The organism is Blastococcus sp. OS1-29 (assembly GCF_057628075.1).
In genome coordinates this window covers 338,883-393,863 of record NZ_JBXXJK010000006.1, presented here as the reverse complement: position 1 = coordinate 393,863, position 54,981 = coordinate 338,883, and the positions used below count along the sequence as shown (strand labels likewise).

The window sequence follows — 54,981 nt, the reverse complement described above, 5'->3', positions numbered from 1 at the left end:
GCAGTGCGGCCAGGCTCAGGGGGAGGACGACCCCGAGCGTCCACGGCACCGTGGTCTCGAAGTACCCGTCGAACGTGTACGGATTGGAGGTCTCGACGTTGAGCAGCCGCGCCAGGGTCAGCGGCAGCGCACTCAGCACGATCAGGCCGAGCGCGAGCCGCACGGGATCGCGCGCCACCGGCGTGTCCGCCGCCTCGGCTGCCTCCGGCGGCTCCGACACCTCGGCGGGCACCGGCACGACCGGCGGAGATCCGACCACGGCGACCGACGAACCCACCGTGCCGCGCGGCGCCGCGGGCGCTGCCGCTGGGGCCGGTTCGGGAGGCGGGACGACCGGCACGGACGGCAGCACCGGCGGATCCGGCGTATCCGGCGGGGTGGGTGCCATGACCACGGGCGCGGGCGGAGGCGCGCCGGTGGCGATGCTCTCCTGCAGGGCCGTCGCAGCCGAGGAGACCGAGCGGCTGTCGTCGGACGCCAGCGTCGCCAGGCAGCCGGCCACCGCCGTCCGGACGACGTCGTTGCCCGCGCGGTACAGGTAGCCGAGCTCCTGCACCGCGCTCAGCCGCTGCGCCGCGATCGGGCTCTCGATGGCGTGCTGGAGATGATCGGGCAGCTTCCAGTGCACGTTGCGGGCGATCAGGATGCGGCCGTCGACGTCCTCCTGCTTCTTCGGACGCTGCTGCGGCACCTCGGCGACGACGCGGTCGTACACGTAGCTGTAGAGCTCGTCCAGGGCGATGTCACCGTCCTCGTCCAGGTCGGCGGCGCCGCTGCTGATCGCGTCGACCAGGTACCGGGTGAAGACCGACGACGTGCCGGAACCGCGCAGGTCGTCGCCCTCGAACGCGTACTGCGTGGCGTCGGACGCGGTCAGGACGGCGCGGCCCTTGCCCTGGAACCGCTCGATGGTCTGCACGCCCTCGTCGGCCTTCGCCGTGCGCCCGGCGGGAAACGCACCGCTGTAGCAGCAGTCGAGGATCAGCACCTTGCGCCGCGAGCGGGAGGCGTCCATCGCGTCGTTGAGCTGGGCGCCCGAGATCGCGGTGAACATCAGCGCGTCCCGGCGGGTGTTGGTCATCGCCAGGTAGAGCCGGCCCTCGTCGTCCTTGACGCCATGGCCGGTGAAGTACAGCAGCGTCAGGTCCTCGCGGCCGGCGCCGCCGTAGAAGTCGGCGATCGCCTCACCGACCACGTAGTGCGGCTGGTTGACCAGCATCGTGACGTCGAAGCCGGCGATCGCCTCGTCCTTGAGCACCGCCGCGAAGGACTCCGCGTCGTGCTGCGGTGCCGCCAGGCGGCGCAGGCCGTCGTCGGTGTACTCGTAGGTCGCGACCACGAGGGCCCGGCGCGAGGCCATGGCTCACACCGGCTGGTGCCGTCGGACGAACGCGTCGACCAGCTGGGCGCGCTCGGCATCGGTCGCCCGGCCGAGCTCGATGGTGTCGCCGTCGATGGTCACCGTGACCTTGTGGTCACCCGCGCCGCGGGTGAGGAACGCCGTGATGGTGCCGATCACCGGGGCCAGGACCCCGCCACCGCCGAGGGTGACCAGCCACTCGGTCAGCGAGGTCAGGACGCCCGACTTCGCACCGTCCGGCGGCGCAGCGCCCTCGACCGGCTCGACGTCGTCCACGTCGAGGTCACGCAGCTCGTCGCGCAGCTGCCGGCCGAGGCGCTCGGCATCGTCCGGGACCGTGTCCGGATCGGGTGCGAGGACGACACGCAGCTCCACGAGCGGATGGTCCGCCCGGCACCGGAAGGCGTCCAGAGGCTTCGGGCCGGCCGGCGGGGGCGCGGCCTCAGAAACTCCTCAGAGTCGGCTGAGAACGTCCTCACAGCGTCCCCGCATCGTCGTCCGCGTCATCCGTCTGCGTCATCGTCTGGAACCGTGGAGGTCCCCGTGCACGTCCGTTCCCTGCTCGCCGGCGTCGGCATCGCCGCCGTGGCGGTCACCGTCCCGCTCGTCGTCGTCTCCACCGCCTCTGCGGCACCGAGTTCCCCCGCCGCGTCGAGCTGCCCGCGGATCGCCGTCCACCAGGAGGTGCAGGAGTACCTCGCCGCGCACCCCGACGTGGCGGCCGAGTTCACCCACCTCAAGCAGCTGCCGCAGGACCAGCGCGCCGCCGCGCGCAAGGAGTACCTGGCCGCGCACGCAGACGTCGCCGCGCAGCTGAAGACGTTCCGGCAGGACCGGCGGGGCACCTGGGCCGAGGTCGCCGGGGCGAGGGCCGCGGAGCTCGACAAGTACCCGGCGGTCAAGGCCCTGGTGGAGCAGCTGGGGAAGACCCCGGCCGGGCAGCGCGCCGCGGCGGCGAAGCAGTACCTCGCCGACCACGCCGACGCGCAGGCTCAGCTGAAGGAGATGCGTGCGGACAACCGCACCCGGCTCCAGAGCTGCCGGGCCGGCAAGTAATCATCGGCCCGTGGCCGCCCCGACCTCGCCGGATGTCCTCGTCGTCGACGACGACGAGGACATTCGCGTCTCGCTCGACCGGGGCCTGCGGCTGTCCGGGTTCGGCGTGCGGACGGCGGCCGACGGCGAGGCGGCGCTGCGGGCGGTCGCCGGTCGTGTGCCCGACTGCGTCGTGCTCGACGTGGGACTTCCGGGCCGCGACGGCGTCGCCGTGGTGGAGGCCCTGCGCCGCGACGGCGTGACCGTCCCGGTGCTCATGCTGAGTGCGCGGACCAGCGTCGAGGACCGCGTGACCGGTCTCGCGGCCGGCGCGGACGACTACCTGGTCAAGCCGTTCGCGCTGGCCGAGCTGGTCGCGCGGCTGCGCGCGCTGCTGCGGCGGGTGCCGACGGCCGGGCCCAGCACGCTCGACGTCGGCCCGCTCACCATCGACCCGGCTCGCCGCCGCGTCTCCGTGGACGGCGCACCGGTGGAGCTGACCCGCCGGGAGTTCGACCTGCTGGAGACCCTGGCCCGGAACGCGGGCATCGTGCTCAGCCGTGAGCGCCTGCTGGAGCTCGTGTGGGGCTACGACTTCGCCGTCGACACGAACGTGGTGGACGTCTTCGTGAGCCAGCTGCGTCGCAAGCTGGAGGCCGGTGGGACGCCGCGCCTGGTGCACACGGTCCGGGGCATCGGGTTCTCGCTCGAGGCGCGTCGCGGTGGCTGACGTCACCCGTCCGTGGTCGCTGCGCAGCCGGGTGGCGCTGGCCGCCGCGCTCGGCGCGGTGGTCGTCGCGGTCGTCGCCGGCGTGGTGGTCGGCGCGCTGCTCACCCACCGGGAGGTCGACGCTCTCGACCGGCGGCTGGACGCCGTCGTCGCGGTCGCGCAGATCCGGCTCACGTCCGGGGCGGACCCGGCCGAGCTGCTCGGCGCGGGCCGGCGCGGGCTGCTGCCGGCGACGGTCGGCGGCCTGGTCGTCACCGTGCGGTCCGACGCCGGCACGAGGACGGCGGGGCTCGTCCCGCGCCCGCCGCTGCTGCCGGCGACCGACGGCCCGGTCACCGTGCGCGGAACGGACTACCGGGTGCGCACCGCGGCGCTCGCCGGCGACGCGACGGTGACGGTCGGCCTGCCCGCCCGCGCCACCGACCGGACCGTGGCACGCGTACGGAGGGCCACGGTGCTGGTCACGGTGCTGGCGGCAGTGGGCGCGGCCGGTCTGGGGTGGCTGCTGGCCGGCCCGGCCACGAGTCCGCTGCGGGAGCTACGGAACCGCACCGCCCGGCTCGGTGGACGCCCCGGCACGGCCGACCGCGTCGCCCTCACCACCGGCTCGGTCGCGCGCACGGCGGAGACCGCCGAGGTCGCCGACGCCCTCGCCGGCCTGCTGCACCGGGTCGAGCTGGCCCGCGGCGAGAGCGAGCGCGCACTCGTCTCCGCCCGCGACTTCGCCGCGGCCGCCGAGCACGAGCTCCGGACGCCGCTCACCGCCATGCGGACCGACCTCGAGGTGCTCACCGCCCACCCGGACCTCCCGACGGCCGAGCGGGCCGAGATCCTCGGCCAGCTCGTCGCCCGCCAGCAGCGCGTCGAGGACACCCTGGCCGCACTGGCCCGGCTGGCCGCGGGGGACCTCGCCGATCCCGACCGCCGTCCCGTCGAGCTCACCGACCTCGTCGCCCAGGCCGTCGCGACGGCCGCCCGGTCCGCGCCGCCCGGGACGACCGTCGAGGCGGTGCTGCCGGACGCCGAGGTCACCGTCGCCGGATCGGCCGCCGGGTTGCGGCTCGCGGTGGACAACCTGCTCGCGAACGCCGTCCGCCACGCCGGAGCGCGCCGTATCGAGGCCGCCGTCCGCCCCGCCGGCGACCGGGTGCTGATCACCGTGGACGACGACGGCGCAGGTGTCCCGCCGGACGAGCGGGCGGTCGTCTTCGACCGCTTCCGTCGCGGCCGGGCCGCGCACGGCCCCGGGTCCGGGCTCGGCCTGGCGCTGGTCGCCCAGCAGGCCGCGCTGCACGGCGGCACCGCCGCGCTCACCGACAGCCCGTTGGGCGGAACCCGGGCGGTCCTCGACCTGCCCCGCTGATGCGGTCCGGTCAGGTCGCCGGGTTGGTGGGGCCAGGGGCTCCGGGCTCACCCGGCAGCGGCGGCTCCTCCGGCTTGGCGTCGATGCCGGCCTCGGCGCGCTGGGCCTCGGTGATCGGGGTGGGCGCGCCGGTCAGCGGGTCGTAACCGGCCCCGGTCTTGGGGAACGCGATGACCTCACGGATCGACTCCACCCCGGTCAGCAGGGCCGAGAGCCGGTCCCAGCCGAGCGCGGCGCCGGCGTGCGGCGGGGGGCCGTAGGCGAACGCCTCGAGGAAGAAGCCGAAGCGCTCACGCGCCTCCTCCCGGGACATGCCGAGGGTCTCGAACACACGCTCCTGGAGGGCGGCGTCGTGGATACGGACCGACCCGCTCATGACCTCGTTGCCGTTGATCACCATGTCGTAGGCGTCGGACAGCGCCGCGCCCTTGTCGTCGGCGAACGTCTCCCGCCACTCGGGGGTCGGCGAGGTGAAGGGGTGGTGCATGAACGTCCAGTCGCCGCTCTCGGTCTCCTCGAACATCGGGAAGTCGACGACGAAGAGGAACGACCACGAGCCCGGCTCGATGAGCTCCAGCCGCTTGGCGATCTCGTTGCGGGCCGCGCCGAGCAGCTCCTGCGACGTCCGCCGGGCGCCCGCCGCGAAGAACACGCAGTCGCCGGGCTTCGCGCCGACGGCCGCGACCAGGCCCTCGCGCTCCGCGTCGGAGATGTTCTTGGCGACCGGCCCGCCCAGCTCGCCGTCCTCGGCGATGGTGACGTAGGCCAGACCCCTGGCGCCGCGGGACTTCGCCCAGTCCTGCCAGGCGTCGAACGCCCGCCGCGGCTGCGAGCCACCGCCCGGCATGACGACCGCCCCGACGTAGGGCGCCTGGAACACGCGGAACGGCGTGCCGGCGAAGTAGTCGGTGAGCTCGGTCAGCTCGATGCCGAACCGCAGGTCGGGCTTGTCGGAACCGAACCGGTCCATCGCCTCGCGGTAGGTCATCCGCGGGATCTCGGGCACCTCGTACCCCGCCAGCTCGCCCCACAGCGCGCGGACGACGTCCTCGGCGATCGCGAGCACGTCGTCGCGGTCGACGAAGCTCATCTCGAAGTCCAGCTGGGTGAACTCCGGCTGCCGGTCGGCCCGGAAGTCCTCGTCCCGGAAGCAGCGCGCGATCTGGTAGTACCGCTCCAGCCCGCCGATCATCAGCAGCTGCTTGAACAGCTGCGGCGACTGGGGCAGCGCGTACCACTTGCCGGGCTGCAGCCGGACCGGGACGACGAAGTCACGCGCGCCCTCGGGCGTGGACCGGGTGAGGTTCGGCGTCTCGACCTCGACGAAGCCGTGCCGGTGCATCACGTCGCGGGCGACCCGGCTGACCTCCGAGCGCAGCCGCATGGCGCGCGCCGGGCCCTGCCTGCGGAGGTCGAGGTACCGGTGGGCGTAGCGGACGTCGTCCGAGGCGGCCTGGTCGGTCTCGATCGGGAACGGCAGCGGGGCCGACGCCGACAGCACCTCCAGCGACGTGGTGACGACCTCGATCTCGCCGGTGGGCAGCTCCGGGTTCTCGTTGCCCTCGGGACGGCGGCGCACCTCACCGGTCACGAGCACGCAGTACTCGTTGCGGAGGTGGTGCGCCTCCTCCTCCCGGACGACGACCTGGACGTAGCCGGAGGCGTCGCGCAGGTCGAGGAAGACGACGCCGCCGTGGTCGCGGCGGCGGGCCACCCAGCCGGCGAGGGTGACGGTGGAACCGGCGTCGGACGCCCGCAGCGTGCCGGCGTCGTGGGTGCGGAGCACAGGAGAGCCTTTCGGTGGGTTACCAGCGGTCGCGCACGTGCGCGCGGATGCGCTCGTCGTACACCCGCTCGAGGTCGGCGAGCTGGGAGTCGGAGAGGGGTGCCATCGAGGCGGCCGCCACGTTGCCGCGCACCTGGGTGACGTTGCGGGCTCCGGGGATCACCGTGGTGACGCCGGGCTGGTCGATCACCCAGCGCAGGGCGAACGCGGCCGTCGGAACCGCGTCGCCGGCGATCTCGGCGACCTCGCGGGCGGCCGCGACGCCGACGTCGAACGGAACGCCCGAGAAGGTCTCGCCGACGTCGAAGGCCTCGCCGTTGCGGTTGAAGTTCCGGTGGTCGTCGGGCGGGAACTCCGTCGACTCGTCGTACTTGCCGGTGAGCAGCCCGCTGGCGAGCGGCACGCGGGCCAGGATGCCGACGCCCGCGGCCTGCGCCGCGGGCAGCAGCTCCTCCAGCGGCTTGCGCCGGAAGATGTTGAGGATGACCTGGATGGTCGCCACGCCGGGGTGCTGCAGCGCGGTCAGCCCCTCGGCGACCGTCTCGACCGAGACGCCGTAGGCCGCGATGGCGCCGTCCGCCACGAACGAGTCGAGCGCGTCGTAGACCCGCTGGTCGGAGTAGACCGCCGTCGGCGGGCAGTGCAGCTGCACGAGGTCGAGGGTGTCGACGCCGAGGTTGCGGCGGGACCGGTCGATCCAGGCGCGGAGGTTCTCCGGCGTGTACTGGGCGGCCTCGAACGGGTCGGCGCGGCGGCCGGCCTTGGTCGCGACGAACGGCCGGTCCGACCGGGGGGCCAGCGCCTTGCGGATGCGCTCCTCGGAGCGCCCGTCGCCGTAGACGTCGGCGGTGTCCAGCAGGGTCACCCCGGCGTCGAGGGCCGCGTCGAGCACCTCGCCGGCGGCGTCGTCGTCGACGTCCCCCCAGTCGCCGCCGAGCTGCCACGTGCCCAGCCCGATCACGCTGACGTCGGCCCCGGTCCGCCCGAGCGGTCGCTGCTCCATCGAAGTCACTCCCCCACGCTTTCACGAAGGCGCTCGAACAGCTCACCGACGGGTACGGCGACCTGCTCACCGGTGCGCATGTCCTTGAGCTGGCCCACGCCCTCGGCCAGATCACGCTCACCGATCACCACGACGTGCGACGCCCCCGAGCGGTCCGCGGCCTTCATCGCACCCTTCAGGCCGCGGTCGCCGTACACCGTGTCGGCGGAGACGCCGGCCTCGCGCAGCCGGCCGACCAGCCGGACGGCCAGCCGCTTCGCCTCGGCCCCCAGCGGGACGACGAAGGCCTGCACGCCGGCCGACGCACCGATGTCGAGCCCCTCGGCCTGCACCGCGAGCAGCGTCCGGTCGACGCCGACCGCGTACCCGATGCCCGAGAGGTCCGGGCCGCCGAGCGCCGCGGACAGGCCGTCGTACCGCCCACCGCCGCCGATCGCCGACTGCGCTCCCAGCCCGTGGTGCACGAACTCGAACGTCGTCTTCGTGTAGTAGTCCAGGCCGCGCACCAGCTTCGGCGCCTCGGTCCAGCTCACGCCGAGATCGGTCAGGTGCTGGCGGACGGCGTCGTAGTGCGCCTTGGTGGAGTCCGACAGGTGATCGACCATCAGCGGCGCGTCGCCGAGCTGGGCCTGCACCTCGGGGCGCTTGTCGTCGAGCACCCGCAGCGGGTTGATCTCCGCGCGGCGGCGGGTGTCCTCGTCGAGGTCCAGCTTGTCCAGGTACTGCACCAGCAGCTCGCGGTACTGCGGCCGGCAGGTGCTGTCGCCCAGCGAGGTCAGCAGCAGCTCGAAGTCGGTCAGCCCCAGGTCGCGGAAGCCCTGAACCCCCAAGGCCACCACTTCGGCGTCCAGCGCCGGATCGTCGACGCCGAGCGCCTCCATGTCGACCTGGGTGAAGTGCCGGTAGCGCCCGGCCTGCGGCCGCTCGTAGCGCAGGGCCGTGCCGACGGTCCACAGCTTCACCGGCAGGGCGCCGTCGTGCAGCCGGTGCTCGATGAAGGCACGCATCAGCCCGGCGGTGAGCTCGGGGCGCAGCGTGAGCGAGCGGCCGCCGCGGTCGGAGAACGTGTACATCTCCTTCGAGACGACGTCCGTGGACTCCCCCACCCCGCGGGAGAAGACGGCCGTGTCCTCGAAGATCGGCGTCTCGACGTAGCCGTACCCCGCCCGCCGCAGCGGCGCGGTGAGGGTGTCGCGGACGGCGAGGAACCGCGCCGAGTCCGGCGGGAGGACGTCGAAGGTGCCCTTGGGGGCGCGCAGGTCCGTCACAGTCCCCGCCCCGCGGGCGCGTCCCCGGACCCCGCTGCCGCCTCGGCCAGGTACGGGTTGGTCGCCCGCTCCCGGGCGATCGTCGTGGCCGGGCCGTGGCCGGGCAGCACGACGGTGTCGTCCTCCAGCGGCAGGACGACGTCGCGCAGCGACCGCAGCATCGACTCCCACGACCCGCCGGGCAGGTCGACGCGGCCCACCGACCCGGCGAACAGCACGTCACCGGACAGCAGCCCGGGCGCCTCTCCGAGGTCGAGGGAGAACATGACCGAGCCCTGGGTGTGCCCCGGCGCGTGCCGGACGGTCAGGTCGACCCCGGCCATCGAGAGCACGGCGCCGTCGTCCAGCCGCCGGACGTCGGACGGGTCGGGCAGCCGGACACCGCTGATCAGCGGGGCGAGCGCCGGACCGTGCCAGCGGGCGGGGTCGCTGAGCATCCCGAAGTCGTCGGGGTGCAGGTAGGCGGGGATGTCGTAGCCGTCGCAGACCGGCAGGACGGAGAACGTGTGGTCGAGGTGCCCGTGGGTGAGGACGACGGCCACCGGCTTGAGGCCGTCGTCGGCCAGCATGCGGGCCAGCGGCTCGACGGCGTCCATACCGGGGTCGACGACGACGCACTCCTGCCCGGGCCCTGCGGCCACGGCGTAGCAGTTGGTGCCGAAGGCGCCGGCGGGAAAGGAGCGGATGAGCACCCGTGCAGGTTACGCGGGGGGTCCGACGCCGCCGGGTCCTGCCAAGGAACGCTCAGCTCGCCCGCCTAGACTCGGTCCTCGACCGCGGGCTGTGGCGTTCGCCGCCCCGCCTGGTGATCCCCCACCCGCCCCGCCGTAGCACCCCGCCCGATCGAGGAGTTCGACCGTGCCCACGAGCAAGCAGCGTCGTCAGGCTGCCCAGCGTCACCTGCAGAAGCAGCTGGAGCGGCGCGCCGAGCTGACCAGGAAGCGTCGGCGCAACCTGGGCATCGCGGCGACGGTGGTGGCCGTCGCCGTCGTGGTCGTCGCGGCCCTCGTCATCACCGGCGTGTTCAGCAGCGACAAGCCGAGCAGCGACGCGGCCGGCACCAGCTCGTCGGCAGCGACGAGCAGCGCGGCCGCCACGACGAACCCCGACGGCACCATCGCCTGCACCTACAGCCCGGACACGTCCGGCAACACCAACCTCAAGGACGTCGGCACACCGCCCACGCCCGACAAGACGCCGACCCAGGGCACCGCCACGCTTCTCATGAGCACGAACCAGGGCGACCTGACGCTCACCCTGGACCGCTCGAAGGCGCCTTGCGCGGCGGCCAGCTTCGTCTACCTGACCGAGAAGAAGTTCTTCGACGGCAGCCCGTGCCACCGCGAGGTCAACGAGCCCACCTTCGGCGTGCTGCAGTGCGGCGACCCGTCCGGTTCCGGCGCAGGTGGCCCCGCGTACAAGTTCGGGCAGGAGGTCCCGTCCGGGACGACCTACCCGCGCGGCACCATCGCGATGGCCAACACCGGTCAGCCGAACTCCACCGGCAGCCAGTTCTTCCTGTGCTTCACCGACACCCAGCTCAGCCCGGACTACTCACCCGTCGGCACCGTCGACGCGGCCGGGCTGGCCGTGCTGGACAAGATCGCCGCGGCCGGGAACAACGGCTCCTTCGCGGCCCAGGCCGGCGGCGGCGCCCCGAACATCCCGGTCACCATCACCACGATGACCGTGGAAGGCTAGGCCCCGCCACCAGCGAAGGCCCCCTCGCAGGGCCCCGCCGCGAGCTCGCGAGTGGTGGGGGGCGAGGGGGTCCTCTTTCAGGCGGTGACGCGCTCGACGTCGAAGACGCCTTCCACGTTGCGCACGGTCTGCAGGACGGCGCCGAGGTGCGCCGGGTCGGCCAGCTCGAACGTGAACCGGCTGATGGCCACCCGGTCGCGGCTGGTCTGCACCGACGCCGAGAGGATGTTCACCCGCTCGTCGGCCAGCGCCTTCGTGACGTCGGACAGCAGCCGGTGCCGATCGAGCGCCTCCACCTGGATGGCCACCAGGAACATCGAGCCCGGGGCACTGCCCCACTCGACCTCGACCAGCCGCTCGGGCTTGCGCTGGAGATCGCCGGCGTTGGTGCAGTCGGTGCGGTGCACGCTCACGCCGCCTCCGCGGGTGACGAAGCCGAGGATCTCGTCGCCGGGCACCGGCGTGCAGCACTTGGCCAGCTTCGCCCACACGTCGCTCATGCCGTGGACGACAACGCCCGGGTCACCGCCGGCGGCGCGGCGCGGTACCGAGCGCCGGGTCGGGATCGCCGTCTCGGCGATGTCCTCGACCGCGCCCTCGGCGCCGCCCATCGCGGTGATCAGCTTCTCGACCACCGACGCCGCGGAGACGTGGCTCTCCCCCACCGCCGCGTACAGCGCGGTGACGTCGGCGTAGCGCAGGTCCTTCGCCAGCGTGCTGAGCGCCTCGCCACCCAGCAGCCGCTGCAGCGGCAGGCCGGCCTTGCGCATCGCGCGGGTCAGCGCCTCCTTGCCGGCCTCGACGGCGTCCTCGCGGCGCTCCTTGGTGAACCACTGCCGGATCTTGGTGCGGGCCCGCGACGAGCCGACGAACTGCAGCCAGTCCTGCGACGGTCCCGCCGTCGGCGAGCGCGACGTGAAGATCTCGACGACGTCGCCGTTGGAGAGCTTGCTGTCCAGCGAGACCAGTGAGCCGTTGACGCGGGCGCCGATGGTGCGGTAGCCGACCTCGGTGTGCACCGCGAAGGCGAAGTCGACCGGGGTGGACTCCCCCGGCAGGCTGATGACGTCGCCCTTGGGCGTGAAGACGAAGACCTCCTGCGGACCGAGGTCGTAGCGCAGGGTCTCGAGGAACTCGCCGGGCTCCTGGGCCTCGCGCTGCCAGTCCAGCAGCTGGCGCAGCCAGAGCATGTCGTCGGGCGAGCCGACCTTGGGGGCGCCGAACTCCCCGGCGCTGGGCTTGCCGCCGGCCCGCGCCTTCTCCTTGTACTTCCAGTGCGCGGCGATGCCGTACTCGGCGGTGCGGTGCATGTCGTGCGTGCGGATCTGCAGCTCGACCGGCTTGCCCTGCGGCCCGATCACCGTGGTGTGCAGCGACTGGTACATGTTGAACTTCGGCATCGCCACGAAGTCCTTGAAGCGGCCGGGCACCGGCTGCCAGTGGGCGTGCATGATGCCGAGCGCCGCGTAGCAGTCGCGCACGGAGTCGACCAGGATCCGGATGCCGACGAGGTCCCAGATGTCGGTGAAGTCGCGGCCGCGCACGATCATCTTCTGGTAGATAGAGTAGTAGTGCTTGGGCCGGCCGGTGACGACGGCCTCGATCTTGGCCGTGTTCAGCTGCTCCTTGACCGTCGAGGTCACCTCGGCGAGGTAGGTGTCCCGCGACGGCGCCCGCTCGGCCACCAGCCGGACGATCTCGTCGTAGCGCTTCGGGTAGAGGGTCGCGAACGCGAGGTCCTCGAGCTCCCACTTGATCGTGTTCATGCCCAGCCGATGGGCCAGCGGGGCGAGGATCTCCAGCGTCTCGCGCGCCTTCTTCTCCTGCTTCTCCGGCGGGAGGAAGCGCAGCGTGCGCATGTTGTGCAGCCGGTCGGCGAGCTTGATGACCAGCACCCTGGGGTCTCGGGCCATCGCCACGATCATCTTGCGGATCGTCTCGGCCTGGGCGGCGTCGCCCAGCTTGACCTTGTCGATCTTGGTGACGCCGTCGACGAGGTGGGTGACCTCGGAGCCGAACTCAGCGGTGATGGTCTCCAGCGTGACGCCGGTGTCCTCGACCGTGTCGTGCAGCAGCGCGGCGACCAGGGTCGTGGTGTCCATGCCGAGGCCCGCGAGGACGGTGGCGACGGCGAGGGGGTGGGTGATGTACGGGTCGCCGCTCTTGCGCTTCTGCCCCGAGTGGGCGGCCTCCGCGACGTCGTAGGCCCGCTGCAGCAGAGCGAGGTCGGCCTTCGGGTGGCTCTGCCGGTGCAGGGCGGCGAGCGGCTCCAGCACCGGACGAACGACGGTGCTGCGCTGACCTGCGACGATGCGCCTGGCGAGCCGGTCGCGGACGCGTCGACGGGGGGCGCCGTCCGGGTCGCCGGGCTCGGACCCCACGTCGTCGGGACGGCGGACGACGGGCCGGTCCGGCAGCGGCGCACGGACGGCGGGCGCCTCCGCGGTCACGGGCGGGGCCGCCGGGACGGCGGGCTCACCGGGCCGCGCGGGAGCCGCGTCGGCGGCGACGTCCGAGGCCACGGCGACTCCTTCGCGTCCGAGGAGAGGAGGACCCTCCCCATGCTAGCCGGGCCGCCGGTCCCCGGAGCCCGACCGGGGTGGTGGCTCCCCCCGTCAGGTGGTCCAGAGCGAGTGCACGGTGTGCGGCGAGATCCGTTGCCGCCCGCCCAGCGCGACCAGCTCGATCACGACCGAGACCGCGGTGACGACCGCCCCGGCCTGCTCGACGAGCGCGATGGTCGCGCCGAGCGTGCCGCCGGTGGCGAGCACGTCGTCGACGATCAGCACGCGCTGACCGGGACGCAGCGAGTCGGTGTGCAGCTCCAGCGTCGCGGTCCCGTACTCGAGCGTGTAGTCGGCGGCCATGCGCTCGCGCGGCAGCTTGCCGGCCTTGCGCACCAGCACCACGCCGACGCCGGCGTCGTAGGCGACCGCCGCGGCCAGCAGGAAGCCGCGGGCCTCGACGCCGACCACGACGTCGAACCCCGGATCGTTCGCCGGGTGCGTGTCCTCCTCCGCCAGCGCGGCCGCCCGGGGGTCGGACAGCGACGGCGAGGCGAGGCCGTCCACCACCCGCCGGAAGGCGGGTCCGTCGGCGAACACCGGGGTCAGGTCCCGGAACAGGACCCCCGGCTCCGGGAAGTCCGGCACGTCGACCGCGATGCTCGCGATGAGTTCGTCGAGCGGCAGCTCGGCGTCTCCGGTCACCGGCGGCGCTTCCCGGACGGCCGTCCGGGACGCTGCGGGCGGACGCCGGGGCGCGGCGTCGAGGTGCCGCCCCTGCCGGGCTCGCGGCGCACCGACTCCGGCGACTCCACGACGACATCGCCGGAGACCTGGCCGGGCAGCTCCCGTTCGGCCACCGCGACCGAGGACCCGCTCCGCGCCCGCCGGGCGCTGGCGACCGGCCCGGTCGCGACGGCGGCCTTGCGTCCGGCCGCCGATCGGCGGGCGAGGACCCGGCGGCGCAGCGCCACCTGCTCGGGCTCCCGCTCCTTGAGGTCGGCGACGATCGGCGTGGCCAGGAAGATCGACGAGTACGTGCCCGCGGCAAGGCCGACGAACAGCACCAGCGCCAGGTCCTTGAGCGTGCCGGCGCCGAGCAGCCCGGCGCCGACGAACAGCAGCCCGGCGACCGGCAGCAGCGCGATGACCGAGGTGTTGATCGAGCGCATGAGCGTCTGGTTGACCGCGAGGTTGGCCGCCTCGCTCCACGTCATGCGGGCGCCACGGTCGAGGTCCTTCACGTTCTCGTCGACCTTGTCGAAGACGACCACCGTGTCGTAGAGCGAGAAGCCGAGGATGGTCAGGAAGCCGATCACCGTCGAGGGGGTCACCTCGAAGCCGATCAGCGAGTACACCCCGGCGGTGACCACGATGTCGTGGAGCAGCGACAACATCGCCCCGATCGCCATCTTGGGCTGGAAGCGCAGCGCGAGGAAGGCGACGACCGCGATGAGGAACACCACCAGGGCGATCAGCGCCTGGTCGGTGATGTCGCCGCCCCAGTCGGCACTGACCTCGTCGGCGCTCACCGCCTCCGGAGCGACCCCTGCCGCCTTGGCGATGGCGTCCCGGACGTCGGTCTGGGCGGCGGCGTCCAGCGCCCCGGTGCGCAGGAGAACCGTGTCGCCGCCGACGACCTGCGCGCTGGAGACGACGGCTCCGGCGTCCTCGGCGGCCGAGCGGATGTGGGTGAGCTCCTGGCTGTTGCCGGGCGCCTTGAAGCTGCTGCCGCCCTCGAACTCGATGCCGAAGTTGAAGCCCCGGAACACCATCGACAGCACCGCCAGCAGCACGATGACGGCGGTGATCTTGTAGATCAGCCGGCTGCGGCCCACCACGTCGAGGCCCGCCTCGCCGTTGTAGAGCCGGTGCGCGAGCGAGACCCGACGGGCCGGACGGCGGACGCCGTCCCCGGCGCCGTCGGCCGCGAGACCGGCGTCGGCGAGGGCGTCCTCGTCCGCCGCCTCGGAGGACTCGGCGAGGACCGCCGCGGCGTCCTGCTGCTCGTCTGCGTCGGAGCCGACGGGGATCGCCCCGGCGTCGTCCGGCGTGTGCGGGCGGGTCATGAGGTGCTCCTGTCCGTGCCGGCACCGGCGCCGACGAGTTCGCGTCCGCCACCGACGGCCGCCGGCCGGCGGGTGTGCTCCACGCGGCCGAGGCCGGAGATCCGGCTGCTGCCGAAGGACTTGAAGCGGGCGAGGACGGCCATCAGCGGATGGGTGAAGAGGAAGACGACGACGAGGTCGAGGACCGTCGACATGCCCAGGGTGAACGCGAAGCCCTTCACGTCCCCGATCGCGAGCACGTACAGGATCGCCGCGGCCAGGAAGCTCACCGCGTCGGCGGAGAGGATGGTCCGGCGAGCGCGCACCCACGCGCGGGGCACGGCGGAGCGGAGTGTCCGGCCCTCGCGGATCTCGTCCTTGAGCCGTTCGAAGTAGACGACGAACGAGTCGGCGGTGATACCGATCGAGACGATGAACCCGGCGATGCCGGCGAGGCTCAGGGCGAGGCCGAGCTGACGGCCCAGGAGCACCAGGCAGGCATAGACGACGACCGCGGAGAGCCCGAGGCTGGCGATCATCACCAGGCCCAGCAGGCGGTAGTACAGCAGCGCGTAGACGAAGACCAGCGCGATGCCGATGGCCCCCGCGATCAGGCCGGCCTCGAGTTGCTGGGCGCCGAGCTCGGTCGAGATCGACTGCGCGGTCGCCTGGGTGAAGCTCAGCGGCAGGGCGCCGTACTTGAGCTGGTTGGCCAGCTCCGTCGCCGTCGTCTGGGTGAACGAGCCCGAGATCTCGGTCTTCCCCCCGGGGATCGCCCCGTTGATCCTCGGCGAGGTGATGACCTTGCCGTCGAGCGTGACCGCGACCTGCTTGCCGACGTTGGCGGCGGTGAAGGTCGCCCAGGCGCTGGATCCCTTCGAGTTCAGGTCGAGGTTCACGACCCACTCGCCGGTGCCGGTGCGGGTGCCGGCGGTGGCGTTCTTGACCTGGGTGCCCTCCAGGACCGCCGGGCCCAGCAGGTACTTCGCCTTGCCGTCGTCGCTGCAGGTCGCCACGTAGTCCTTGGGACGGTCGACCGTGCCGGCCTCGTCCTCCGTGCACGTCAGCGTGGCGTAGGTCGCCGCCGCCTGCTCCTGGGTGACGGGCGGGGCATCCGGGGCCTCGGTCGTGGGGCTCGCGCTGCCGGAGGGCGCCGCGGCCGACCCCGACGGGCTCGCCGCGGAGTCCGAGGCCGCGGCCGACGGCGTGGCGCCGTCCGCCGTCGTCGGGGTGGCGCTGCTGCTGGCCGCGGGCGTGGGCGCGTCGACCTGGAGGACCGGCCGGAACCGCAGCTGCGCCGTCTGGCCGAGCTGGCGGGCCTGGTCGCCGTTGTCGCCGGGGACGGAGATGACGATGTTCGAACTACCCTCGGTGACCACCTCCGCCTCGGAGACGCCCAGGCCGTTCACCCGCTGCTCGATGATCTGCCGGGCGAGCTCGAGGTCCTCCTTCGCCGGCGCCTTCCCGTTCGGGGTCTTCGCGGTGAGCGTCACGGTCGTGCCACCACGCAGGTCGAGCCCCAGCTGAGGCGTGTGGCTGGACCCCGAGAAGAAGACCAGGCCGTAGAGCACGGCCAGGATCAGGACGAACGCGCCGAAGTAGCGGCCGGTGGGCAGCGAGCGGTTGGCCATGGTGGTCCCCCGGGTCAGAGGGTGCCGTCGGCCGGGTGTCCGGTCGCGCCGGGCGTGCCCGAATCCGTGCCGCCGTCCGTCGTGCCCAGGGGCTTGCGGACCTCGAGGACGGCCTGCCGGGCGAAGGTGACGACGACCCCGGGAGCGATCTCGAGGTCGATCGTCTTCTCACCGAGCCTGGCGACCGAACCGTGCAGCCCCGCGGTGGTCATCACCGGCGTGCCGATGGCCAGGGACTCCTGGAGGGCCTGTGCCTGCGCCTGCTGCCGCTTGCGCTGCCGGGCCGGCAGCACGAACAGCACCACGGCGAACAGGGCGATCAGGATGATCGGGAAGTACTGCTCCACGACAGATGTGCCTCTCTACCGCGCCTGCTGCTCCGCGGTGGGGTGCGGGCCCGGGAATCGGACCCGCTCGGGTACGTCGAATGCGTCGGTCTGGTGCACGGCGCACGGTCGACCGGACGGGACGCGCACGGCCTCGGCCGGACGGGTTGCGCGCCAGCGGTTGGCAGTCTATGCGCCGAAGAGGGGCTCTGACGACGCCCCCGGGGTGGCGGGTGCACCGGTCAGGCCACTGACCGCCCCACCGGCCCCACCGAGCAGGGCACCACCACGCGGTATCGGATGTCCCAGATGCCGCCACGCGGCCTCCGTGGCGACTCGCCCTCGCGGGGTGCGGGCCAACAGCCCGGCGCGCACCAGGAACGGCTCGCAGACCTCCTCGACGGTGTTCGACTCCTCCCCCACGGCCACGGCCAGCGTCGACACGCCGACCGGGCCGCCGCCGAAGCGCACCACCAGCGCCTCGAGGACGGCGCGGTCGAGGCGGTCGAGGCCGAGGTCGTCGACGTCGTAGAGCGCGAGGGCGGCCCGGGCCACCTGGCGGGTCACCCGGCCGTCGGCCTCGACCTCGGCGAAGTCACGGACCCGGCGCAGCAGGCGGTTGGCGATGCGCGGCGTGCCGCGGGAGCGGCCGGCGATCTCCGCGGAGCCGTCGTCGGTGAGCTCGACGCCGAGCAGCGCGGCGCTGCGGGCCAGCACCAGTTGCAGCTCGGCCGGCTCGTAGAACTCCATCTGGCCGACGAAGCCGAACCGGTCGCGCAGCGGCCCGGTCAGGAGGCCCGCCCGGGTGGTCGCCCCGACGAGCGTGAACGGGCTGATCTCCAGGGGGATCGCCGTTGCACCCGGTCCCTTGCCGACGACGACGTCGACCCGGAAGTCCTCCATCGCCATGTAGAGCAGTTCCTCGGCGGGCCGGGCGATGCGGTGGATCTCGTCGATGAACAGCACGTCGCCGGGGGCCAGGTTGGAGAGCATCGCGGCGAGGTCGCCCGATCGCTCGATGGCCGGGCCGCTGGTGATCTTCACGGACGTGCCGAGCTCCGAGCCGATGATCAGCGCGAGGCTGGTCTTGCCCAGGCCGGGCGGCCCGGACAGCAGCACGTGGTCCGGCGGGCGCCCGCGCCGCTTGGCGCCCTCCAGCACGAGGGCGAGCTGGCGGGCGACCTTCGGCTGGCCGATGAAGTCGTGGAGCGAGTGCGGGCGCAGCGCCGACTCGACGACGCGCTCCTCGTCCCCGGCCAGCGGCGAGACCGCGGCGTCCTGCCCGAGGGCGGCCGGCACCTCCCCCGTCAGCGGCCGGTCGAAGGAGCTCATGCGCGACCCAGCAGCTGAAGTGCCTGGCGCAGGAGGATGGCGATCTCGACCGCGCCGTTCTGGGCGATCTGCTCGTCAGCCACCGGCACCAGCTGGGCAATGGCGCCGTCGGCCTCCTTGACGCTCCACCCGAACCCGACGAGGGCGGACGTGAGCTGGTCCTTCCACGGCGCGACCGGCGTCACCGACGGCAGACCGGCGGGTGCCGGGCCGTCGAAGGTCGTGTCCGACGTGGTCACGCCCAGCCGGTCGCGCAGTTCCAGGATCAGCCGCTCGGCACCCTTCTTCCCGATGCCGGGCACCTGCATGAGCGCCTTGACGTCGGCCATGGACACCGCCCGGCGCACCTCGCGCGGGGGGTGGATGGCCAGCACTGCCTGCGCGAGCCGGGGCCCGACACCGTTGGCGGTCTGCAGCAGCTCGAACAGGCTGCGCTCGTCGTCGTCGGCGAAGCCGTACAGGGTGAGGGAGTCCTCGCGGACGATGAGGCTCGTGGACAGGCGGGCGTTCTCCCCCACCTGCAGCCGCGCGATCGTGCCCGGAGTGCACTGGACGGCGAGGCCGATGCCCCCGACCTCGACGACGGCGCCGTCCGGGGACACCGCGGCGACCCGGCCGTTCACGCTGGCGATCATCGGGCCGCCACCCCGGTCCAGCGGGGCAGCGTGCGTTGCACGACCGGTGCGCCGATGCCTCCGCTGAGGGCGGCGGCGCGCAACCGCTGCTGCGCCGGGCCGCGCCAGGCGTGGCAGACGGCGAGGGCGAGCGCGTCGGCGGCGTCGGCCGGCTTGGGCGCCGCGGCGAGGCCGAGTACGCGGGTGACCATCAGGGTGACCTGCTCCTTGTCCGCGCGGCCGTTGCCGGAGATGGCGGCCTTGACCTCGCTCGGGGTGTGCCAGGCGACCGGCCGGTCGGCCTGCGCGGCGGCGAGCGCGGCGACGCCCGCGGCCTGGGCGGTGCCCGTGGCCGTCCCCTTGTTGTTCTGGGTGAAGACCCGCTCGATGGCGACGACATCGGGGCGGTGCTCGCGCACCAGGGCCGTGACCGCGGTGTGCAGCTCCAGCAGGCGCAGCTCGAGGTCGAGCTCGGCCATCGTGCGGATCACGCCGACCCCCACCGCCGTGGGGCGCGCGCCGGGTCGGCCGTCGACCACACCCCACCCGCACCGGGTGAGTCCGGGGTCGATACCGAGCACCCGCATGGAAGAGCCTCCCGCCGACCGAACGCCTGTTCGACCCACGCTAACCGCTCGGCGCCCGGGACCGGGCGTCAACACGCGGACGCCGTTCAGCCGACGCCGATGGAGATGAGCGGCCGGGCACCGGGGTCCAGCCAGCGCATCAGGGTGACCAGGCTACCGGCGTCGATCGCCACGCACCCGGCCGTCGGGGCGCCGTTGGCGATGTGCAGGAAGAACCCCGACCCGGCACCCGGTGTGCCGCGGCGGTTGTAGTCGATGACCACCGCCTGGTCGTACACCCGGCCGGCGGCGGCGAGGTTCTCGCTGACGGCCTCGTCGAAGGGACAGGTCGACGGGGCGCACTGGGCATGGCGGTTGTAGAGGGGGCTGACCACGTCGGAGACCCACCAGTCGTCGCCGTCGACGAGCCGGTAGGGCAGCGCGGTGCCCGGGTCGCCGGCGCGGCCGAACGCCTCCGTCAGCGTGAACGTGCCGGCCGGGGTGCGGGTGGTGCTCTCGCTGGCCTGCCCCACGCCCGCGGCCCCGACCCGGGCGCGGATCGGCCCGAGGACGGCGCTCCAGCCGCCCGGCCGCAGCTCCCACGCGGTCAGGGTGGCGGTGGTGGAGCGCGACGAGGGCGCCACGACGGTGACCACCTGCGTCGAGGCGCCGGGATCGACGCCCAGGGGCAGTTGCGGCGGCGCGGGGACCGAAGGGGCCGCCTGCGTGGACGGCTTCGTCGGCGCGGGGCGCGAGGGACGCGTCTTCGCCGCCTCCCGGGCAGCCGCCTCGGCCGCGGCCCGTGCCGCATCGGCGGCCGCCTGCTCGGCGGCAGCCTGGGCCGCCCGCTGCTCCACCGTGCCGTACCCGCGCGGGAGCTCCGGCCGGAGCGCCGTCAGGTCCAGGGCCGCCGAGGGGGCGAGCTGCGGGGCGCTCACGTGCAGGGCCACGGCTGCCGCCGCGGACGGCGACGCGGTGGCGGGCGCCGGCGCCCAGACGCCCAGGGCGGCGGCGGTCACCGCCAGGAGCACCGTCGTCCGCAGGGTGCGCGTGGATCGCGCTCCCCGTGTCCCGGCCACCCGACGAAATTAACGCCGAATCGTCACCGACCGTCCATCGCCAGGAACGCTCGGTGAGCGAGGGAACAGCGTGACGAATGAGGCGCCCCGCGGGCCGCCTCAGGCGTCGATCTTCTCCATGACCTCGTCGGACACGTCGTAGTTCGCGTAGACGTTCTGCACGTCGTCGAGGTCCTCGAGCGCGTCGATCAGCCGGAAGACCTTGCCGGCGCTGTCCTCGTCGAGCTCCACCTGCACGCTGGGGACGAAGCCGGCCTCGGCCGAGTCGTACTCGATGCCGGCCTCCTGCAGTGCCGTCCGCACGGCGACCAGGTCGCCGGGCTCGCTGACCACCTCGAACGTGTCGCCGAGGTCGCGGACCTCCTCGGCGCCCGCGTCCAGGACGGCCATGAGCACGGTGTCCTCGTCGGCGCCGTCGGCCTTCGGCACGACGACGACGCCCTTGCGGGAGAACAGGTAGGACACCGAGCCCGGGTCGGCCATCGAGCCGCCGTTGCGGCTCATCGCCGTGCGGACCTCCATGGCCGAGCGGTTCTTGTTGTCGGTCAGGCACTCGATGAGGACGGCGACGCCGGCCGGGCCGTACCCCTCGTACGTGATGCCCTGGTAGTCGACGCCACCGGCCTCGGCGCCGGAACCGCGCTTGACCGCGCGGTCGATGTTGTCGTTGGGGACCGAGGACTTCTTGGCCTTCTGGACGGCGTCGAACAGCGTCGGGTTGCCGGAGAGGTCACCGCCCCCGGTGCGTGCCGCGACCTCGATGTTCTTGATCAGCTTGGCGAAGAGCTTGCCGCGCTTGGCGTCGATCCCGGCCTTCTTGTGCTTGGTCGTCGCCCACTTGGAATGGCCGCTCATCGTTCGTCCCTCTCGTCCCCGGCAGCTGGGCCGGCCTGCTCGGCCAGGTGGGCCCGCACGATCTCGACGAACAGCGCGTGCACCCGGCGGTCCCCGGTCAGTTCGGGGTGGAAGCTGGTCGCCACCAGATTCCCCTGGCGGACGGCGACGATCCTACCGTCGGCCGCTCCCCCGACGACCCGGCCGAGGACGTCGACGCCCTCTCCTGCCTCCTCCACCCACGGGGCGCGGATGAAGACCGCGTGCACGTCGCCCCCGGCGAGCCCCTCGAAGGCGATGTCGGACTCGAAGGAGTCCACCTGCCGCCCGAAGGCGTTCCGGCGCACCGTGACGTCCAGGCCGCCGACGGTCTCCTGGTCCGGCGGGGCGTCCAGGATCCGGTCGGCGAGCAGGATCATGCCCGCGCAGGAGCCGTAGGCAGGCAGCCCCTTGCCGATGGCGGCCCGCAACGGCTCGAGCAGACCGAAGCGGACGGCGAGCTTCACCATCGTGGTGGACTCGCCACCGGGGATCACCAGCCCGTCGACGGCATCCAGTTCCTCCGGGCGCCGCACGGGCATCGCCTCGGCGCCCTGCTCGCGCAGTGCGGCCAGGTGCTCGCGGACGTCGCCCTGGAGGGCGAGCACGCCGATGCGCGGGGGCGTCACCAGCCCCGCGTCGAGTAGCGCTCGCTCTCGGGGAGCGTGGAGACGTTGATGCCGACCATCGGCTCACCCAGGCCGCGGGAGACCTTGGCGATCACGTCGGGGTCGTCGTGGAACGTCGTCGCCTGCACGATGGCCGCGGCGCGCAGCGCAGGGTCACCGGACTTGAAGATGCCCGAGCCGACGAAGACGCCCTCGGCGCCGAGCTGCATCATCATCGCGGCGTCGGCCGGCGTCGCGATGCCGCCGGCGGTGAACAGCACGACCGGGAGCTTGCCGAGCCGCGCGACCTCCGCGACGAGGTCGTAGGGGGCGCGCAGCTCCTTGGCGGCCACGTACAGCTCGGTCTCGTCGAGGGTGCCCAGCGCCTTGATGCCGGCGCGGATGGAGCGCATGTGCCGGGTGGCCTCGACGACGTTGCCGGTGCCGGCCTCGCCCTTGGAGCGGATCATCGCCGCGCCCTCGGAGATGCGGCGCAGCGCCTCGCCGAGGTCGGTGGCGCCGCAGACGAACGGCACGGTGAACTCGTGCTTGGCGATGTGGTGCGCCTCGTCGGCGGGGGTGAGCACCTCGGACTCGTCGATGTAGTCGACGCCGAGGCTCTGCAGCACCTGGGCCTCGACGAAGTGCCCGATGCGGGCCTTCGCCATCACCGGGATGGAGACCGCGCCGATGATGCCCTCGATCATGTCGGGGTCGCTCATCCGCGCGATGCCGCCCTGGGCTCGGATGTCGGCGGGCACGCGCTCGAGCGCCATGACGGCGACGGCGCCGGCGTCCTCGGCGATCTTGGCCTGCTCGGGGGTGACGACGTCCATGATGACGCCGCCCTTGAGCTGTTCGGCCATGCCGCGCTTGACGCGCTCGGTGCCGGTGGACGGGGTGCTGTCGGGCGTGACCACGGAATGCTGCCTCTTCGTCGGGAAATCCTCGGGGCCCTATGGTACGGCCGCTCAGCCGCCGGTCCGACCCGCCTGGTCGGTGCCGGCCGTGCGGTGCCCGACGCGGCGGTCGAGGCGGTCGTCGATGTCGAAGTAGCGCGGCAGCGGCCGCGAGGCGTGCAGTCGCATCAGCCGGGGTAGTCGCCGGCGTCGCAGCGCCGCGGTGTCGCGCACCGCGTCGTTGTAGAAGCGCCGGGCCAGCCCCACCCGGGTGGCGGTGCCCTCGAGGTCGTTGCGCAGCGCCGGCGGCACGCCGTCCAGCTCCCCCAGGAGTTCCTGCAGCTCGCGGCCCAGCACGTTCTCGGCCAGCTCCCGGTCGCCGTCACCCGGAGCCCGGGCATCAGCGGCGAACGCAGCCAGGTACCGCGCCCGCTCCTCCCCCACAGCGGCCGGATAGTCGCGGGCCAGCTCCTCGGCGAGGCCCGCCCGGCGCTGCAGCTGGGTCTCCAGCGACGTCCAGGCGCGGGCCACGCGGGCCTCGAGCCGGCTCAGCCGGACGAGGGTCCATCCCGTCCAGGCGAGGAGCAGGAGGACCAGCCCGCCGACGAGCAGCAACCAGGTCCCGGACGTCACGGGGTGGAAGGCTAGTGCTGCACCCGTCCACGGCGGGGCGAACGCGCCTGCATTCTGGCCGGGGGTACTGCGGGAAAGGTCTCGTCGTCCTCGCCGGCGGTCACCTTCGCGCCGTCCGGCGGCAGGACGGTCTCGTAGACCGCGAGGATCCGTCGCGCCAGCACGTCCCAGTCGTAGCCCGCCGCGACGCGCTCGCCGCCGGCTGCGAGGTCGGCCCGCCGGGCGGGGTCGGCCAGCAGCGCGTCGAGGGCGTCGGCGAGCGCGCCCGGGTCACCGCGGCGCACCAGCACACCGGCCGCGCCGTCCTCCAGCACGCGGGCGAACGCGTCCAGGTCGCTGGCGACGATCGGCGCGCCGGCGGCCAGCGCCTCGATGAGGACGACCCCGAACGACTCCCCCAGCAGGTTCGGCGCGCAGTAGATGTCGATCGAGCGCAGGAAGGCGGCCTTGTCGGCCTCGGTGAGCTCGCCGAGCAGGCTCACCGAGGGCCGCAGGTCGTCACCGATGAGCTCCTGCACCTGCCCCGCGTCGCCCCGGCCGGCGACCAGCAGGCGCGTCCCGGGATGTCTGCGGACGACGGTGCGCATGGCCTCGAGCAGCACCGGCAGACCCTTGCGCGGCTCGTCGAAGCGGCCGAGGAAGCCGATCGTCGGCGCACCCGTGCCGCGGGTGACGCCGGGCAGCGACGGGCCGGACGCGAACGCCGACACGTGCACCCCGTTCGGGATGATCACGGCGTCCCCGCCGAGGTGCTCGACCTGCACGCGCCGGGCGAAGTCCGACACCGCGATGCGGCCGCTGATCCGCTCCAGCCAGGGCCGCACGACCGGGCCCCAGGCGGCCAGCCACTTCGATCGGGTCGTGGCCGCGTGGAAGGTGGCCACGATCGGCCCCTTGGCGATCATGCAGACCAGCAGCGAGACCGAGGGCGGCGCCGGCTCGTGCACGTGGACGACGTCGAAACGCCCCTCCCGCAGCCACCGGCGGACCCGCGCGGCCGACACCGGGCCGAACTGCACGCTGGCCATCGAGCCGTTGTACGGGATCGGCACGGTGCGCCCGGCGAAGGTGATCCACTCCTCGTCGACGGAGTCCTCGCGCTCGGCCGGGGTGAGCACCTCCACGTGGTGGCCCATGCCGCGCAGCGTCTGAGCCAGGTCGCGGACGTGGTACTGGACCCCACCGGGAACGTCCCACTGGTAGGGGCAGACCAGTCCGATACGCATCAGGCCGGACCCTGCACGGGATCGGGCGGCACGTCACCCCAGATGCGGCCGAGCATGTGCCAGTCCTCCGGCTGCCGGGCGATCGACTCGGCGAACGCGTCGGCGACCGACTGCATCGCCCCGCCGACCCGGTCCTTGAGCCGGCCAGGGCCGTCGACCGGGATCTCCGGGGAGAACACCAGCCGCCAGCCGCGCTCGGTGAACTGGCAGACGGTCGGCACCAGTGCCGCGCCGGTCTGCGCCGCCAGCAGCGCGCCGCCGCCGGGCATGGTCGCCGTCCGGCCGAAGAAGTCGACCGGGACCCCGCCGTGGCCGAGGTTGCGGTCGACGAGCAGGCACGTCGCGCCGCCGTCGTCCAGCCACTCGCGCAGCACCTCGGTGCTCGGGCGCGGGCCGCCGGTCAGCGGCACCACCCGGAAGCCCAGGGACTCCCGGTAGGCGAGGAACCGGGCGTACAGCGATTCCGGCTTCAGCCGCTCGGCCACCGTCATGAACGGCGACCGGAGGTGGTCGACGAACCAGACGCCGGCGGCGTCCCAGTTGCCGCTGTGCGGCAGCACCATGACCAGCCCGCGGCCCCGGTCGCGCGCCTTCTGCAGGTGCTCGATGCCGACGACCTCGGTGTCGGCGACGATTCGTTCGCTGCTGAGAGTCGGCAGCCGGAACGCCTCCTGCCAGTACCGGGCATAGGACCGCAGGCCGCGGGTGGTCAACTCGGCCAGCTCGGGTTCGGTCAGCGCGCCGCCGGTGACCACCCGCAGGTTGGCGCGCAGCTGGCGCGTGCCCTTGCCGTCCCGGCGGGCCGCCCAGCGGCCGGCCTGGTCGAACGCGCCCCGGGCCGCGGGTTCGGGCAGCAGCCGGACGGCGTGCCACCCCGCCGCGAAGCCGGCGTCGGTGACCCCGGCGGTGAGCCGGCTGCGCAGCGAGCCGGTCACGGCGCCGCGGGCCGCGCCGGCAGCGACGCACCGGCGGCGCCCCGGCGGACGGCGACGATCCGCTGGACGACCGTGACCGCGCTGCCCGCGAGGAGCACCCACAGGCCGACGTGCAGGGCGTACGGCACGCCGATCCCTGTCAGCCCCGTGCCGAACAGGACCAGCAGCAGGCGCTCGAGCCGCTCCACGATGCCGACGTTGCAGGCGATCCCGACTCCCTCGGCCCGCGCCTTGACGTAGGAGGTGAGGACGCCGAGCACCAGGCAGAGCAGCGCGAGCAGGACCAGCAGCCGGTTGTCCCCTCTGCCTGCGAACCACCAGATCAGGGCGCCGAAGATGGCCGCGTCGGCCGCCCGGTCGCCCACGGAGTCGAGGACCGCCCCGAAGACGGTGCCGCCCCCGCGCGCCCGCGCCAGCGCGCCGTCGAGCAGGTCGAGCAGGACGGAGAACGTGACGACGACGGTGCCCCAGAACAGGTGCCCGGTGCCGAAGAGCAGGACGGCGCCGCCGACGGCGCCCAGGGTGCCGACGACGGTGATCCCGTCGGGTGTCACGCCGGCGCGCGCCAACCGCGCGATCAGCGGGGCGACGACCTTCTCGACGACCGGTCGGGCGGAGAGGCCGAGCACTCAGGCCTCCCCGGCCGGCAGCTGCTCGCCGGACCAGGCGGCGGCCAGCAGGTCGCGGCTCTCCCGCAGCACCTGCGGCAGCACCCGGGTCAGGCCGACGACCGGCATGAAGTTGGTGTCACCGCCCCACCGGGGGACGACGTGCTGGTGGAGGTGGTCGGCGATGCCCGCGCCCGCGACCGCGCCCTGGTTCATCCCGATGTTGAACCCGTGCGCGCCACTCACCGAGCGGACCACGCGCATCGCCGTCTGGGTGAACGCGCCCAGCTCGGCGACCTCGTCGACCGTGAGGTCGGTGTAGTCGGGCACGTGCCGGTACGGGACCAGCATCAGGTGCCCGGCGTTGTACGGGTACAGGTTCAGGACGGCGAAGACCGTCGTCCCACGGGCCACGATCAGCCCGTCCTCGTCGCTCATCTTCGGGATCAGGCAGAACGGGCAGTCGTGGTCGCCGGTCGGCTTGTTCTCGCCGCGGATGTAGGCCATCCGGTAGGGCGTCCAGAGGTGCTCGAAGACCGTCGCGGGACCGCCGTCGTCCGACGACACGGCGATCCGGTAGGCCTCCGGGATCTCGTCGGTCATCCGGCGGCCGCCTGCTCGCCCTCCGCCGAGGGGTCGACGTTGTGCCGCGCGGCGATCCAGTCGGCGATCAGCTCGACCGCCTCGGCGACCGGGACGCCGTTGCGCTGCGACCCGTCGCGGTAGCGGAAGGAGACCGCGCCGGCCTCCGCGTCGGTGGCGCCGGCGAGCAGGACGAACGGGATCTTCTGCTTGCTGGCCGTCCGGATCTTCTTCTGCATCCGGTCGTCGGAGTCGTCGACCTCGACCCGGACACCCTTCTCCTTCAGCAGGAGCGCGACGTCGGTCAGGTAGGGCACCTGCTCGTCGGTGATCGGGATGCCCACGACCTGGACCGGCGCGATCCACGCCGGGAAGGCGCCCGCGTAGTGCTCGGTCAGGACGCCGAAGAACCGCTCGATCGAGCCGAACTTCGCCGAGTGGATCATCACCGGCTGCTGGTGCGACCCGTCGGCGGCCGTGTACTCGAGGCCGAACCCGGCCGGCTGGTTGAAGTCGTACTGGATGGTCGACATCTGCCATGTGCGGCCGATGGCGTCGCGGGTCTGCACCGAGATCTTCGGGCCGTAGAAGGCCGCACCACCGGGGTCCGGCACGAGCTCGAGGCCGGTCTCGCGCGCGGCGTCCTCGAGAACGGCGGTGGCGACCGCCCACTGCTCGTCGGACCCGATGAACTTGTCCTGCTTGTCGGGGTCGTCGCCGCGGGTCGACAGCTCCAGGTAGTAGTCGTCGAGACCGAAGTCGCGCAGCAGTCCGAGCACGAAGGCGAGCAGGTGACGGATCTCGCCCGGCGCCTGCTCCGGGGTGACGTAGCTGTGCGAGTCGTCCTGGGTGAGGCCGCGCACCCGGGTGAGCCCGTGGATCACCCCGGACTTCTCGTAGCGGTACACCGTGCCGAACTCGAAGAACCGCAGCGGCAGCTCGCGGTAGGACCGCCCGCGCGACCGGAAGATCAGGTTGTGCATCGGGCAGTTCATGGCCTTGAGGTAGTACAGCGAGTTGTCCAGCTCCATCGGCGGGAACATGGTGTCCGCGTAGTACGGCAGGTGCCCCGACATCTCGAAGACGTGCTCCTTCGTGATGTGCGGGGTGCCGACGTAGTCGAAGCCCTCCTCGATGTGGCGCCGCCGGACGTAGTCCTCCATCTCCCGCTTGATCACCCCGCCCTTGGGGTGGAACACGACCAGGCCGGAGCCGATCTCGTCGGGGAAGCTGAACAGGTCCAGCTCCGCGCCGAGGCGGCGGTGGTCGCGGCGCTCGGCCTCGGCGAGGTGCTCGAGGTAGGCCTTGTGGGCGTCCTTGCTCTCCCACGCGGTGCCGTAGACGCGCTGGAGCTGCGGGTTCTTCTCGCTCCCGCGCCAGTAGGCGGCCGCCGAGCGGGTGAGGCTGAACGCGGGGATGGTCGACGTGCGCGGCAGATGCGGTCCGCGGCACAGGTCGGTCCAGACCCGGTCGCCGGTGCGGGCGTCGAGGTTGTCGTACATGGTCAGCTGGGCGCCGCCGACCTCCACGTCCGCACCCTCGGCGGCCTCACCGGCGCCGCCCTTGAGGCCGATCAGCTCGAGCTTGTAGGGCTCGTGCGCGAGCTCCTTCTCGGCCTCGGCGTCGCTGATCTCGCGGCGGGCGAAGTTCTGCCCGGCCCGGACGATCTCCTGCATCTTCTTCTCGAGGGCGGTGAGGTCCTCGGGCGTGAAAGGCCGCTCGGGGTCGAAGTCGTAGTAGAAGCCGTTCTCGACCGGCGGCCCGATGCCGAGCTTGGTGCCGGGGAACAGCTCCTGCACCGCCTGGGCCAGGACGTGCGCCGTCGAGTGCCGGATGACGGCGCGGCCGTCGGCGCTGGCGGCCGGCACGGGCTCGACCTCGGCGTCGGCGTCGGGGGTCCAGTTCAGGTCCTTCAGGTCGCCGCTGGTGACGTCGCGGACGACCACGGCGCCGTCGGGGCCCTTGAGCGGCACCCCGGCGTCCTTGAGCGCCTGCATCGCCGTGGTGCCGGCCGCGACCCGGATCGGGGGGACGGCGGTCGGCGAGGGCGGGGCGGACACGAGAACTCCTGATGGTCGGTGGAACGGTCTCCCGAGCCTAGTGCGCGACCGCGGTCAGCCCGGGACGACGGCCAGCCCCGCCGCGACGGCACCCCGCCGGCCGAGCACCTCGGAGATGCGGGCGAAGGCAGCCGCGTCGGCCGGGTCGACCCGAACGGAGCCGGCGCCGACGTCCAGGTGCAGCGGGACCGCCTCGGCCTTCGTCACCGTGAACCTGCCGCCGGCGCCCGCGGTGAAGGTGAAGCGGGCGGCCACCTCGTCGTACGGATCACCCTCCTTCGCCATCTCGGCGACGAAGTTCCCGAGCCCGTAGGCCACCCACTTGCCGCCGATCTCCTCGAAGGGCTGCACCACGTGGGCGTGGTGGCCGATGACGAGGTCGATGTCCGGCGACGCCAGCAAGGCGTGCACCGCCGCGACCTGGGCCTCGGTCGGGTCGTGCTGGTACTCCACGCAGCAGTGCAGGCTCGCGATCACCACCTGGGCGCCGGCGGCCTTCGCCCGCGCGGCCGCGGCCAGCAGGGCGCTGACGTCCGGAACCGGTGCGATGTTCACCTCCCATGGCCGGTCGGCCGGCGGTCCTGCGCCGTTGAGGCCGTAGGTCGCAGCGACGTGGGCCACCCTGATGCCGTGGACGTCGAAGATCCGCGGCGTCCGGCTCTCGGACTCGCTGCGGTAGGTCCCCGCGTGCCCGATCCCGGCCGCGTCGAGGGCGTCGAGGGTGCGGGCCAGACCGGCAGCGCCGTCGTCCAGCGAGTGGTTGGACGCGGTCGAGCACTCGTCGAACCCTGCGCCCGCGAGGGCATCGACGATCTCGGGCTGGACGGCGAAGCTCGGGTAGCCGCGATACGGGCCACCCTTCGGCGCCACCGGGGTCTCGAGGTGGCAGATCGCCAGGTCGGCGGCCCGGATCATCGGCGCGACCGGCGCCAGGACGGCGGAGAAGTCGTAGCCGCCGTCCGCCGTGCGCGCCCCGGCGGTGAGCTCCAGGTCCTGGTGGATCAGCACGTCGCCGGTGGCCAGGAGCGTGAAGCTCTGCGCTGCGGCTGCCGGCGACTGCGCCGGGGACGACTCCGCCGACGACGAAGGAGGGGTGGCCGCCGGGGCAGTGTCCCCGCAGGCGGCGAGCAGGAGCACCGTGAGGAGCCCGGCCCGCCAGCGCAGCACGAGCCAGACGCTAGAGCAGGACGGCGTCCCCGACGCTGATCCGGCCCGGGACCCGCACGTCGGCGTAGACGCCGAGACAGTGCTTCGGCGTCCGGGTGACCCGCAGGACCGCCTCCCCCACGCGCAGTTCGCGGCCGACCCAGGCACGCTCGTCGCCGTCGAGGGTCAGGACCAGGTTGGCGCGGGGGTCGTCGGCCGAGCACCCCTCGGGCACCTCGCCCTCCGCGGCCCGCTCGATCGCGGCGCGCGAGACGAGGTGGACCGGGGCGACGCCGCCGTCGTCGTCGGGTGCCGGCACGACGCGGACGGCGCGGCCCAGGAGCGCCTCGACGGCCCGCGCGTCGGCGTCCGGCCGACCGGTGCCCGGGACGTCGGCCAGCCCGGGCACGTCCTTGGCGCGCAGCACGCGGCCGTCGTCGCCGACGACCGTCCAGGCCCGGTCGCCGTCCAGGCCGTCCGCGGTGATCTCCGCCGCCGGCACGTCACAGCCAGCGAGCGAGCGGACGGGATACACCCAGATCTGCTCCACCCGGCCCACGCAGTCCTCCGCCACAGGCCCGACGCTATGCCACCGGGGTTGCCGGCTCACGCCGGCGCAGGCGCCGGAGCTGGGCGTCCAGGTACGGCCGGGCGCGGCGCTGGCCACCCCTCCGCCCGATGGCGGCGGCCAGCAGGGCCAGGCTCCGCGCCAGCCGGGGCTCGTCCGGTTCCCACCCGCGGCGCAGGCATTCCTCCAGCCAGTCGACCGGGCCGCGGTGGCCGCGATCGGAATTGCAGCGCCGGCAGGCCGCCACCTCGTTCTCCGGCCACGAGGGGCCGCCCTTCACCCGCGGCACGACGTGCTCGGTCGTCGGCGCGACCTGGCCGGTGAACGCGCGGCCGCACCAGATGCAGGTCGCGCCGTCCCGGTCGAGGGCGGCCCGCAGTCGTCCGGCGCGGTCGAGGGTCATCGCACCCATCGTCGGCCGGGGACGGCTGGGGCGCGCGCGACACGCGGAACGCGTGTTTCCGGCGGGATCGACCCGTCGCGGCGAAGACCGTTTCCGGAACTCGCCGTCCCCTACAGTCCCCGGCGACCGTCACCCACGCCGACCGCCGGCGCGATGAAATGAGAACCCGTGTCCCAGTACCAGTCCGCCCCGCCGCCCGGTTACCCCACCGAGCAGCAGCCCGTCTACGGACAGCCCGGCTACCAGCCGCAGAAGACGAACACGATGGCCATCCTCGGCCTCGTCTTCGCTTTCGTCTTCAGCCCGCTGGGCGTGATCTTCAGCGCCATCGGCCTGAAGCAGATCAAGGAGCGGCGCGAGAGCGGCCGGGGTTTGGCGCTGGCCGGCCTGATCATCTCGATCATCTCGATCGTGCTCGCCATCATCGCGATCATCGCCTTCGTGACCGTCCTGGCACCGGCGGTCGAGAAGGCTGCGCAGTCGGAGTCCGCCGCCTCGGCGTCGGCCGACGTCGCCGCGCCGGCCGACGACACCACCGGCGTCGTGGCGGCCTGCGAGGTCATCGTCCCGGCGGTCGTGAACCTCGAGTCGGACCTCGCGACCGTGGAGACCCCCGAGGACTACGCAGAGGTCATGGGCACCCTGCGGACGACGATGGAGGCAGCTGCCGGTCAGACGACCGACCGCACCTTCATCGCCCACGTGCAGACGCTCTCCGACGACTTCCAGCAGGCGATCGACGCCGTGAGCGCCGGTGAGGACCCGTCGTCCCTCGAGTCCGCCCTCACCGCTGACGGCACCCAGATCGACGACGACTGCGCCGCGGCCGGCTACGTCCAGTAGCCCCTGCCGGCGAGACGAAGAACCCCAGGCCGGGCCTCCTACGAGGTCCGACCTGGGGTTCTGTCGCGGTGGGCGATACTGGGTTCGAACCAGTGACCTCTTCGGTGTGAACGAAGCGCTCTACCACTGAGCCAATCGCCCGGCGTTGCTGCAGCTGTGATTGTGCCAGAGCCTCACCGCCATAGCGGAACCCACCCCGGCACCCATGTCGGCACGCCCGTCAGGTGCAGCGTGACCACGAGGACGCCGTAGACGAAGGCCGCCGTGGCCGCGGCGATCAGCAGCCGCACCCAGACCGGCTGGTCGGTCACCCAGTCGGTCCACCGCTTCACGTGCTCCTTGGTGAATTCCAGGAGCCGCTCCGCCCAGAGGAACTCCGTCGCCAGGACGAACAGCCCGGCGATCACGATCAGCCAGCCGGGACCCGGCAGCGGGATGGCCACGATGCCCAGCGCGACGACGAGCCCCCCCACGACCCCGACGGCGATCCGGTAGGGATGGTTCACCGACCGGCGGGCGGCGATCCGCCGGCGCCAGCGTGTGTCGGCGATCCGCTCGCGCAGGCTGCGCGTCTCGTCGGCGTCGAACCGCGCGAGCCGCTCCTCACGGGTCTCCCGGTGCCGGGGCGTCTCCGGCGAGGCGACTGTGTCGTGTTCGCTCAGCTGGTCACCTGCCCGGTCGCGACGACCTCCGTCGGGAGTGGCGGAGCCTTCCGACCGGGTTCGAGGCTGATGCCGTAGATCTCGTGCTGGGCGAAGCCGGTCGACCCGGAGCCTACGGTCTTCATCGCGATCCGTGAGGTTGTCACGTCGAACGTGCCGAGCGACTCGGCGTTGCCGCCGTCCATGCTCCAGAGCACGTAGGTGTTCGACCGGGGGTCGTTCTCCGCGAGCCCCTGCATGATCAGGTTCACCTCTCCGCCGCGGGCGACGACCGTGGCGACGGGCTTCCCGTCCGGGGCATTCAGCGGGGCGATCGTCGCCCGGCCGGGGCTGAGCAGGCCCTTCATGACGGCGTTCTGCTCGGCGACCGTCGCCTGCAGCTTGTCGCGGTCGGAGTTGAGGACGACGTTCCAGAGGCCCAGCCCGATGATCGCCGCGAGGGCCGCCGCCACCAGACCGACGGGGACGACCCGGCGCCAGCCCGTGCGCGGAGCGGTCGCCGTCCGTGGGCCGGGGACGACCCGCAGCGGCGGACCCGGGGCGGCGGCGCTCGGGTCCGGCAGCTGCTCGGTCTCCTCCACCGCGTCGCGGATCCGCTGGAGCAGTCCCGCCGAGGGTTCGGGCGCAGGGAGATCGGTGGCCATCGCGGCCATCACCTCCTCGGCCTCGGCCACGGTCGCCGCGCAGCGCGCGCAGCCGGCCAGGTGCGTGGCGAACAGCGACTCGTCCTCGGGTTCGAGCGCCCGCAGGGCCCAGCCGACCGCGAGCTCGTCGTAGGGCGCGTGCTCGGTCGGGGTCTGGTCGGCGGTCATCGTCCGCGCTCCGGGGCGATGGGGGCGCCGAGTGCGCCCCCGGTGATGTCGACGACCGCGCCGCCGAGCTCCTGCTTCAGTCGGCGCATGCCCGAGAGCATCCGGGTCTTCACCGTCCCCAGCGGGGTGCCGGTCAGGGCCGCCACCTCCCGCTGGGTGTAGCCGCCGTAGTAGGCGAGGGTCAGGGCCTCGCGCTGGGGTGCGGAGAGACCGCCGAGCGCCGTCCGCACCTGTTCGGCGACGACCCGGCTCCACACGTCCTCGTCCACGTCGCGCAGGGCGACCGGCTCGTCCAGGATCCGTTCCTCCTCCGCCAGCGCGCGCCTGCGCCGCTGGCTCTCCTCCCGGCGAACCGCGTCGACGGCCTTGTGATGCACCATCGCGAGCAGCCACGAGGCGACGCTGCCCCGTCCGCGCTCGTAGGCGGACGGATCGCGCCAGACGCTGAGGAAGACCTCCTGCAACACGTCCTCCGCGAGGACGTCGTCGGCCAGGATGCGGCGCGCCAGCGCGAAGGCCGGCCGGCGGAAGCGCTCGTAGAGCCCGTCGATCGCCGTCTGGTCGCCGGCCCGGATGCGACGCAGCAGGTCAGCGTCCCCCTCGGCGTCCTCGGGACGCCGGGGCGAGGTGCTCACGGCTCCCATCGTCACACGGAGAGTTCGCGACGGACCCCTTTCGCGGTTCATCCGGGCCGGAATCGGGCATGACTGCTCCGACGGGGACCCGTTCGTGTGACGGGTGAAACAGATGTGAAGGAAGTGCAATGCGACGTCACTCCGAGACCGGACGGTCGTTGACCTGACATGCCGAGCCGATGGACCCCCGGGTACTCCTCCCCCATCACCCTCCAGCTCGTCGGGCCACAGTCGTGGACCGAGGTGCCGGCCCTGCTGTGCTACGACGCCGCAGACCCGTTCGCCGTCCGGATCGCCTTCGGCGACGTCGGTGACGAGAACGGCGTCGTCGACCTCGAGGACGGCGGCATCGCCTGGCTGCTGAGCCGCGAGCTCCTCCAGGCCGGCCTGGACGGGCCCGCCGGCGAGGGCGACGTCCGGCTGTGGCCGGCGCACGCCGCAACCGACGTCCTCTTCCTGCACCTGCGCGCACCCTCGGGCGAGGCGCTGTTCGAACTGTCCCGCGCGACGGTCGCCGCGTTCCTCCGGCAGACCGAGACCCTGGTCCCGTCCGGCACCGAGGGCGCCCTGCTCGACCTCGACGACGAGCTCCACGTGCTGCTGTCCAACGGTGGGGCGGACCCGACGGGCCGCTGACCAGCAGAGATGGTCCACCGCCCGCCTCTCGGGGGCGGGCGGCGGACCCCCCTGGTTGGAGGGCTCCAGGGCGTCGGTTAGAGTTCTCCACGCAACGCGGACGTGGCTCAGCTGGTAGAGCATCACCTTGCCAAGGTGAGGGTCGCGGGTTCGAATCCCGTCGTCCGCTCGGAACCTCGGGCGCTGGTCGAGAGATCGGCGCCCGCGTGCGGTGGAGTGGCCGAGAGGCGAGGCAACGGCCTGCAAAGCCGTCTACACGGGTTCAAATCCCGTCTCCACCTCGTCTCCTCCCGGAGCACGAGCGCGGAGGAGGGTCCGGTCGCGAGGCCGGAACGGGCGATTGGCGCAGCGGTAGCGCGCTTCCCTGACACGGAAGAGGTCACTGGTTCGATCCCAGTATCGCCCACCAGCAGCAGAGCCCCAGGTCACCGACCTGGGGCTCTGCTCATCTCCGGGGTCGGCTGCTCGAGCGTCCGGACGGCGGCGACGCGGGCTTCTGCCGACGAGGCGTGGAACCCGAGCCGCTCGAGCAGAGCGAGTGCCGCGATGTTGCCGGGGCCGGTGTCGGCGTGCACCTCTCGCGCCCCCAGCTCCCGCGCCCGTGCGAGAACCGCGACCATCGCCCCGTGCCCGGTGCCGCGTCCGCGGGCCGTGCGGGTGAGCCAGATGCCCGTCTCGAGGCTCCCGGGCTCGGCGGTGCGCTTCAGCCGGACGGCACCCACCACCGCGCCGTCCACGCAGATGCCCCACGTGGCCTCACCGAGCGGTCCGTCGAGCCCCATGCGGCGGTCGCGGTGGAACCGGCGCAGCCACTCGATCCGCGGGCGGCTCCAGCCGTCACCGGCGATCGGCGGGGTCACCTCGTCCGGTGCGGCGTCGGCCGTCGCCGCCTCGACCAGCCCCGCCAGCACGTCCTCGTCGACCGGGACGAGCTCGACCTCCGGCATCACGGCAGCGCCGGCACGACCCGCTCGGCCCAGAAGCGGTCGACCTGCCCGGCGAGCTGCTCCGGCGTGCCGCCGTTGTCCAGGACGACGTCGGCGACGGCTCGGCGCTGCTCGTCGGTCGCCTGCGCCGCCATCCGCGCACGGGCGTCCTCGGCGGTGAGCCCGCGCTGCACGAGCCGGGCCACCCGGATCTCGGGATCGGCCTGGACGACGAGCACGAGGTCGTAGGAGCCCGCCTGGCCGGTCTCCACGAGCAGCGGGACGTCGTGGACGACGACCGAGTCCGCCGGCGCGGCGGCCGCGATCTCGGTGGCCCGGGCCCGGACCAGCGGATGGACGATCGAGTCGAGCCGTCGCCGCGACTCCGGGTCGGCGAAGACCTCCGCGGCCAGCGCGGGGCGGTCCAGCGAGCCGTCAGCGGCCAACACCTCCGGTCCGAAGGCGTCGACGATCGCGGCCAGGCCGGGCGTCCCCGGCTCGACCACCTCGCGGGCGATGAGGTCGGCGTCGACGATGACCGCCCCGTGTTCGGCCAGGAGCCGGGAGACGGTGCTCTTCCCCGACCCGATTCCGCCGGTCAGCCCGATGCGCAGCACGACCGGACAGTAGCGAGCGGCACCTGCGGGCCGGAGGGCCCGGGGAAGGTCACGGGCCGATAACACCCGTCCATCCCGTCCGGCGCGTCGCTCCAGTCACACCAGTAACAGTCCATAACGTCTGCCGTGGCGATCTTCCCCCGCCGAGAGAGGCAGAACCCGATCATGTCCCGATCCACGCACGCCGGACCTCCGACGACCCGGGCCGCCCGGCGCGGCGCCGGCCGACACCGCCTCGGCACTGCCACCGGCGTCCGCTGCAGCGACATCCCCGCCGTGCGCGAGCGGATGCAGTTCCAGCGCCCCGCGCCCGCCCGCAGCTCGTTCACCCGCTGGCTGTTCCAGGCGCCGGTCGCGGGCCGCCACACGTGGAGCTTCCTCGCGGGCTCCGGCGGCCGTCCGCGTACCGCTTTCGCGATCATCCTCAGCCTGTAGCAACCGCCGAAGAGGCCCGCGGACGTCGTCCGTGGGCCTCTTCGTGTGCCTGCTCGGACGACTGAACGCCAGAGGCCCAGAACCGCATCGGTTCTGGGCCTCTGGCGTTCAGCGGTCTAGCTGAGGATCACTCCCCGCCGGCGAGCTTGGCCCGCAGCGCGGCAAGGGCCTCGTCGCTGGCCAGCGTGCCACCGGTGCTCGGGGCGTCGGCGCTGCCGCCGGCCGCGTCCTCGCTCGAGTAGCTGCCACCCGCGGCGGCCTCGGCGTCGGCCTCCTTGGCGGCCGCGATCTGCTTGCGGTGCGCCTCGAAGCGGGCCTGCGCGTCGGCGTAGGCCTTCTCCCACTCCTCGCGCTGGGCCTCGTAGCCCTCGCGCCATTCACCGGTGTCGGAGTCGAAGCCCTCGGGGTAGAGGTAGTTGCCCTCGGCGTCGTAGGACGCCGCCATGCCGTAGGCGGCCGGGTCGAACTGCTCCTCGTCGCCGACGACGCCCTCGTTGGCCTGCTTGAGCGACAGCGAGATGCGGCGGCGGTCCAGGTCGATGTCGATGACCTTGACCAGGATCTCGTCGCCGACCTGCACGACCTGCTCGGGGATCTCCACGTGGCGCTCGGCCAGCTCGGAGATGTGGACCAGGCCCTCGATGCCCTCGTCGACGCGCACGAACGCACCGAACGGGACGAGCTTGGTGACCTTGCCCGGCACGACCTGGCCGATCTGGTGGGTGCGGGCGAACTGACGCCACGGGTCCTCCTGAGTCGCCTTCAGCGACAGGGAGACCCGCTCGCGGTCCAGGTCGACGTCGAGGACCTCGACGGTGACCTCCTGGCCCACCTCGACGACCTCGGACGGGTGGTCGATGTGCTTCCACGACAGCTCGGAGACGTGCACCAGGCCGTCGACGCCGCCGAGGTCCACGAAGGCACCGAAGTTGACGATCGAGGAGACGACACCCGTGCGGACCTGGCCCTTGGCGAGCTTGTTGAGGAACTCGCTGCGCACCTCGGACTGGGTCTGCTCCAGCCACTGGCGGCGCGACAGGACGACGTTGTTGCGGTTCTTGTCGAGCTCGATGATCTTCGCCTCGAGCTCGCGGCCCACGTACGGCTGCAGGTCGCGGACGCGGCGCATCTCGACCAGCGAGGCGGGGAGGAACCCGCGCAGGCCGATGTCGAGGATGAGGCCGCCCTTGACGACCTCGATGACGGTGCCGGTGACGACCTCGTCGGCTTCCTTCTTGGCCTCGATCGTGCCCCAGGCGCGCTCGTACTGTGCGCGCTTCTTGGAGAGGATCAGCCGCCCTTCCTTGTCCTCCTTCTGGAGAACCAGGGCTTCCACCTCGTCGCCGACCTTGACGACCTCGTTGGGGTCGACGTCGTGCTTGATGGAGAGTTCGCGCGAGGGGATGACGCCCTCGGTCTTGTAGCCGATGTCCAGCAGCACCTCGTCCCGGTCGACCTTGACGATGACGCCCTCGACGATGTCGCCATCGTTGAAGTACTTGATCGTCTGGTCGATCGCCGCGAGGAAGTCCTCGGCGGAACCGATGTCGTTGATGGCGACCTGGGGGGTGCTGGAAGGACGGACCTGGGTGGAGGTCATGTGGTTGGTAGCTCCGGACGGTGGATGCGTAGGGACAGGGCACCCGCGGTCGTCGACCGCGGGGATGGAACAGCGAGGAGAGCCGGCGCGCGCCGACACCCCGTGGAGGGGACAGCACGACAGACCTCTGGCGCATTCCCATGGTACGGACGTCGAGAGCACCCGGTCCACCAGGGTCTGCTCCCGGGACCCCGCCCCCGGCGTGTCACGATCGGCGCGCCATGAACCCACCCTCTCCTCTCCCCCTCGGCAGCGACGGCTATCCGGCCGCCGGCGGCGTCGACCGGCGGCCGGCGGGCACCGAGGAGTCCGTCCGGGCGAACCGGCGGTGGTGGGACGCCGCCGCCCCGGCCTACCTGGCCGAGCACGGGTCCGACCTGGGTGACACCGATTTCCTCTGGTGCCCGGAGGGGCTGCGGGAGGCCGACGCCCACCTGCTCGGGGACGTCGCAGGTCGGCGGGTCCTGGAGATCGGCTGCGGCTCGGCACCCTGCGCCCGCTGGCTCCGCCGCGAGGGTGCCGACGTCGTCGGCCTGGACCTCTCGGCCGGGATGCTGGCCCGGGCGGCCGAGCTGAACCGGTCGACCGGCATCGCCGTGCCGCTGCTGCAGGCCGACGCCGGGGCGCTGCCGCTGACCGAAGCCAGCGTCGACCTCGCCTGCTCGGCCTTCGGCGGATTGCCGTTCGTCGCCGACGTCGGGGGCGCCCTCGGGGAGGTCGCGCGGGTGCTGCGGCCCGGTGGGAGGTTCGTCGCGTCGGTGAACCACCCCATGCGCTGGCCCTTTCCCGATTCCCCGGATCCCGAGGACCTGCAGGTCACGTCGTCCTACTTCGACCGGCGGCCCTACGTGGAGACCGATGGCGACGGGAACACCGTCTACGTCGAGCACCACCGCACGGTCGGCGACTGGGTGCGGGCCGTCGTCGGCGCAGGCCTCGTGCTCGAGGACCTGGTCGAGCCGGAGTGGACGCCAGGCCGGACCCAGGAATGGGGCCAGTGGTCGCCGGGACGCGGCGCTCTCATCCCGGGCACTCTCATCCTGGTCACCCGCAAGGCTTGATCATGCCGAGTGGGGCCCGGAGGGTCCCGCGCAGGCGGGATGGGCGCGCTCAGTGCAGCAGGGGGACGGCCGTTGGCCGCGGTGCGACCCGGAGGGTCGCGGTCTCATGGCGTCGTGGGGCGTTCCGGCCCATCTCTCGGTCGTCTACCCGTTCGTGCCGCCGGCCGACGTCGAGGACGCCGTGCTGTCCCGGCTGGCCGCGGCGGCCGGCACCGTGCCCGCGTTCGACTGCGCGTTCCGGCGCACGGACTGGTTCGGCGACGACGTCCTCTGGCTCGCACCCGAGCCGGACGCGCCGTTCCGCGAGCTGACGAGGGCGGTCGTCGCGGCGTTCCCGGCGCACCGGCCGTACGGCGGGCTCTACGACGAGCCGACTCCGCACCTCACGGTCGGCGAGCTCCGCCTCGGCAGCGCGGACGAACTGGCGGCCGCTGAGCGTGCCGTGCGAGCGCTGCTGCCGATCCACGGGCGAGTGGCTCGGGCGGTACTCCTGGCCGGCCGGCCGGAACCGGACTCCTGGCGACCGGTCGCAGACTTCCCGCTCGGCGTCGCCGGCTGAACAGCCGTCCCTTCCCCTGGTGGGCGAGCGCTGCCGGACTTCGCGCCGTCGGCGCCCCGCGGGGCCGACGGGGGCCGGCGCCCAGCGCGGCAGAGGAGACCATCGAGATGGCCCTGTTCATGGACGTCCACAACAAGGTCGACGGCCTGACCGCCGACGCCGTCCACGGCACGCACCAGAGGGACCTGGAGGTCCAGCAGAAGTACGGCGTGGACCACAAGCACTACTGGTTCGACGAGAACTCGGGAAGGGTCTTCTGCCTGGTCGAGGCGCCCGACGCCGACGCCGCGGCGGCCGTCCACCGCGAGGCCCACGGCCTGGTTGCCGACGAGATCGTCCCGGTGCGCGAAGGCGCGTAGCTCTGTCCCGAGATCAGACACCGGTCGAGCGGGGTCTGCCGGTCCGCGAGACCCCGCCGGACCGGTGTCTGATCATGGTTCGACGAGGGCGCGGAGGTACCGCCTGCGGGAGATCCGTTGGGCGACGAGCAGCGCCGGGAACACCATCCGCCACGCCCCCCGTGGCGTGGGCCCGGTGAGGGATCGCAGCGTCAGGTACACCTGGCCGTCGGGCGTCCGATGGCCGACGAACGCCTCCTCCCCGCAAACCGGGTGCCCCTCGAGGGTCCCGTAGGCGAAGCCACACCGATCCGGCCGATTGACGACGGCGACGATGCGCACGGGCTCGCGGATCCGCAGCGGCCCCACAACTGCGATGAGCCGGAATTCCGCGCCCTGCTGCACGCGGACTCCACGCCCGCCCGCGGGCTCGACGACGAAGCCACTACGGGTCTCCAGCAGCGGCGTCGAGATCGTGCCGATGCGCGAGGGCGCCTGACGCCGGACCCCCGGTCGCGCCGAGTGGGGCCCGGAGGGTCCCGCGCAGGGGCGAAGGGCTGGCTCCGCGCCAAGGGGGAGGCTCCTGGGCGCGGTGCGGTCCGGAGGACCGCAATGTCCTAGTGGGCGGCGGCGTCCCAGCTCTCGCCGAAGCCGACCGACACCTCCAGCGCCACCGAGAGATCGGCCGCGCCCGCCATCTCGCGGCGGACGAGCGCCTCGAGCTTCTCCTTCTCCCCCGGCGCGACCTCGAGCACGAGCTCGTCGTGGACCTGCAGCAGCATCCGCGAGGACAGCCCCTCGGCCGCGATCGCCTTCTCGACGTCGAGCATCGCGACCTTGATGACGTCGGCCGCCGAGCCCTGGATCGGGGCGTTGAGCGCCATCCGCTCGGCCATCTCCCGCCGCTGCCGGTTGTCGCTGGTCAGGTCGGGCAGGTACCGGCGCCGCCCGAGCGTGGTCTCGGTGTAGCCGGTCAGCCGCGCCTCCTCGACCACGCTGTCCAGGTAGTCGCGGATGCCGCCGAAGCGCTCGAAGTACGCGTGCATCTGCCCGCGCGCCTCCTCCGGCGTGATCTTCAGCTGCTGCGACAGGCCGTACGCGCTCAGCCCGTAGGCCAGGCCGTAGCTCATCGCCTTGATCCGGCGTCGCATCTCGGGGTCGACCTGCTCGATGGGGATGTCGAACGCCCGCGACGCGACGAAGGAGTGCAGGTCCTCCCCCGACGTGAACGCCTCGATCAGCCCCTCGTCGCCGGAGAGGTGAGCCATGATCCGCATCTCGATCTGGCTGTAGTCCGCCGTCATCAGCGACTCGTAGCCCTTGCCGACGACGAACGCCTGCCGGATGCGCCGCCCCTCGGCGGTGCGGATCGGGATGTTCTGCAGGTTCGGGTCGGTCGAGGACAGCCGGCCGGTGGCCGCGATCGTCTGCTGGAAGGTGGTGTGGATGCGCCCCGCGTCGTCGACCATCGGCAGCAGCCCGTCGATGACGGTGCGCAGCCTGGTGACGTCGCGGTGGCGGAGCAGGTGCTCCATGAACGGGTGCCCGGTCTGCTCGAGCAGCCAGGTCAGGGCATCGGCGTCCGTGGTGTACCCGGTCTTGTTCTTCTTCGTCTTGGGCAGGCCGAGCTCGTCGAAGATCACCGCCTGCAGCTGCTTGGGCGAGCCGAGGTTCACCTCGCGGCCGATCACGGCGTAGCACTCGGCGGCCGCGGCGGAGACCGCGTCGGAGAACTCGCGCTGCAGTTGCTGCAGGTAGTCGACGTCGGCGGCGATGCCCCGGTACTCCATCGCGGCCAGCACCCGGGTCAGCGGCAGCTCGATCCCGCCCAGCAGGGCGTCGCCGCCCCGCGAGCCGAGGACCGTCTCCAGGGCGTCGGACAGGTCGTTGACGGCGACGGCCTTGAGGACGTCGGCGTGGTCGGCCTCGGCGGCGAGATCGGCCTCGCTGGGCCCCAAACCGTCGAGGGTGAGCTGGCCCTCGGGCTCGGCCGCGTCCTTCAGTTCGCGCTTGAGGTACCGGACGGCGAGGTCGCCGAGGTCGAACGACCGCTGGCCGGGCAGCGCCAGGTAGGCGGCGAGTGCGGTGTCGCTGACGACCCCGTTCAGCTCCCAGCCGCGGGCCCAGATCGCGAGATAGGGCCCCTTGACCTCGTGGACGACCTTCTGCGTCGCCGGGTCGGCCAGCCAGGCGGCGAGCGCCTGCTCGTCGGACGCGTCGAGGTCGGGCCCGACGTCGACGAAGGTGGCGTGGTCGTTGGCCGCGGCGAGCGCGATACCGGTCAGCTCGCCACCGCCGCGACCCCAGGTGCCGCGGAAGATGAGCCCGGTGCGGCCGGTGCGGGCGTTGGCCTGCAGCCACGCACCCAGCTGACCGGCCGGGACGTCGTCCTCGGCGACGTCGAAGCCGCCCTCCACCTCGGGCTCGGCGCTGGTGAGCGTCGCGAACAGCCGGTCGCGGAGCACGCGGAACTGCAGGTTGTCGAAGAGGGTGTGCACCTCGTTGCGGTCCCACGGCTGGACGGCGAGGTCGGCCGGGCCGAGCTCCAGCGGGACGGCGCGGTCGAGTTCGGTGAGCCGCCGGTTCTGCAGCACCGAGGACAGGTGCTCGCGCAGCTTCTCGCCCACCTTGCCCTTGACGGTGTCGACCTGGTCGACCAGCGCGTCGAGCGAGCCGTACTCCCGGACCCACTTGGCCGCCGTCTTCTCCCCCACGCTCGGGATGCTCGGCAGGTTGTCGCTCGGGTCCCCCCGGAGCGCGGCGAAGTCGGGGTACTGGGCCGGCGAGAGGCCGTACTTGGTCTCGACCTCCTCCGGCGTGAACCGGGTCATGTCCGAGACGCCCTTGCGCGGGTAGAGCACCGTGACGTGGTCGTTGACCAGCTGCAGCGCGTCGCGGTCACCGGTCGCGATCAGCACGTCCATGCCCTGCTCGACCGCCTGCACCGTCAACGTCGCGATGACGTCGTCGGCCTCGTAGTTGTCCGCCGTGATGACCGGCACGTGCAGCGCCGCCAGTACCTCCTGGACGAGGCTGACCTGCCCGCGGAAGTCGGTCGGGCTCTCCGAACGGTTCGCCTTGTAGTCGGCGAAGATCTCGCTGCGGAACGTCTTGCGGCCCACGTCGAAGGCGACCGCGAGGTGCGTCGGCTTCTCGTCGCGCAGGATGTTGATCAGCATCGAGGTGAAGCCGTAGACGGCGTTGGTCGGTTGTCCCGTGGTCGTCGAGAAGTTCTCGACCGGCAGGGCGAAGAACGCGCGGTAGGCGAGCGAGTGGCCGTCGAGCAGGAGCAGCCGCGGACGCTCCCCTGACGAGAGGGTGGCGGTGGGCGCGGAGGTGGAGACCGGGGCAGACATCGGGTCCGATCCTATGTGCGGGCACCGACTGGTTACCGTGCCTTCCGTGACGACCGCTCCCCCGGCCTGGGCGCCGACCGACACCATCAGCCCGCTCGACGACAAGCTCGGCATCCGGATCACCGACTACGACCCCGACCGGATGGTCGCGACGATGCCCGTCGCCGGGAACGAGCAGCCCTACGGCCTCCTGCACGGCGGTGCGACGTGCGCCCTCATGGAGACCGCCGGCTCGTGGGCGGCCGCGCTGCACGCGGGCCCGGACAGGCAGGTTGTCGGCATCGAGCTGAACGCGAGCTACCTGCGGGCGGCGACGTCGGGCACCGTCACCGCCGTCTGCACACCGGTGCGTCGCGGTCGCACCCTCACGACCTTCCTCATCGAGATCACCGACGACGAAGGCCGGCCGACGGCTACGGGCCGGCTGACCTGCCTGATCAAGGACTGAGACCGGCTCCGGCCGGCGGCCGGTCCGGTGTCCAGCTGTCCGCGCCGCCCAGCGGGGCACCCTGCCGCCGGTCGCCGTAGATTTCGGTGCAGCCGCCGTTCGCTCGACGTCCGACCCAGGAGATGCCTGTGCCCCACGTCCTGGATGTCGAGCGCATCGACACGTCCGGTCTCGAGCAGTGCCCCATCGACTACGGCGTCTGCGGGCGAGGGCGTGGGCTGACCGGGAGGCGGGCGACGTGCGGACAGTTCTGACCCTGAGCTTCGACCAGGGTGCGGTGGCCGCCGAGGCTCGCGCCGCCGAGGAGGCCGGCTACGACGGGCTCGCCGTCGGCGAGCACCTGTTCTTCCACGGCCCCCACCCGAACGGTTTCGTAGCGCTCGCCGCGGCCGCGGGGGCGACCAGCCGGATCCGGCTGCTCAGCTCTCTGACCGTGCTGCCGCTCTACCCCGCGGCGCTGGCCGCGAAGCTCGCCACCACGCTCGACCAGGTGTCGAACGGGCGCTTCGACCTGGGCGTCGGGGTGGGCGGTGAGTACCCGCCGGAGTTCGTCGCGGCCGGGGTCGAGGTGAGTGACCGTGGAGCCCGCACCGACGAGGCCCTGCAACTGATGCGGGCGCTCTGGCAGGGAGGGGCGGTGGAGTTCGACGGCCGATTCACCCGCGTGCCCGGCCTCGCGCTGCAGCCCGGCCCGGTGCAGGGCGGCGGGCCGCCGATCTGGCTGGGCGGCCGCAGCCGGGCCGCCGTCCGGCGCGCCGGACGCTACGGCGACGTGTGGATGCCCTACATGTACACACCCGAACAGCTGGCCTCCAGCCTGGCCGAGGTGCGGGACGCCGCCGCGGCAGCGGGCAGGGACCCGGCGACGGTCCGCGGGGCGGTCTTCTGCTGGGGCGGCGTGGACGAGGACCCGGGCCGATCCCGCCAGGAGGTCGTCGACGGCGTGGGTGCCGTCTACCAGCAGGACTTCACCCGGCTCGCCGACCGGTACCTCCTGCACGGGGATCCCGATCGCGTGGCGGCCCGGGCCCGCGAGTACGCCGACGCCGGCGCGCAGACGCTGGTCTTCTCCCCCGTCGGGACAGGGGCACGGCGGCGCGAGATCGTCGACCTGTTCACGTCGGCGGTGCTGCCGGCCGTCCGCGCCGTCCCCGAGGGAACGCCATGAAGCCGCCGCACGTCGCCGTCATCGGCGGGGGCCAGATGGGGGCCGGCATCGCGCAGAGCTTCCTGACCGCCGGCTCTGCGGTCACCGTCGTGGAGACCGCCGACCCGGACGCCGCGCGCGACCGGATCGCGCAGGGGCTCGACGGGGCCGCGGCCCGGGGCAAGCTCAGCGGGAGCGTGCCGGACGTGCTCGCCCGGCTGACCGTGCTCGCGGGGATCTCCGGCCTGGCCCCCGACACCACCCTGGCCGTCGAGGCGGTGCCGGAGGACCCCGGGCTCAAGGCGTCCGTCCTCAGGGACGTCGAGAGCGTGATCGGCCCGCAGTCGGTGCTCGCCACCAACACGTCGTCCCTGTCGGTCACCGAGCTGGCCGCCGTCCTGCAACGGCCGCAGCGATTTCTCGGGATGCACTTCTTCAACCCCGTGCCCGCGTCCCGCCTGGTCGAGCTGGTGGTGGCGCCCGGCACCGACCCGGACGTCGTCGGGACCGCCCGCGGCTGGGTCGACCAGCTGGGCAAGACGGGCATCGTCGTCAACGACTCCCCCGGTTTCGCCTCCTCCCGGCTCGGCGTGCTGCTGGGGCTGGAGGCGATCCGGATGCTCGAGGAGGGCGTCGCCGACGCCGAGGCGATCGACACCGCGATGGAGCTCGGCTACCGGCATCCGATGGGACCGCTCCGGTCGACCGACCTCGTGGGCCTCGACGTCCGCCTCGCGATCGCCGAGTACCTGCACCGGACCCTCGGCGAGCGCTTCGCCCCGCCCCAGTTGCTCCGCGACATGGTGGCGGCCGGCGAGCTCGGCCGGAAGACCGGGAGGGGTTTCCACGACTACTCGTGACCCGGCGTCCCGGTCGTCCCCCGCCGGCGTCAGGCCCGCTCGTAGGCAGAACCCACGCGGTAGAGGGTCGCTTCGTCGTAGTGCCGCCCGACGAGCATGAGCCCGACGGGTAGCCCGTCGGACTCCCCGCACGGCAGGCTGAGAGCCGGGTGGTGCGAGACGTCGAAGGGGCAGGTGTTGGCGAACATCTCGGTGGCGCGCCGGCACCACTCGACCACGCCGTCGCCGGGATCCGGCAGCGGCTGAGCCTTCTGCGGCGTGGTCGGCATCAGCAGGACGTCGACGTCCTGGAGCGCCGCGTCGTAGGCGGCGCGCAGGGTGCGGACCCGGTTCACGGCCTTGCCGTAGTAGGTGTGCCCGAGGACCTCCTGCACGTACGTCCCGAGGAGCGTGAAGAGGGTGACGTTGGGGGGCAGGGCGTCCACGTCGCCCCGCCGGCGGAGCAGGTGCTCCATCATGTCCACCGGGTAGTAGTCGTCCCGGCTGATCCCGAAGCCCTGGTTGCGCAGGACCGTCTCGGTCAGCCCCTCGATGGCGATGGGCGTCCAGAGCGCCGGCCCGAGCAGGTGCAGGGGGACGGACACCTCCTCGACGACCGCGCCCAGCTTCTCCAGGACCGTGGCCGCCTGGCGGACGCTCGCGTCGACGTCCGGCTCCCCGCCCGGCTGACCGAACCCCTCCCGCAGCAGTCCGATGCGCAGGCCACGCACCCCGGCATCGAGGCCTGAGGCGTAGTCGCCGACCCGGATGTCGCGCTGGCGCGGATCGATGCCGTCGGATCCGGCGATGACCTGCAGCAGCCGGGCGTTGTCGGCGACCGTCCGGGTCATCGGCCCGACGTGGTCGAAGTACGCCTCGATCGGGGCGATGCCGGTGTAGGGCACCAGGCCGTACGTCGGCTTGAGCCCGACGACGCCGGTGAACGACGCCGGCATCCGGATCGAGCCGGCCTGGTCGGCCCCGAGAGCCATGTCGGCCTCCCCCGTGGCCACGGCCACCGCGCTGCCGCTGGACGAGCCGCCGGCCGACCAACCGTGCCGGTGCGGGTTGTGCGTCGGCCCGTGCGCGTTGGTGTGGCTGCCGCCGGAGAGGCAGAAGAACTCGCACGCGGTCTTGCCGACGATCTCCGCGCCGGCCTCGAGGGCACGGGTCACGACGGTCGCGTCGACGTCCGGCGTGTAGCCCTCGAGCAGGTCCGCGCCGTTCATCATCGGCACGCCGGCGACCATGACGCTGTCCTTGACCGCGAGCCGGACACCGGCCAGCGGCCCCTCGGCGGCGCCGCGGACGGAGGTGCGCACGTACCAGGCGTGGTGCGGGTCCTCCTCCGGCGTCGGCACCCGCGTCTCGACCGCGCCGCGCGTCGCGAGGACCGGGCGTTCCTCGACGGTGTCGACCGCGTCGTAGGCGTCCAGCATGGCCGACACCAGCGCGGCGTAGTCGTCGATCGAGTCGAGCGCGCTGCGGAACCCGATCCGCTCGGCGATGCGGGACAGCTCGTCAGGACTGGGCTTGGGGACGGCCATGGGAATCTCCCTCTCGTCGGGTCAGTGCTTCTCCTGGGCGGATTCCCGCAGCGGTGCCTTGAGGACCTTGCCGGTCGCGTTGCGCGGCAACTCCTCGACGAGCAGCACCCGGACGGGAACCTTGTAGGCGGCCAGGCGCTCCCGGCACCAGGCGCGCAGCTCGTCCTCCGTGGGGAGTTCCCCCCGGACGGGGACGACGAAGGCGGTGCCCGCCTCGCCCCAGCGCGGGTGCGGCGTCCCGACGACCGCCGCCTGGTTGACCGCCGGGTGCGCGTGCAGGGCGTTCTCCACCTCCGCCGGGTACACGTTCTCCCCGCCCGAGATGAACATGTCCTTCCACCGGTCGACCAGCACGACGTGGCCGTCATCGGTCATCGTGGCGGCGTCCCCGGTGTGCAGCCACCCGTCCGCGGTGAACGCCTCGGTGGTCGCGGCCGGGTTGCGCCAGTACCCCGGGGTCACCAGCGGCCCGGACAGCTGGAGTTCCCCGGTCTCCCCCGCAGCCGCCGGCCGGTCGTCGGGGGTCCGTACCCGGCAGCGGGCATAGAGCAGCGGCAGCCCGACGGTGCCGTTGTGGTCCAGTTCCCGGCCCGGCGGCATGGCGGTGACGCAGGCGCCGGCCTCGGTGATCCCGTAGACCGTGGTGAGCGCGACCCCGCGCCGTCCCCAGGTCTCGACCAGCGCCTGCGGGACCGGTGAGCCGCCGACGATCGCGGCGAACGGCCGCAGCGGCGCGTCGGCGAACCCGGGGAGCTGCTCCATGAACTGGTAGTTCGCCGGGACCCCGCAGAAGTGGGTCACCGGCGACGTGTCGTCGGTGAGCAGCGCGAGGGCGCGGGCGGCGTCGAACTCGCGCGCGACGACGACCGTGCCGCCGACGTAGAGAACCGGATGGGCGAACAGGTTGAGGCCGGCGACGTGGAACAGCGGCAGCACGGTCAGGCAGCGGGATTCCGCGGACACGCGGTGGGCGACGAGGATGCCGAGCAGACTTGCCAGCCAGCCGCGGTGCGTCGCCTGCACGCCCTTGGGCAGCCCGGTCGTGCCGGAGGTGTAGATGATCGTCCAGACCGCGTCGTCGTCCACCTCGGCCGGTGCCCAGTCCGGAGGCACGGTCGCGGTGGCGAGCGCCTCGTAGCCGTCGGCCGCACCGCCCTCGCTCGCCCAGCCCAGTCGCACCTGGGTCCCCGCGCCGGCCGCGACGTCGGCCGCCACTCCCTCGGCGGCGCTCTCGTGGAACAGCACCGCCGGCTCGGCGTCGCGGCTGACGGCGGTCAGCTCGGCCGTCGTCAGCCGCCAGTTCAGCGGCACGGCGATCGCCCCCAGCAGCGCGCAGGCGTAGACCACCTCGAAGACGCGGGCGTCGTTGCGGGACAGCACCGCGACGCGATCGCCGGGCTCGATGCCGTACCGGTCGGCCAGCGACCACGCCAGCGAGCGGACCCGGGCGGCGAGGTCGGCGTAGCTCAGCTCGACGTGCCGGTGCAGGTCGACCAGCGCCACCCGGTCGGGCGTGCGCGCGGCATGGTGCTCGATCCAGGAGACGACGGGCTGCCCCATGCTCAGCGCACGACCACTCGATGGGGCAGCGGGTCCGCGGTCAGCAGCGCCACCTCGGCGGCCCGGCGCTCCCGGACCGCACGCTGGTTCACGTAGCCCTTGTCGGTGATCTCGCCGGCGTCGAGAGCAGGCGGCTCCCGCAGCACGAGCAGCCGCTCGACACGCTGCGACGAGCCGCCCCCGGAGGCCGCGAGCCGCTCCAGGGTCTGGCGCAGTTCGGCGCGCAGCCCGTCGTCGGGGACGCCGTCGTCGTCGCAGCGACGCAGGTGGTCGGGGTGCAGCCACACCATGGCCAGCACGGTGTCAGCGTTCTCCCCGCAGATGACGGCGTCGGTCAGCAGTCCCTCCGAGGCCGACAGCAGCTGCGGCCGCAGGGTCCCCACGCTGACGAACGTGCCGGTCGACAGCTTGAAGTCCTCGGCGATCCGGCCGTGGAACAGCAGGCCCGCGGCGAGGTCGTCCGGATCGGCGAGGGTGACGGCATCCCCGGTGCGGAAGAAGCCGTCCTCGTCGAAGGCGGCCGCGGTCTGGTCGGGCCGGCCGTGGTAACCGGGTGTCACGTTGGCGCCGCGCACCCGTACCTCGGTCTTCTCACCGACCGGCACCAGGGCGAGCTCCACCCCGGGCAGGGGGACGCCGAGGGAGTCGCTGCGGGTGATCGGGAAGTGCGCCGACGTCGCGGCCGGCGAGGTCTCGGTGAGCCCCCAGGACGTGGTCATCTGCATCGTCCCGCCGTGCTCGGCGGAGAGCTTCTGCAGCCGGTCCCACAACTGCTGCGGCAGCGCGGCCGCAGCGAAGAAGCCCAGCCGGAGCCGGGACAGGAAGGCCCGTGCCGCGGCGTCGTCCCGTTCGAGGTGCGGAAGCAGGGCCGCGTATCCGGCCGGCACGTTGAGGTAGACCGTCGGACGGGCGTCGGCGAGGTTGCGCACGGTCCGCTCGACCAGCCCCGGCGCCGGGCGGCCGTCGTCGATCCAGAGGGTGCCGCCGTTGGTGAGCACCATGTTCGTGTCGTGGTTGCCGCCGAACGTGTGGCTCCAGGGAAGCCAGTCGAGGAGCACCGGCGGTTCGTCGACGAGGAACGGCCAGACCTGCCGCATCTGCTGCTGGTTGGCCGACAGCATGCCGTGGGTGTTGAGCACCCCCTTGGGCGTGCCGGTCGACCCCGACGTGAAGAGGATCTTGGCGACGTCGTCCCGCCTCAGTGCCGCGCACCTCCGGTCCACCTCGTCGCTCGGCGCCGACGCCAGGTCGTCCGGATGCAGCGCGCCGGCCAGCCCGGCGTCCGGGCTGAGCACCGTCCGCCCCGCCGCGACGGCCGCCACGGCGCGGGCGAACGAGGCGTCCTCGGCGACCAGCAGCCCGGGGTCGACCAGGTCGACCATCGCGCGCAGCTTGGCGTGGTCGGTGCTCTGCAGCGAGTACGCGACGCTGGTCGGGACCAGCGGCGCGCCGACGGTCATGGCGGCGAGCGCGACCACCAGGTGCAGGCGACTGTTGCCGGACAGCACCATCACCGGCCGGTCGGCCAGCCCGCGGTCGAGCAAGCCCTGCGCGAGGGCGTCCACCCGCGCCCGGGCCTCTCCCCAGGTCAGGCGCGCCCACTCCTCCCCCGCGCGCTCGGCGACGAGCAGCCGCTCGGGATGCGCCTCGCTGCCCGCGCGGAAGGAGTGCACGATGCTGACCGGGTGCTCGGCCAGCGGCTCCGCCGACCGGATCAGCAGGCCGCCGTCGGGCCGCTGCTCGCATTCGATCCTGGGTGGGGCGAACGTCGGCGTCATCAGTCGGTGACCTCCAGGACGACGGCGGCCCCGGTGTCGCCGGCGGCGCACCCGGTGAACAGCCCGATGCCGCCGCCGCGCAGCCGCAGGGTCTCGATCAGCTCGGCGATCGATCGCAGGCCGGTCGGGCCCTGCGGGTGACCGAACACCAGGCTGCAGCCGTAGGCGTTCATGTCCTCCGCCTTGATGCCGGTCTCCCGCGCGAACCACAGGTCGTTGACGGCGAAGGGGTTGTGCGTCGTCACGGCCTGCACGTCGGCGATCGAACGCCCCGCGGCGGCGAGGGCCGACAGCGCGGCCGGCACCGGCGCCTGCGGCATCCGGCTCTTGGCCACGCGGGCGAAGCCGGCGCCGAGGATGCGGACCACTCCCTCGCCCGAGAGCTCGCGGGCCCGGGCCTCGGTGGTCACCACCGCCCCCGCGGCGCCGTCGGCCGGATGGGTCTGCGAGGCGAAGGTGTGCAGCGCGTCCGGTGCGGCGGGCGGGAGGCCGGCGATGCCCTCATGCGTCTTGGGCCGGATGCCCTCGTCGGCGTCGAGCGTGAGCGCTCCCTTGCGCTTCGGGATCTCCACCGGCACCTGGTAGCGCCGCTGGAACGCCCGATCGTCGGCGAGCGAGGCGGCGTACTGCTCCCACCGGAGGGCGGTCAGGTCGTCGAGCTCCTCGCGGGTGGCCCCCATCTCCGCCGCCACGGCCTCGGCGGCCGCGAGCATGCCGGCGCCGGCCCACGGGTCGCGGGCGAAGCTGTCCAGCACCCAGTGCGAGGTCACCGGCGCGCCGCCCATCGCGCTGGGCGCCGGCCACGAGAGCGTCGGCCCGTTGGACACCCGGTCGGTGGTGACGACCAGCTGCGTACCGGCACCGGCCTGCACGGCACCGGCCGCGGCGTGCAGCGCGGCAACGCTGGTCGCGCAGGCCTGGCTCACCATCGGCCCGCTGATCCCGGTGGCCCCGAGACGGGCGGCCAGCGTCGGCGCGCCGTAGAAGATGTCCTGTGCGGGATGGTCCAGCCGAGGACCAGCCCATCGATGCCGGCCGGATCGACGCCCCGGTCGGCGAGCGCCCGCGAGGTCACCGCGACGGCGAGGTCCAGGCTCGGTACCTCGGCGAGCGTGCCCTGCCACTTGGCGAACGGCGACGACCACGCCGCGCCCAGCGGAATTGCTACATCCGAGTACTGCATCGGGACCTCCCTGGAGCACATGTGACGTGCACCATCCACCCACGACAGCGTGCGCTGGTCAAGATGGACGGCTGTCCATCAGAATGGACGAGTGAGCGACTCGATGGTCGTCGGCCGGAACGTCCGCCGGCTGCGGACGGAACGGCAGTTGAGCCTGGGCGCGCTCGCCGACCGCGCCGGGCTGGCGAAGCAGACCCTGGCCAACCTCGAGAGCGGACGCGGCAACCCGACGATCGAGACCCTGCTCGCGACCGCCCGGGCCCTCGGTGTGGGCGCGACCTGGCTGCTCACCGAGTGGGGCAGCCCGGTCATCGTCCACCGCAATGGCGACGCCGAGTGGGAGGGCGGGCCCCGGGACCGTCGCCGCCGGCTCGACGACATCTTCGGCACCGGCCAGGTGCTCACCTCCCTGGTCCGGCTGAGCGCCCCGGCCGCGGCCGCGGCGCCGCTCGCCACCGGGGCACTCCTGCACGCCTACGTCCTCGCGGGGCGGGTGCTGGCGGGGACGCTGGACGACCAGCACCGACTCACCTCCGGCGACTTCATCCGCTTCCCGGCCGACGTCCCCCATGTGCTCGGCGCCTCCTCGGGCTCGGCGACGGTCCACCTGATCACCACCGTGCCGCGGGTCCAGCAGTTCACCCCCGGGTGAGCTGCCGGGTCAGCCGCGGACCGGAGCGACCCAGTCCTCGAGATCGGAGACGTCGGCCTCCCGGGCCGGGTGCGCGTCGGTGAGGACGAGACCGGCACCGGGCGTCGGCTCGTCGAGTGGCCGGCGCTCGGCGACCCCGGTACCGGCTCGGATGGCGGGTGGGTCGTCGGGCCAGGACCCGCTCCCTAGGTTGGGCCCATGGATGAACGGTGGTTCGAGGACTACGTCGTCGGGACGACGGCCGAGCACGGTGCGATCCGGGTGGAGGAGGACGACGTCGTCGACTTCGGTCGCCGGTTCGATCCGCAGCCGTTCCACGTCGACCCCGAGGCCGCCGCCGCCGGGCCGTTCGGCGGCCTCATCGCCAGCGGCTGGCACACCTGCGCGCTGATGATGCGGCTGTTCGCCCAGCAGTACCTCTCGCCGGTGTCAAGCCTCGGTTCTCCGGGGGTCGACGAGGTGCGGTGGCTGGCGCCGGTTCGCCCCGGCGACGAGCTGCGCCTGCGCACCACGGTGCAGGAGGCCCGGCTCTCGCGCAGCAAGCCCGACCGCGGCCTGGTGCAGACCCGGATCGAGCTCCTCGGCCCGACGGGTGCCCCGGTCCTGACGATGACCGCGCTGAACCTGGTGCTCACCCGCCCGGCGGGCTGACCTCGACGCTGCCGACCGCATGCCGGCGTGCCAGCTCCCGGTAGATCGACGGGTTGCCGTCGACCCACCCGGCGGCCCCTTCCGACAGCGGTCCGCGCACGCGGGCCGGGGCCCCGAACGCCAGCACCTCGTCGGGGATCACCGCGCCGGGCGGCACCAGGCTGCCCGCCCCGACCAGAGTCCGGCGGCCGATCCGCGCGCCGTCCTGCACGGTGGACCCGTTCCCGATCAGCGCCTCGGCCCCCACCACTGCCCCGTGGACGACGCACATGTGCCCCACCGTGGCGCCGGGCCCGATCTCGGTGACCGGGTCGGTGCCGCCGTGGAGCACCGAGTTGTCCTGCACGTTGGCCCCTTCCCGGATCACGATCGGGCCGAAGTCGGCCCGCAGCACGACCCCGTACCAAACCGAGGCGCCGGCCTCGACGAGGACGTCACCCACCACCGTCGCGGTGGGCGCGACCCACGCCTCCGGATGCACCCGCGGCGACTTGCCTTCGAACGAGAAGAGCGGCATGTTCGGCAGCTTAGGAACACGGTGCGGGCAGCCCCCTGGCCGGCCGGCCCGTGAGCGCCGGGTGACAGGGGCGGCCTGAGCCAGCACGATGAACCCCCGGGCGGTCGTCCGCCCGGCACGCTGTCCAGCGGAACCGACTGACGGAGCAGCCATGACCGAACGACCGGGTGTGCCGGCGCGAGACCTGACCGACGAGGAGCTGGAGCGCCAGGGAGTGCACGCCCACGCCATGCGGCACTGGGTCTTCCTGCACGGCACCGCCGAGCAGTTCAGGACGCACACCGAGCGGATGCTCGAACTCGAGCAGGAGTACCTGCGCCGGCACCCGCAGCGGACCTGGCAGGGCACCGGCGGGGACGCCGACGCCCCTTCGCGGGACGACCGCATCCGCGACCTGGTGCAGACCTTCTCGCGCGCGATCACCGCTCTCCTCGACGACCAGCCGGCCACAGCTTCCCCGAGCGCCCCGCGGCGCGACCCTGTGCAGGCTCAGGTCGCGCTGCTGAGGCGGTTCTCCGAGGCGCCGGACGGACGGTTGGACAAGCTCGAGGCCCACCAGATCGCCCGGCAGCTCGCCCCCGACAGTCACCTGGTCGCTCAGCTCTACCGGCAGGACCCGCCCCTGCTGGAGGCCGATCGGGACACCCGCGTGATCACCGAGGCGGGCCGCGCCTGGCTGGCGCAGCACGCCCCCGTCTCGGCCTGAGCGGTCTCAGCGCGGATCGATCGGGGTCGAGACCAGTTCGCGACGCTCGATGGCAGCGCCGGCGTCCAGCAGGGTGTCCTCCCGGAACCGCGCGCCGATCAGCCGCACGCCGATCGGCAGGCCCTCGTCGACCTGCACGGGCACGGTCAGACCCAGCGCCCCGAGGCTGGCCACAGACATCATCGGCCCCTATGGGGTGATCACCTCGGCCGTCCGCTCGCCGGAGTGCACGTCCGCGTCGATCTCGAACGCGCCCTCCGCGCACACGCGCGTCAGCAGCACCGGCGTGCTCCACAAGAACTGCTGCAACCGTCGCACCAGCGTGCTGCGTCGTCCGTAGCCACGCTGGTAGTCGTCGAAGCCGAACTCGCCGAAGGTGTTGCGGACGAACGCGAACTAGGTGTCAGCAGCATCCGTGCAGGCCAGGGGCCGGTTGGAGGACGCGACGCCGGCCGGCTGAATTCCGGCATTCGAAAACATGCCACACCCTCATTGACATTCAGCACATCCGTGTAGAGAGTCCCACGGCACAAGCTCGCCTCGACATCTCCTGGGAGTCTCCCTATGACCTCGATCACGGACGACC

At 73.0% G+C, this 54,981-nt stretch carries 59 protein-coding genes and 4 tRNA genes (2 of these 63 running past the window's edge); 20 read left to right on the top strand and 43 right to left on the bottom strand.

The features are described 5' to 3' along the window. Positions 1-1,360 carry the 5' portion of a caspase family protein gene (locus tag AC2H4J_RS17745; RefSeq protein ID WP_487466208.1) on the bottom strand. It extends 617 nt beyond the left edge of the window, so only the first 1,360 of its 1,977 coding nucleotides appear in the window; its start codon is at positions 1,358-1,360; the stop codon falls past the left edge of the window. Between the two features lie 3 nt (positions 1,361-1,363). Next, complete coding sequence (locus AC2H4J_RS17740; protein WP_487466207.1) at positions 1,364-1,735, bottom strand: effector-associated constant component EACC1; 372 nt, start codon at positions 1,733-1,735, stop codon at positions 1,364-1,366. 168 nt (positions 1,736-1,903) lie between these two features. Between AC2H4J_RS17740 and AC2H4J_RS17735 the strand changes: the two genes are divergently transcribed. Genes AC2H4J_RS17735 through AC2H4J_RS17725 form a run of 3 tightly spaced genes read left to right on the top strand, consistent with a single transcriptional unit; the run spans position 1,904 to position 4,488 of the window. Continuing rightward, on the top strand, positions 1,904-2,416 hold the full coding sequence (locus tag AC2H4J_RS17735) for a hemophore-related protein (RefSeq protein WP_487466206.1): 513 nt from the start codon (positions 1,904-1,906) through the stop codon (positions 2,414-2,416). 10 nt (positions 2,417-2,426) lie between these two features. Further along, positions 2,427-3,125, top strand: coding sequence for a response regulator transcription factor (locus AC2H4J_RS17730; protein ID WP_487466205.1), 699 nt, complete (start codon positions 2,427-2,429; stop codon positions 3,123-3,125). Then, complete coding sequence (locus AC2H4J_RS17725) at positions 3,118-4,488, top strand: ATP-binding protein (RefSeq protein WP_487466204.1); 1,371 nt, start codon at positions 3,118-3,120, stop codon at positions 4,486-4,488. The genes AC2H4J_RS17730 and AC2H4J_RS17725 overlap by 8 nt, the downstream gene beginning before the upstream one ends. Positions 4,489-4,498: 10 nt before the next feature. Here AC2H4J_RS17725 and aspS read toward each other — a convergent pair whose 3' ends face one another. Genes aspS through AC2H4J_RS17705 form a run of 4 tightly spaced genes read right to left on the bottom strand, consistent with a single transcriptional unit; the run spans position 4,499 to position 9,237 of the window. Further along, entirely contained in the window at positions 4,499-6,274 is a 1,776-nt protein-coding gene (gene aspS / locus AC2H4J_RS17720) for an aspartate--tRNA ligase (protein ID WP_487466203.1), read from the bottom strand. Positions 6,275-6,293: 19 nt separating this feature from the next. After that, positions 6,294-7,277, bottom strand: a complete 984-nt coding sequence (locus AC2H4J_RS17715; protein WP_487466202.1) for an aldo/keto reductase — start codon at positions 7,275-7,277, stop codon at positions 6,294-6,296. 5 nt (positions 7,278-7,282) lie between these two features. Next, positions 7,283-8,545 (bottom strand): histidine--tRNA ligase, encoded by a 1,263-nt coding sequence (gene hisS / locus AC2H4J_RS17710; protein WP_487466201.1) that lies wholly within the window; start codon positions 8,543-8,545, stop codon positions 7,283-7,285. Continuing rightward, entirely contained in the window at positions 8,542-9,237 is a 696-nt protein-coding gene (locus AC2H4J_RS17705) for an MBL fold metallo-hydrolase (RefSeq protein ID WP_487466200.1), read from the bottom strand. Before AC2H4J_RS17705 ends, hisS begins: the two co-directional genes overlap by 4 nt. Positions 9,238-9,403: 166 nt before the next feature. Here AC2H4J_RS17705 and AC2H4J_RS17700 point away from each other — a divergent pair, with 166 nt between their 5' ends. Beyond that, positions 9,404-10,246 carry a peptidylprolyl isomerase gene (locus AC2H4J_RS17700; protein WP_487466199.1) on the top strand — a complete coding sequence of 281 codons (843 nt, stop codon included), beginning with the start codon at positions 9,404-9,406 and terminating at the stop codon, positions 10,244-10,246. Positions 10,247-10,323: 77 nt separating this feature from the next. Here AC2H4J_RS17700 and AC2H4J_RS17695 read toward each other — a convergent pair whose 3' ends face one another. From AC2H4J_RS17695 to AC2H4J_RS17595, 21 genes are all read right to left on the bottom strand, one after another. Beyond that, complete coding sequence (locus AC2H4J_RS17695; protein WP_487466198.1) at positions 10,324-12,768, bottom strand: RelA/SpoT family protein; 2,445 nt, start codon at positions 12,766-12,768, stop codon at positions 10,324-10,326. 93 nt (positions 12,769-12,861) lie between these two features. After that, positions 12,862-13,455, bottom strand: coding sequence for an adenine phosphoribosyltransferase (locus AC2H4J_RS17690; RefSeq protein ID WP_487466197.1), 594 nt, complete (start codon positions 13,453-13,455; stop codon positions 12,862-12,864). Then, entirely contained in the window at positions 13,452-14,819 is a 1,368-nt protein-coding gene (secF, locus tag AC2H4J_RS17685; RefSeq protein WP_487466196.1) for a protein translocase subunit SecF, read from the bottom strand. The genes AC2H4J_RS17690 and secF overlap by 4 nt, the downstream gene beginning before the upstream one ends. Then, positions 14,816-16,429: a protein translocase subunit SecD gene (secD, locus tag AC2H4J_RS17680; RefSeq protein WP_487466195.1), complete on the bottom strand. Its 1,614-nt coding sequence runs from the start codon at positions 16,427-16,429 to the stop codon at positions 14,816-14,818. Before secD ends, secF begins: the two co-directional genes overlap by 4 nt. Positions 16,430-16,443: 14 nt before the next feature. Further along, a complete protein-coding gene (gene yajC, locus AC2H4J_RS17675; RefSeq protein WP_487466194.1) occupies positions 16,444-16,776 on the bottom strand; it encodes a preprotein translocase subunit YajC in 333 nt (110 codons plus the stop codon). A 168-nt stretch (positions 16,777-16,944) separates the two neighbouring features. Next, complete coding sequence (ruvB, locus tag AC2H4J_RS17670; protein WP_487466193.1) at positions 16,945-18,087, bottom strand: Holliday junction branch migration DNA helicase RuvB; 1,143 nt, start codon at positions 18,085-18,087, stop codon at positions 16,945-16,947. Continuing rightward, positions 18,084-18,722, bottom strand: a complete 639-nt coding sequence (gene ruvA / locus AC2H4J_RS17665) for a Holliday junction branch migration protein RuvA (RefSeq protein ID WP_487466192.1) — start codon at positions 18,720-18,722, stop codon at positions 18,084-18,086. Before ruvA ends, ruvB begins: the two co-directional genes overlap by 4 nt. Further along, positions 18,719-19,288 carry a crossover junction endodeoxyribonuclease RuvC gene (gene ruvC / locus AC2H4J_RS17660; RefSeq protein WP_487466191.1) on the bottom strand — a complete coding sequence of 190 codons (570 nt, stop codon included), beginning with the start codon at positions 19,286-19,288 and terminating at the stop codon, positions 18,719-18,721. The genes ruvA and ruvC overlap by 4 nt, the downstream gene beginning before the upstream one ends. 86 nt (positions 19,289-19,374) lie before the next feature. Then, positions 19,375-20,346 (bottom strand): L,D-transpeptidase family protein, encoded by a 972-nt coding sequence (locus AC2H4J_RS17655; RefSeq protein ID WP_487466190.1) that lies wholly within the window; start codon positions 20,344-20,346, stop codon positions 19,375-19,377. Positions 20,347-20,445: 99 nt separating this feature from the next. Further along, positions 20,446-21,201, bottom strand: coding sequence for a YebC/PmpR family DNA-binding transcriptional regulator (locus AC2H4J_RS17650; RefSeq protein ID WP_487466189.1), 756 nt, complete (start codon positions 21,199-21,201; stop codon positions 20,446-20,448). Then, entirely contained in the window at positions 21,198-21,848 is a 651-nt protein-coding gene (pdxT, locus tag AC2H4J_RS17645) for a pyridoxal 5'-phosphate synthase glutaminase subunit PdxT (RefSeq protein WP_487466188.1), read from the bottom strand. Before pdxT ends, AC2H4J_RS17650 begins: the two co-directional genes overlap by 4 nt. Next, a complete protein-coding gene (gene pdxS / locus AC2H4J_RS17640; RefSeq protein ID WP_487466187.1) occupies positions 21,845-22,747 on the bottom strand; it encodes a pyridoxal 5'-phosphate synthase lyase subunit PdxS in 903 nt (300 codons plus the stop codon). The genes pdxT and pdxS overlap by 4 nt, the downstream gene beginning before the upstream one ends. A gap of 51 nt (positions 22,748-22,798) precedes the next feature. Then, the gene (locus AC2H4J_RS17635) at positions 22,799-23,359 is read right to left on the bottom strand and encodes a LemA family protein (protein ID WP_487466186.1); all 561 of its coding nucleotides are present in this window, start codon (positions 23,357-23,359) and stop codon (positions 22,799-22,801) included. A gap of 11 nt (positions 23,360-23,370) precedes the next feature. Continuing rightward, complete coding sequence (locus AC2H4J_RS17630) at positions 23,371-24,585, bottom strand: glycosyltransferase family 4 protein (RefSeq protein WP_487466185.1); 1,215 nt, start codon at positions 24,583-24,585, stop codon at positions 23,371-23,373. Next, positions 24,585-25,520: a phosphatidylinositol mannoside acyltransferase gene (locus tag AC2H4J_RS17625; protein ID WP_487466184.1), complete on the bottom strand. Its 936-nt coding sequence runs from the start codon at positions 25,518-25,520 to the stop codon at positions 24,585-24,587. The genes AC2H4J_RS17630 and AC2H4J_RS17625 overlap by 1 nt, the downstream gene beginning before the upstream one ends. Continuing rightward, the gene (pgsA, locus tag AC2H4J_RS17620; protein WP_487466183.1) at positions 25,517-26,149 is read right to left on the bottom strand and encodes a phosphatidylinositol phosphate synthase; all 633 of its coding nucleotides are present in this window, start codon (positions 26,147-26,149) and stop codon (positions 25,517-25,519) included. The genes AC2H4J_RS17625 and pgsA overlap by 4 nt, the downstream gene beginning before the upstream one ends. Beyond that, entirely contained in the window at positions 26,150-26,731 is a 582-nt protein-coding gene (locus tag AC2H4J_RS17615; protein WP_487466182.1) for an HIT family protein, read from the bottom strand. Beyond that, complete coding sequence (thrS, locus tag AC2H4J_RS17610) at positions 26,728-28,770, bottom strand: threonine--tRNA ligase (protein ID WP_487466181.1); 2,043 nt, start codon at positions 28,768-28,770, stop codon at positions 26,728-26,730. The genes AC2H4J_RS17615 and thrS overlap by 4 nt, the downstream gene beginning before the upstream one ends. 54 nt (positions 28,771-28,824) lie before the next feature. Further along, positions 28,825-29,937: a CapA family protein gene (locus AC2H4J_RS17605; protein WP_487466180.1), complete on the bottom strand. Its 1,113-nt coding sequence runs from the start codon at positions 29,935-29,937 to the stop codon at positions 28,825-28,827. A gap of 10 nt (positions 29,938-29,947) precedes the next feature. Then, positions 29,948-30,490 (bottom strand): MOSC N-terminal beta barrel domain-containing protein, encoded by a 543-nt coding sequence (locus AC2H4J_RS17600; RefSeq protein WP_487466179.1) that lies wholly within the window; start codon positions 30,488-30,490, stop codon positions 29,948-29,950. Between the two features lie 10 nt (positions 30,491-30,500). Beyond that, the gene (locus tag AC2H4J_RS17595; protein ID WP_487466178.1) at positions 30,501-30,887 is read right to left on the bottom strand and encodes an HNH endonuclease; all 387 of its coding nucleotides are present in this window, start codon (positions 30,885-30,887) and stop codon (positions 30,501-30,503) included. A 168-nt stretch (positions 30,888-31,055) separates the two neighbouring features. On the opposite strand from AC2H4J_RS17595, the gene AC2H4J_RS17590 reads away from it, so the two are divergent. Further along, positions 31,056-31,730: a DUF4190 domain-containing protein gene (locus AC2H4J_RS17590; RefSeq protein WP_487466177.1), complete on the top strand. Its 675-nt coding sequence runs from the start codon at positions 31,056-31,058 to the stop codon at positions 31,728-31,730. A gap of 69 nt (positions 31,731-31,799) precedes the next feature. On the opposite strand, the gene AC2H4J_RS17585 is transcribed toward AC2H4J_RS17590, so the two are convergent. The 4 genes from AC2H4J_RS17585 to AC2H4J_RS17570 form a co-directional block, all read right to left on the bottom strand. Then, positions 31,800-31,871: transfer RNA gene (locus tag AC2H4J_RS17585), tRNA-Val, on the bottom strand. Positions 31,872-31,903: 32 nt separating this feature from the next. Then, a complete protein-coding gene (locus AC2H4J_RS17580; RefSeq protein WP_487466176.1) occupies positions 31,904-32,236 on the bottom strand; it encodes a TIGR02611 family protein in 333 nt (110 codons plus the stop codon). 152 nt (positions 32,237-32,388) lie between these two features. Continuing rightward, on the bottom strand, positions 32,389-33,204 hold the full coding sequence (locus tag AC2H4J_RS17575) for an anti-sigma factor (RefSeq protein ID WP_487466175.1): 816 nt from the start codon (positions 33,202-33,204) through the stop codon (positions 32,389-32,391). Next, a complete protein-coding gene (locus AC2H4J_RS17570; RefSeq protein ID WP_487466174.1) occupies positions 33,201-33,839 on the bottom strand; it encodes a sigma-70 family RNA polymerase sigma factor in 639 nt (212 codons plus the stop codon). Before AC2H4J_RS17570 ends, AC2H4J_RS17575 begins: the two co-directional genes overlap by 4 nt. 168 nt (positions 33,840-34,007) lie before the next feature. Between AC2H4J_RS17570 and AC2H4J_RS17565 the strand changes: the two genes are divergently transcribed. The 4 genes from AC2H4J_RS17565 (at position 34,008) to AC2H4J_RS17550 (ending at position 34,884) form a co-directional block, all read left to right on the top strand. Beyond that, complete coding sequence (locus tag AC2H4J_RS17565; RefSeq protein ID WP_487466173.1) at positions 34,008-34,475, top strand: SsgA family sporulation/cell division regulator; 468 nt, start codon at positions 34,008-34,010, stop codon at positions 34,473-34,475. 96 nt (positions 34,476-34,571) lie between these two features. Further along, positions 34,572-34,644 (top strand) — tRNA-Gly (locus AC2H4J_RS17560). 41 nt (positions 34,645-34,685) lie between these two features. Beyond that, a tRNA-Cys gene (locus AC2H4J_RS17555) sits at positions 34,686-34,756 on the top strand. A gap of 53 nt (positions 34,757-34,809) precedes the next feature. Beyond that, positions 34,810-34,884 (top strand) — tRNA-Val (locus tag AC2H4J_RS17550). A 16-nt stretch (positions 34,885-34,900) separates the two neighbouring features. Here the strand turns inward: AC2H4J_RS17550 and AC2H4J_RS17545 are convergent. Next, the gene (locus tag AC2H4J_RS17545; protein WP_487466172.1) at positions 34,901-35,422 is read right to left on the bottom strand and encodes a GNAT family N-acetyltransferase; all 522 of its coding nucleotides are present in this window, start codon (positions 35,420-35,422) and stop codon (positions 34,901-34,903) included. Continuing rightward, positions 35,422-36,018 carry a dephospho-CoA kinase gene (coaE, locus tag AC2H4J_RS17540; RefSeq protein WP_487466171.1) on the bottom strand — a complete coding sequence of 199 codons (597 nt, stop codon included), beginning with the start codon at positions 36,016-36,018 and terminating at the stop codon, positions 35,422-35,424. Before coaE ends, AC2H4J_RS17545 begins: the two co-directional genes overlap by 1 nt. 165 nt (positions 36,019-36,183) lie before the next feature. On the opposite strand from coaE, the gene AC2H4J_RS17535 reads away from it, so the two are divergent. Next, the gene (locus tag AC2H4J_RS17535; RefSeq protein WP_487466170.1) at positions 36,184-36,453 is read left to right on the top strand and encodes a hypothetical protein; all 270 of its coding nucleotides are present in this window, start codon (positions 36,184-36,186) and stop codon (positions 36,451-36,453) included. Positions 36,454-36,580: 127 nt separating this feature from the next. Here AC2H4J_RS17535 and rpsA read toward each other — a convergent pair whose 3' ends face one another. Continuing rightward, entirely contained in the window at positions 36,581-38,053 is a 1,473-nt protein-coding gene (gene rpsA, locus AC2H4J_RS17530) for a 30S ribosomal protein S1 (protein ID WP_487466169.1), read from the bottom strand. Positions 38,054-38,274: 221 nt separating this feature from the next. Here rpsA and AC2H4J_RS17525 point away from each other — a divergent pair, with 221 nt between their 5' ends. The 3 genes from AC2H4J_RS17525 (at position 38,275) to AC2H4J_RS17515 (ending at position 40,032) form a co-directional block, all read left to right on the top strand. Beyond that, a complete protein-coding gene (locus AC2H4J_RS17525) occupies positions 38,275-39,114 on the top strand; it encodes a class I SAM-dependent methyltransferase (protein ID WP_487466168.1) in 840 nt (279 codons plus the stop codon). 106 nt (positions 39,115-39,220) lie between these two features. Then, positions 39,221-39,673 (top strand): 2'-5' RNA ligase family protein, encoded by a 453-nt coding sequence (locus tag AC2H4J_RS17520; RefSeq protein ID WP_487466167.1) that lies wholly within the window; start codon positions 39,221-39,223, stop codon positions 39,671-39,673. Positions 39,674-39,780: 107 nt separating this feature from the next. Then, a complete protein-coding gene (locus AC2H4J_RS17515; RefSeq protein ID WP_487466166.1) occupies positions 39,781-40,032 on the top strand; it encodes a nickel-binding protein in 252 nt (83 codons plus the stop codon). 72 nt (positions 40,033-40,104) lie between these two features. Here the strand turns inward: AC2H4J_RS17515 and AC2H4J_RS17510 are convergent, their stop codons facing one another. Together AC2H4J_RS17510 and polA are read right to left on the bottom strand one after the other, a co-directional pair. Next, positions 40,105-40,416, bottom strand: coding sequence for a DUF1990 family protein (locus AC2H4J_RS17510; protein ID WP_487466165.1), 312 nt, complete (start codon positions 40,414-40,416; stop codon positions 40,105-40,107). Positions 40,417-40,628: 212 nt separating this feature from the next. After that, complete coding sequence (polA, locus tag AC2H4J_RS17505) at positions 40,629-43,367, bottom strand: DNA polymerase I (RefSeq protein WP_487466164.1); 2,739 nt, start codon at positions 43,365-43,367, stop codon at positions 40,629-40,631. Positions 43,368-43,413: 46 nt separating this feature from the next. Here polA and AC2H4J_RS17500 point away from each other — a divergent pair, with 46 nt between their 5' ends. The 3 genes from AC2H4J_RS17500 to AC2H4J_RS17490 all read left to right on the top strand — a co-directional run bounded on the left by AC2H4J_RS17500 (position 43,414) and on the right by AC2H4J_RS17490 (position 45,822). Next, complete coding sequence (locus AC2H4J_RS17500; RefSeq protein ID WP_487466163.1) at positions 43,414-43,815, top strand: PaaI family thioesterase; 402 nt, start codon at positions 43,414-43,416, stop codon at positions 43,813-43,815. 238 nt (positions 43,816-44,053) lie between these two features. Then, positions 44,054-44,983, top strand: coding sequence for an LLM class flavin-dependent oxidoreductase (locus AC2H4J_RS17495; RefSeq protein ID WP_487466162.1), 930 nt, complete (start codon positions 44,054-44,056; stop codon positions 44,981-44,983). Next, positions 44,980-45,822 carry a 3-hydroxyacyl-CoA dehydrogenase family protein gene (locus tag AC2H4J_RS17490; protein WP_487466161.1) on the top strand — a complete coding sequence of 281 codons (843 nt, stop codon included), beginning with the start codon at positions 44,980-44,982 and terminating at the stop codon, positions 45,820-45,822. Before AC2H4J_RS17495 ends, AC2H4J_RS17490 begins: the two co-directional genes overlap by 4 nt. 29 nt (positions 45,823-45,851) lie before the next feature. On the opposite strand, the gene AC2H4J_RS17485 is transcribed toward AC2H4J_RS17490, so the two are convergent. Genes AC2H4J_RS17485 through AC2H4J_RS17465 form a run of 5 tightly spaced genes read right to left on the bottom strand, consistent with a single transcriptional unit; the run spans position 45,852 to position 51,869 of the window. After that, positions 45,852-47,348, bottom strand: a complete 1,497-nt coding sequence (locus tag AC2H4J_RS17485; protein ID WP_487466160.1) for an amidase — start codon at positions 47,346-47,348, stop codon at positions 45,852-45,854. Between the two features lie 21 nt (positions 47,349-47,369). Further along, positions 47,370-48,908 carry an AMP-binding protein gene (locus AC2H4J_RS17480; protein ID WP_487466159.1) on the bottom strand — a complete coding sequence of 513 codons (1,539 nt, stop codon included), beginning with the start codon at positions 48,906-48,908 and terminating at the stop codon, positions 47,370-47,372. A gap of 2 nt (positions 48,909-48,910) precedes the next feature. Further along, positions 48,911-50,686 (bottom strand): feruloyl-CoA synthase, encoded by a 1,776-nt coding sequence (locus tag AC2H4J_RS17475; RefSeq protein ID WP_487466158.1) that lies wholly within the window; start codon positions 50,684-50,686, stop codon positions 48,911-48,913. After that, positions 50,686-51,615, bottom strand: a complete 930-nt coding sequence (locus AC2H4J_RS17470) for a thiolase family protein (protein WP_487466157.1) — start codon at positions 51,613-51,615, stop codon at positions 50,686-50,688. The genes AC2H4J_RS17475 and AC2H4J_RS17470 overlap by 1 nt, the downstream gene beginning before the upstream one ends. Next, complete coding sequence (locus AC2H4J_RS17465) at positions 51,609-51,869, bottom strand: hypothetical protein (RefSeq protein WP_487466156.1); 261 nt, start codon at positions 51,867-51,869, stop codon at positions 51,609-51,611. The genes AC2H4J_RS17470 and AC2H4J_RS17465 overlap by 7 nt, the downstream gene beginning before the upstream one ends. Positions 51,870-51,960: 91 nt before the next feature. Between AC2H4J_RS17465 and AC2H4J_RS17460 the strand changes: the two genes are divergently transcribed. Both AC2H4J_RS17460 and AC2H4J_RS17455 read left to right on the top strand, forming a co-directional pair. After that, positions 51,961-52,521 (top strand): helix-turn-helix domain-containing protein, encoded by a 561-nt coding sequence (locus tag AC2H4J_RS17460; protein ID WP_487466155.1) that lies wholly within the window; start codon positions 51,961-51,963, stop codon positions 52,519-52,521. A gap of 198 nt (positions 52,522-52,719) precedes the next feature. Next, on the top strand, positions 52,720-53,172 hold the full coding sequence (locus AC2H4J_RS17455) for a MaoC family dehydratase (protein ID WP_487466154.1): 453 nt from the start codon (positions 52,720-52,722) through the stop codon (positions 53,170-53,172). Here AC2H4J_RS17455 and AC2H4J_RS17450 read toward each other — a convergent pair. Beyond that, positions 53,153-53,689: a gamma carbonic anhydrase family protein gene (locus AC2H4J_RS17450; protein WP_487466153.1), complete on the bottom strand. Its 537-nt coding sequence runs from the start codon at positions 53,687-53,689 to the stop codon at positions 53,153-53,155. The two genes, AC2H4J_RS17455 and AC2H4J_RS17450, sit on opposite strands and share 20 nt — an antisense overlap. A 151-nt stretch (positions 53,690-53,840) precedes the next feature. On the opposite strand from AC2H4J_RS17450, the gene AC2H4J_RS17445 reads away from it, so the two are divergent. Then, the gene (locus AC2H4J_RS17445) at positions 53,841-54,395 is read left to right on the top strand and encodes a DUF6158 family protein (RefSeq protein ID WP_487466152.1); all 555 of its coding nucleotides are present in this window, start codon (positions 53,841-53,843) and stop codon (positions 54,393-54,395) included. A gap of 6 nt (positions 54,396-54,401) precedes the next feature. Here AC2H4J_RS17445 and AC2H4J_RS17440 read toward each other — a convergent pair whose 3' ends face one another. Next, positions 54,402-54,575: a hypothetical protein gene (locus AC2H4J_RS17440; RefSeq protein WP_487466151.1), complete on the bottom strand. Its 174-nt coding sequence runs from the start codon at positions 54,573-54,575 to the stop codon at positions 54,402-54,404. A 384-nt stretch (positions 54,576-54,959) separates the two neighbouring features. Between AC2H4J_RS17440 and AC2H4J_RS17435 the strand changes: the two genes are divergently transcribed. After that, positions 54,960-54,981: the start of an amidase family protein gene (locus AC2H4J_RS17435; protein WP_487466150.1), read on the top strand. It continues 1,424 nt past the right edge of the window; the window shows 22 of its 1,446 coding nt (coding positions 1-22); it begins with the start codon at positions 54,960-54,962; its stop codon lies off the right edge, out of view.

Bases quoted from the DNA above. Each gene is read 5' to 3' on its own strand.
- AC2H4J_RS17715 (WP_487466202.1), bottom strand. From the start codon at position 7,277: ATGGAGCAGCGACCGCTCGGGCGGACCGGGGCCGACGTCAGCGTGATC.
- secF (WP_487466196.1), bottom strand. From the start codon at position 14,819: ATGACCCGCCCGCACACGCCGGACGACGCCGGGGCGATCCCCGTCGGC.
- secD (WP_487466195.1), bottom strand. From the start codon at position 16,429: ATGGCCAACCGCTCGCTGCCCACCGGCCGCTACTTCGGCGCGTTCGTC.
- ruvB (WP_487466193.1), bottom strand. From the start codon at position 18,087: ATGAGCTCCTTCGACCGGCCGCTGACGGGGGAGGTGCCGGCCGCCCTC.
- ruvA (WP_487466192.1), bottom strand. From the start codon at position 18,722: ATGATCGCCAGCGTGAACGGCCGGGTCGCCGCGGTGTCCCCGGACGGC.
- ruvC (WP_487466191.1), bottom strand. From the start codon at position 19,288: ATGCGGGTGCTCGGTATCGACCCCGGACTCACCCGGTGCGGGTGGGGT.
- AC2H4J_RS17650 (WP_487466189.1), bottom strand. From the start codon at position 21,201: ATGAGCGGCCATTCCAAGTGGGCGACGACCAAGCACAAGAAGGCCGGG.
- AC2H4J_RS17630 (WP_487466185.1), bottom strand. From the start codon at position 24,585: ATGCGTATCGGACTGGTCTGCCCCTACCAGTGGGACGTTCCCGGTGGG.
- AC2H4J_RS17615 (WP_487466182.1), bottom strand. From the start codon at position 26,731: ATGACCGACGAGATCCCGGAGGCCTACCGGATCGCCGTGTCGTCGGAC.
- AC2H4J_RS17595 (WP_487466178.1), bottom strand. From the start codon at position 30,887: ATGACCCTCGACCGCGCCGGACGACTGCGGGCCGCCCTCGACCGGGAC.
- AC2H4J_RS17575 (WP_487466175.1), bottom strand. From the start codon at position 33,204: ATGACCGCCGACCAGACCCCGACCGAGCACGCGCCCTACGACGAGCTC.
- AC2H4J_RS17565 (WP_487466173.1), top strand. From the start codon at position 34,008: ATGCCGAGCCGATGGACCCCCGGGTACTCCTCCCCCATCACCCTCCAG.
- AC2H4J_RS17545 (WP_487466172.1), bottom strand. From the start codon at position 35,422: ATGCCGGAGGTCGAGCTCGTCCCGGTCGACGAGGACGTGCTGGCGGGG.
- AC2H4J_RS17535 (WP_487466170.1), top strand. From the start codon at position 36,184: ATGTCCCGATCCACGCACGCCGGACCTCCGACGACCCGGGCCGCCCGG.
- rpsA (WP_487466169.1), bottom strand. From the start codon at position 38,053: ATGACCTCCACCCAGGTCCGTCCTTCCAGCACCCCCCAGGTCGCCATC.
- AC2H4J_RS17525 (WP_487466168.1), top strand. From the start codon at position 38,275: ATGAACCCACCCTCTCCTCTCCCCCTCGGCAGCGACGGCTATCCGGCC.
- AC2H4J_RS17520 (WP_487466167.1), top strand. From the start codon at position 39,221: ATGGCGTCGTGGGGCGTTCCGGCCCATCTCTCGGTCGTCTACCCGTTC.
- AC2H4J_RS17515 (WP_487466166.1), top strand. From the start codon at position 39,781: ATGGCCCTGTTCATGGACGTCCACAACAAGGTCGACGGCCTGACCGCC.
- polA (WP_487466164.1), bottom strand. From the start codon at position 43,367: ATGTCTGCCCCGGTCTCCACCTCCGCGCCCACCGCCACCCTCTCGTCA.
- AC2H4J_RS17490 (WP_487466161.1), top strand. From the start codon at position 44,980: ATGAAGCCGCCGCACGTCGCCGTCATCGGCGGGGGCCAGATGGGGGCC.
- AC2H4J_RS17485 (WP_487466160.1), bottom strand. From the start codon at position 47,348: ATGGCCGTCCCCAAGCCCAGTCCTGACGAGCTGTCCCGCATCGCCGAG.
- AC2H4J_RS17480 (WP_487466159.1), bottom strand. From the start codon at position 48,908: ATGGGGCAGCCCGTCGTCTCCTGGATCGAGCACCATGCCGCGCGCACG.
- AC2H4J_RS17475 (WP_487466158.1), bottom strand. From the start codon at position 50,686: ATGACGCCGACGTTCGCCCCACCCAGGATCGAATGCGAGCAGCGGCCC.
- AC2H4J_RS17470 (WP_487466157.1), bottom strand. From the start codon at position 51,615: ATGGTGAGCCAGGCCTGCGCGACCAGCGTTGCCGCGCTGCACGCCGCG.
- AC2H4J_RS17465 (WP_487466156.1), bottom strand. From the start codon at position 51,869: ATGCAGTACTCGGATGTAGCAATTCCGCTGGGCGCGGCGTGGTCGTCG.
- AC2H4J_RS17455 (WP_487466154.1), top strand. From the start codon at position 52,720: ATGGATGAACGGTGGTTCGAGGACTACGTCGTCGGGACGACGGCCGAG.
- AC2H4J_RS17450 (WP_487466153.1), bottom strand. From the start codon at position 53,689: ATGCCGCTCTTCTCGTTCGAAGGCAAGTCGCCGCGGGTGCATCCGGAG.
- AC2H4J_RS17445 (WP_487466152.1), top strand. From the start codon at position 53,841: ATGACCGAACGACCGGGTGTGCCGGCGCGAGACCTGACCGACGAGGAG.
- AC2H4J_RS17440 (WP_487466151.1), bottom strand. From the start codon at position 54,575: ATGTCTGTGGCCAGCCTCGGGGCGCTGGGTCTGACCGTGCCCGTGCAG.